Here is a 52,756-nt window from a genome sequence, read left to right on the forward strand (position 1 = left end):
GGATCGCCGCCGATCCGTCGGATGTCGATTCGGCGCTGGTGCTCGCCAATCTGCTGAACGCGCGTGGAGAGACGCGCGCCGAGGCCAACCGCATCGCGTGGAATCTCGTCACGCGGCCGGATTCGGATCGCTCGGCAGCGCTTGACGCGTGGCGTCACGTGTTGCAACTCGCCGGCGCGGACCCGGCTTATCTCGCCGCGCTGCGCGCCTATCTCCAGCTTGTGCCGGACGATACCGAATTCAAGGACCGGGTCGCCCTGATCGAAGCGCAGCTGGAGGCGCAGCGGCAACTCGAGCGCAATCCCGACTACATCGCGCAGCAACGCGGCCTGCAGGCACTCGCACGCAACGATCTGACGACGGCCGACACGCTGCTCGCACGAGCCGCGCAAGCCCGGGCGAGCGACGCCGAGGCGGTCGGTGGCCTCGGTCTGGTCCGCATGCGCGAAGGGCGGCATGACGAAGCCCGTACGCTGTTTCTGCGCGCGGCCGCGCTCGCGCCGGACAATCGCGGGAAGTGGGAAAGCCTCGCGCGCACCGCGCAGTTCTGGGGCACGCTGGCGCAGGGTCGCGAGGCCGCCGCAGCCGGGCGGCCGCAGGATGCCGAACGGGCCGCACGCGCCGCGCTCGCGATGGAGCCGGCCAACGCCGACGCCAAACTGATGCTCGCCGACGCGCTGCTCGCGCAGCACAACTGGAGCGCCGCGGAACCGTTGCTGCGCGACTTGCTGGCGGCGCGCGAACCGAACCTGTCGGCGGTGCGCAGTACCCAGACGCTGTTCGACAACACCGGCCGCGCGACTCAGGTCGCGCCGCTCCTCGACGCATTGCAGAGCCGTTTCACTGCCGCCGACGACCGCCAGGGTCTCGCGCAACTGCGCGCCGACATCCTCAGCGGACAAGCGGAAAAATTGCTGGCAGCGGGCCAGCGCGGCCCGGCCGCGCAGCGCTACGAAGCAGCATTGCGGCTCGCGCCCGATGCGCCGTGGACGCGGTTTGCGCTCGCGCGCCTGTATCGCGATCTGGGTCTGCCGCAGCTGGGGCGGCGGGTGATGGACGACGGCCTGGCTGTGTCGGCGTCGCCCGAAATGCGCTATGCGAGCGCGCTCTATCGCAATTCGCTCGACGACATCAGCGGTGCGCAAGCCGTGCTCGCGCCGATCGCCGACAAGGGCCGCACGGACGGCATGCGTGCGCTCGAACGCGACCTGCAAGCGCAGCAGTGGCTCGCCAAAGCACGCGTCGCATTCGCGCAGGACGACCGTGCGGGCGCGGCACAAGCGCTCGACCGGGCACGCTCGCTGGCCGGCGACGATCCGAACCTGCTGGCCGCGGTCGGCTCGATGTGGATCGATCAGGGCGAACCCGAGCGCGGCCTCGCGTTGCTGCAGAACTGGATCGACACGCATCCGCAGCAGACCGACGCCGACGTGCGTCTGCGTTACGGCGATCTGCTTGGCAGCGCGAAACGCAATCACGAACTGGACGCGTGGCTGACGTCGCTGCGCAGCGAAGCCCAACTCAGCCCCGCGCAAAGCGCGCGTCTCGAGGACCAGGCGCTGCGCTCGATCCTGCGGCAGACCGACGAAGCGCTCGATCGCCAGGATTACGCCGCGGCGGGGCAGTTGCTAGCCCGCGTCAGCCCGGCCGGCCGGCGCGACAAACGGTATGCGTTCGAAGTCGCCGATCTCGAACGGCTGCAGCAGCACTATGCGGCCGCGCGCGCCGCGCTGGCACCGGTGCTGGCCGCGACGCCGAACGATCCGGACGCGCAATTGGCGCTCGCCCGTGTGCTGGAGCAAAGCGGCGAGCGCCGCTCGGCGCTCGATCTCGTGCGCACAGTGATCGACGGCGCGGCGCCCGACGACGTCGATACGCGGCTGTCCGCGGCTCGCCGACTGGCGGCATTGCGCCGCCCGCAGGAAGCGGAGCAGATCACCTCGGCCTTGCGGGTCGCGTATCCGGCGCGGCCGGACGTGACGGTGCAAAGCGGACGCCTCGCCCAGGATCTGGGCCAGTACGAGGACGCCGAATCGCTGTACCGTCTGTCGCTGACCCAGGAACGCGCGGCGGGGGTGACGGCCGGCCCCGACGGCACGCCCGCGCAAGCCGCGCTGGCCGATCTGCAGCAACGCCGCAATCCGGAGATCGAGACAGCGTGGATACCCGCCTATAAATCGGGCGACCCCGGCATTTCGCAGTTTCGTGCGTGGCAAGCGCCCGTGTACCTGCAGATTCCCTATCGCTACAACGGCCACTTTTTCCTCCATGCCGATACCGTTCATATCGATGCCGGCACACTCGACGTCAGCGACGCGAACTCGTTCACTCGCGACACGTTCGGCACGCTGGGCGCCGCCGACAAGCTCGCGCAGTCGCAAAACGTGTCGGCGCAGACTGTGGCCGACAACGCCGCGACGCTGCCGTACCTGCATCAGTCGGCCACCGGCGTCGCGCTCGGCGCCGGCTATACGTCCGACGCATGGCGCTTCGACTTCGGCACGACGCCGCTCGGTTTTCCCGTGCATTACATGGTTGGCGGCGTGCGCTACCAGTTCGATGCGGGACCGGCGAGCTTTTCGATCAGCGGCTCGCGCCGTCCGGAGACGAGCAGCCTGCTGTCGTACGCGGGCATGCACGATCCGGTGACCGGCGCCGTGTGGGGCGGGGTGCGCCGCGACGGCATCGACTTCCACACGGCAGTGGATGTCGGCACAACCAGCGTGTTCGCCGATGTCGGCGCGGGGATGCTGACCGGCCGAAACGTGGCGAGCAACCAGGAAATCACCCTGCGCACCGGTTTCACGCTGCCGGTCTACCAACGCGTCAACACGCTGGTGAGCACGGGGCTGGTCGGCAACGTCTGGCACTACACCAATAATCTGCGCTTCTATTCGTTCGGGCAGGGCGGTTATTACAGCCCGCAACGCTATCTGTCGCTCGGCGTGCCGATCGAATGGGCGGGCCGGCGCGATGCGCTGAACTGGGACCTGACGGCCACCGTCGGCGTGTCGAACTCGTATGAGAAGGACTCGCCGTATTACCCGAACGGTTTGCCCGCCCTGAACAGTGCTTCGCCTGCGCTCAACAGTCTGTGGAATACGGCCAGCTCGGCGCCGGGTTTCAGCAACCTCGTCAATACGGCCAGCTCGACGCGCGGCGTTGCGTTCTCGTATGGATTGAGCGGCATCGTACAGTACCGTTTCAACCCCTATCTGGTGGCAGGCATGCAACTGAGCATTGATCGTTCGCACGACTACGCACCGAGTTCCGCGATGCTGTACATGCGCTACACCTTCGACGGACGCAAGCAGGACAACAGTCTGTCGCCGAGGCCCGTGCGCCTCTACTCCAGCTTTTGAGCGGCGATACAACGAGATCAGGGAGGCCACGCGTGAGCACCGTTTCGAAATCACTCAAGCCGACGTCGGTCGGCGCCTTTGTGCGACGCTTGCTGCAGGCCGTCCGCCGGGCGGGATCGGATCGCGGCGCGCGGCCGGTCGGCCAACTGGCGATCGACGCACTCCCTGACGAATGGGCCGCGCTCGAAGCCGGCAAGCTCTACGCGATCTACGCCGCTGCGCGCACGCCGGGCGCCGATGCACTGCTCTGGGAAAGCGCGCGCCAGGCGCAAGCGCGCGACGTCACGGTGGTGCTGGCACGCCCTCGCGCACAGGTCGCGACGCGCCTGCGCGAACTCGGTTTCAGCGCCAGGACGCCGGCCTCCGGCTGGCCGCGTAACCTGAGCGTCCTCGCGATGCCGCCGGCCGGCAGCGCCTCGGCCGGTCCCGCCGCCGCAGGCGCCCATGGGGTGCCGCCGGTTGCGCTTGCCGGGGTGTTCGGCGGCCTGCGCGCGCTCAAGCGCTTCGGCTTCCGTTCGCGCTCACTCTATTTCGTCGAAGGCGCCGAGCGCTGGTTCAACTGGGAGGATCCGGCAGCACTCGCGCGGGAAGGCCGAATGCTCGCGAACTGGTGCGCGGTGCGCAACATCACGCTGGTGTTGCTGCTGGGTTCGCCATCGGACGCTGATGCCGACGTCGCTGCCGATTCGCTGTTCGTCGAGCCCGCGTTCAACAGCGCAGCGGCGCAGCATGGCCGCAACGAATTTCACGCGGCCTGCGCGGGCGTCGCGCGGATGGAGCGCACCCACGGCGAGTTGCTGTGGCATGTGGATTTCTGGCGCTCGGACCGCACGCTCGTCACCGGCGACGTGCGCTCGCTGCGCTTTACCGATGGCGGCCGGCTGAGCGTCGCGCCTGATGCTCTCGGCAACGGCGCCGCGCGAGGCGATGGGCTGCTGGCACGTGACGAACAGCGGGTGGTGGTCAGCCGCGCAGTGGTGCGCGGAGACGAGGCGTGGGTGCCGCCGAACTGGGAAGTGCTGGCCGATCAGAAGGCCGTGCTCGCGGCGTGTGTCGACGCACAGGCGGCGACCGTGGTGCTCGATTACGCCGGCGGCGCGCAGCTCGATGCGTTGTGCGCGGCGATCCATGCGCTGCGCCGCCAGGCCGGGCGCGCGTTGAAGATCGTCGTCGCCGAACGGGGCGAAGTGCTGCGCCATCAATACGAACTGCTGGTGCTGACGCTCGGCGCCAACCTGGTGCTGGGCCGCGATCTGCCGTTCTCGCGGATGCAGTCGCTGCTGCAATCGTTGCAGGGACAACTGCACACGCGGCCGATCGCTGCCGACTATCGAAGCGCGCTCAGCGCTGCGCTGAGTGAGGACGTGTTGGGCTATCTGCCGGCCGGCGCCTTCTGCGAACGGGTGCGCGCGGTACTCGAACGCAGTGTCGTGTTGCAGCTGCCGCATGTGCTCGTCAAGCTCACGCTACTGCCGCAATGCGCGCACCTCGAAGCGCTGAGAAGCTGCGTGCCGCGCCGTGCGGGCGACGTCTTCACGGCCGATGCCTCGCACCTGTACGTGTTCCTGTTCGCGTGCCGGCTGGCCGACGCGGACGCCGCGCTGGCACGCATCTTCAACGTGCCGGTCGAGCGGATCGCGGGCGACATCGTGCATCTGGCGGAGCAGAGCATCGGCGATGAATTGAATGCGCTCGCCACGGCGAGCCGGCGCACGCCGATCGCCGACTACAGCGGTCTGTTCGCCACGCCGTTGCGCAATCACACCGCTGCGCCGGCCACAGCCGCGCACGCCGGCGCCGTTTTGCCGGCCGGGGAGGGAATGTCCACGGTCGCGCAGCTCGCCGCGGTAGAGCAGGCGCTCGGGGCCGCGCGTGCGGAGGCGGCGCAGGCGTCCGGGCAGAAGGCGGGGCAGGTAGCGCGCTACGAAGCAGGCCACGAAGCGGGGCAGGCCGAGGCGTCCGGGCCAATCGCGCCGCAGCCACTGCAGCCGCCAGCGCCGCGCATGGCCCCGCCACAAAGGCGTGCCGAGCCGCATGCAATGCCGCTGCGCAAGAAGGGGAGCGAGTAATGGGATTTTTGTTGATCTGTTTTGTTGCTGGTCTGATTCTCGCGATCCCGGTGTGGATCGTGTGGCAGCGCGCCGGCTCGCGTCGCGGTCTCGGGGCGATGCGCCACTTCGATCCGCGCGATGCGGTGCGCTGCGAAATCGAGCCGGTCGCCCTGCGCGCGCGCCTGTTGCCCGACGCTGAGCGCCCCGCTGGGGGCACGTCATGAAGACGATTGCTGTCGTCTCCACCGCCGGCGGCACAGGCCGCACGACCCTGAGCGCCGCGCTCGCCGTGCTGCTCGCGCGGCGCGGCCGTCCCGTGGTCGCACTCGATTTCGATCCGCAGAATATGCTCGGCGCGCACCTCGGTCTCGATTGCCTCGCGCCGACCGGTCTCGCGCAAGCCATGCTCGACGAAAACGAAGCGTGGCATACGCACACGTGGCGCAACAGCGAGGGTGTGCTGTTCGTACCGTACGGCGCGGTGTCGCTCGAACAAAGCGCGCGCTGCGATGCGCGCCTCGCGGCCGAACCGCAGTGGCTCGCGAACGCGCTCGCGCAACTCGATCTGCCGCGCGACGGCGTCGTGCTCGTCGACACGGCCCGCTATCCGTCGCAGCAAGGCGAGCAGGCCGTGCAGAGCGCCGATCTCGTGCTGTGCGTGACGCCGCCCGAACCGGCTGCCTGCGCGACCCTGGTCGCGCGGCTCGACGCGTTGCGGCGCGGCGGCGCGAATCTGCGGATCATCGTCAACCGGCTGAATCCGGCGCGCGACATGCAACGCGACGCGCTGGCGATGCTGGGCGCCGCGCTCGGCGACGGGCTGCGGCTCGCGCAGCGCGTGCATCTGGACGCGGCCTTGCCCGAATCGTTCGCACGCGGCACGTGGCTGTTCGACGACGCACCGCATTCGCAGGCGTCGCACGATCTGCAGGGCCTTGCGAACTGGCTGCATGCGTGGCTCGCCGCGGCGCTGACTGACGTGCCGGCGGCAAACGCGCGCCGCGCGGGCGAGCGGCCATGAACGGACCCGCATCCGCCGGCCGCAACGAGCGCACGCTACGCCAGCGCGCGTTCGACTGGCTTGCGCGCGGCCTCGGACTGCCCGCCGAGCGCACCGCGCTCGACTGGCTCGTGCGCGTGTTCTTCCAGCCGCCGGCAGCCGGCAACGCGGATGTCGCGCGGCTGGGGATTCGTGCCGCCGTGCTGCATCTGGCCGCGCAGTGGGGCGTGCTCGAACCGCGCCGCCTGCATGGATGGTTGTGGCGCGCGTTCATCCGGGCCCCGAAGCCACACGCCCAGACGGGCACAGCCCAAGTGCGTGCGGTGCTCGCGTGGATCGACCGCTGGCTCGTTCCCGTGCTGCTGCGCTGGCGGCGCGTGCGCCGGCGCATCGAAGCGATGCTGCAGAGTCTGCCGTGGCAACGCTGGGGCATGCAGCTCGAAGCAGGCACCGAGCGCATTGGCCACATTCGCTGGCTGCTGCCGCTCATCGTGGTGGTGGGCGCGGTGTTGTGGACCGTGATCGGCACCTCACCGCTGTCGACGGACGGCCAGTTCGAATTCTTCGCGGTGCTGGTGGTCGTGGCGCTGGTGGTGCGCCGCTTCCCTGGCCGCATGCCCGTGCTGATCCTGATGACCCTGGCCTTGCTTGCGATGCTGCGCTACGTCTGGTGGCGCGTCACGCAGACACTGTCGTTCCAGAGCACGGGCGAGGAGATTCTCGGCTATCTGCTGTTCGGCGCCGAAGCGTATACCTGGATCATTCTGTTGCTCGGTTTCGTGCAGACCGCATGGCCGCTCAACCGGACGATTGCCGAGTTGCCCGCCGACACCTCGAGCTGGCCGACGGTCGATATTTATATTCCGACCTATAACGAACCGTTGACGGTGGTGCGGCCGACCGTGTTCGCCGCCCAAGGCATCGACTGGCCCGCGGACAAGCTGCGGGTCTATCTGCTCGACGACGGCCATCGCGAGGAATTCAGGAATTTCGCACGCGATGCCGGCATCGGCTACGTCACGCGTGACGACAACCAGCATGCGAAAGCGGGCAACATTAACCGTGCGCTCGAGAAAACGCATGGCGAGTACGTTGCAATCTTTGATTGCGATCACGTGCCGACCCGCTCGTTTCTGCAAACCACGATGGGCGTGTTTCTGCGCGACGCCCGATGCGCGATGGTGCAGACGCCGCATCATTTCTTCTCGCCCGATCCGTTCGAGCGCAATCTCGGCACCTTCCGCCGCGTGCCGAACGAAGGCAATCTGTTCTACGGGCTCGTGCAGTCCGGCAACGACCTGTGGAACGCGTCGTTCTTCTGTGGATCGTGCGCGATCATCAAGCGCGCGGCGCTCGCCGAAGTCGGCGGCGTCGCGGTCGAAACAGTCACGGAAGACGCACATACCGCGCTCAAGCTGCACCGGCGCGGCTATATGACCGCGTATCTGCCGACCGTGCAGGCGGCCGGTCTTGCCACCGAGAGTCTCGCCAGCCACATCAAGCAACGCACCCGTTGGGCGCGCGGCATGGCGCAGATATTCCGCATCGACAATCCGTTTTTCGGCCGCGGTCTGGGTGTCTTCCAGCGCCTGTGCTACGGCAACGCGATGCTGCACTTCTTCTACGGCCTGCCGCGTCTCATCTTCCTGACCATGCCGCTGGCGTACCTGTTCTTCCAGATGTATTTCATCAACGCGTCCGCGACCACCATCGCGGGCTTCGTGCTGCCTTACATCGTGCTCGCCAACATCGCGAACTCGCGGATGCAGGGCAAATTCCGCCATTCGTTCTGGGCTGAAGTCTACGAATCGGTGCTCGCGTGGTACATCGCGCTGCCGACCACGGTCGCGTTTTTCAGCCCGAAGCACGGCAAGTTCAATGTGACCGACAAGGGCGGACGCATCGACGAAGGCTACTTCGATTGGGCGGTGTCGAAACCGTATCTGGTACTGCTGGCGTTGAACGGCAGCGCGCTGATGGCGGGTGTGTACCGGCTGACGATCGGGCCGGGCGGTGAAACCGCGACGATCCTGATGAACGTGTTCTGGACGATCTACAACCTCGTGATGCTCGGTGCGGCAGCGAGCGTGGCGCGCGAGGCGAAGCAGGTGCGCGTCACCCACCGTATCGCAATGCGGGCCGCGGCGACGCTGCTGCTCGTGGACGGTACGACGGTGGCGTGCACCACCAGTGACTATTCGACCGGCGGTCTCGGTCTCGACGTCGATCCGGCGTTGAAGCTCGCGCTTGGCGACAGCCTCGGCGTGTGTCTGAGCCGTGGCGACCGGCAGTTCCATTTTCCGGTGCACGTGAGCCGCTTTGAGGGCTCGCACCTCGGTGTGCGCTTCGACAGTCTGACGCTCGAACAGGAGCGGCAGATGGTGCAATGTACGTTCGGCCGCGCCGACGCCTGGCTGAACTGGGACGAACAGACGATCGAGGACGCGCCGCTGCGCGGCCTGAAGGAAGTGCTGACAATGGGCATCGAAGGTTATTCGCGGCTGCTGAACGGCGCGCTGCGCGCTTTTCAGTCGCTGCTCGCGCTGGACCGTACACGCTATTAATGCCGGTGGCGCGTGCGCCCGGCCAATGAGAGAACTCCGAGCATGACTCTGTGGAACCTGTATTTCATCATCAAGCTGTACCTGTTCGCGGGCGGGCATCTACAGCCGGTGTGGCTCGCTAACATCGGATTTGCGCTCGCGCTGGTGGCAAGCTCGACGCTGCGCCACCGCGGGTGGCGCGTCCTGCGCAACCTGCTCGGTCTCGCGATCGGCATCCCGCTGATGTACTACGAAGCGAATGTGCCGCCGTTCTCGCGCCTGACCGAAGAATTCGGCAACCTTACCACCTTCAGTTTTGGCTACTGGCTCGAACTCGCGCAGCGTTTCTTGCCGCCAATGCTGCTGCTCACCGTGCTCGGCGGGCTGGTCGGCTATCTGATCGTCAACCGGTGGCTGCGTGTGGCGACTTTCGTGCTGCTCGCGCTGGTCGCGATTCCGCTGTGGCAGCAGGGCCACACGGTGTATGCGCGGCTGCAGAGCGGACCGGCCACGACCGCATCCGGCAATGCGCTTGCGGCGCAGCCACTCGACCATAACGCGGCACTGTCGGCCTTCCGCACCCAGGAATCGCAACGGCAGGTCACCTTCGGCCATCCCGGCACCGATCCGAAAACGCAGTTCGACGTGATCGTGCTGCATATCTGTTCGCTGTCGTGGGACGACCTCGACGCGGTGAAGGCACGCAATCACCCGATGCTGAGCCACTTCGACTATCTGTTCACCAACTTCAGCACAGCTGCGAGCTACAGCGGGCCGGCCGCGATTCGCGTGCTGCGGGCGAGCTGCGGACAGGAAGCGCACGCGGATCTCTACAAGGATGCGCCGCAGCAATGCGATCTGCTGGCCGACCTGGCGCAGGCCGGCTACACGCCGCAAACGATGCTGAATCACGACGGCCACTTCGACAACTTCCTGCAACTGGTGCACGACAATACCGGTGTGCCGAATGTGCCGATGATCTCGAACGCGAGCGTGCCGGTCTCGATGCATGCCTTCGACGGCTCGGCCATTCACGACGATTACGCGACGCTCGCCAACTGGTATGCACAGCGTGCCAGTACGCCCGGCCCGGTCGCGCTGTACTACAACACGATCAGCCTGCACGACGGCAACCGTCTGCCGGACAGCAATCTGTCGAGTATCGACTCGTACCCGGAGCGCGTGACCAAGCTGATGAGCGACGTCGACCGCTTTGCGGATCTGATCGCGGCCTCGGGGCGGCGCGCGGTGATCGTGTTCGTGCCGGAGCATGGCGCGGCGCTGCGCGGGGATGCGAATCAGGTCGCGGGCCTGCGTGAAATTCCGACGCCGCGCATCGTAGATGGACCGGCAGGCGTGCGGTTGGTCGGTTTCCAGGGCAATCATGGACCGACTACGGTGATCGACAACCCGACGAGTTTCCTCGCGATTGCCCAACTGCTGTCGAACCTCGTTTCGAACAGTCCGTTCAAGCCGGGCGTGACCCTGGCGCAGTACGCCGCCAATCTGCCGCAAACGCAGATGGTCGGCGAGAACGAAGGAACCGTGACGATGAAGATGGCGTCGGGCTACGTGGTCAAGACGCCGGACGGCGTATGGGTGGACGGCAAATGACAATAGCCAATCCTGAAGTGAGGGCGCAGGCGAGCGGCTGGCCGGTGGACGATATCACCGGCCTTGGGCGCCGGTTGCCCGAAGTCGATCCGGCCACGTACTTCGACGAACAGGCGCGGGAGTCATATCAGCTGTCGCTCCTGAAGTGGCCGGTGCTCGCCCGGCTGATGAAGCTTGTGCCGCTCGACGAGGCCGCTGCGCCCTCGGTGTCCGGTACACGCTAGCCCGTGCAAGCGGCAGCGGCCGACTAGGCGCTTGCGCGGCAGCGCGCCGGCCGGCGCGCGTCCTCAGACGGCGTGCACCATGTTCACCGCAACTGTGTCACCGCCAGCAGCAGCACCATGCTGCCGATCGCGCCATCCAGCACGCGCCACGCGCTCGCCCGGCGAAACAGCGGCGCCAGCGCACGGGCGCCGTAACCCAGTCCGATAAACCAGACCCCGCTCACCGCCATCGCGCCGAGCGCGAACGCCACCCGTGCGCCATCAGGTTCGCGTGCGCCCGCCGTGCCGATCAGCAGGAAGGTGTCGAGATACACGTGCGGATTAAGCCACGTGAAGGCCAACGTCATCAGAATGATCGGCATAGCGCGCTGCGCGGGTGCCGCGCTCGTGCCCGGCGCCGCGCCGTTCGCATTGGCGTCCAGCACCGCATGGCCGGGCCGCACTGCGCGACGCAGCGCGTTGATGCCGAACCATGCCAGATAGGCCAGCCCGACATACAGCATTGCGTGGACGAAGACCGGATAGCGTTCCACCAGGACCGACGCGCCACCGACACCGGCGCCGATCAAGATGAAGTCCGACAGCGCGCATAGCGCGACGATCTTGCCGACGTGCGAGCGCATGATGCCCTGACGGAGCACAAAGGCGTTCTGCGCGCCGATCGTCACGATTAGCGACGCGCACAGGGCGGCGCCGTGGGAAAAAGACAGCCAGTTCATAATCGATCCAGTAGACGGGGGAAGCGAACGAGGCTAGTCTGCGGTTTTGCTGCTCGTAAGAGAAGCTAATTTACTTAATGCCGATTAAGGAGCGCTAATGCTCGACTATGCATTGCTCGACGCGCTGGCCGCCGTGGTGCGGCACGGTTCGTTCGACCGTGCGGCCAGCGAACTGAATGTGACGCCGTCAGCCGTCTCACAGCGGGTCAAGCTGCTGGAGGAGCGGGTGGGCAGTGTGCTCGTGAAGCGCGGCCAGCCGTGTGTCGCGACCACCTCGGGTGCGCTGCTGTGCCGCCATACCGAACGCGTGCTGTTGCTGGAAGCGGAACTCACCGGCCGGCTGCCGGCGTTGCCCGGCGCGCTAGTGGAACCATGGCCGGCGCTGCGCGTGGCTGTCAACGACGACAGCGTGGGCACCTGGTTCATCGACGCGGTGGCGCAATTCTGCGTCGAACGGGAGATGCTGCTCGATCTGGTGATCGACGATCAGGACCACACCGCGCAGCGGATTCGCGATGGCAGCGTGCAAGGCGCGGTCACCACGCAAGCCGAGCCGGTGCAAGGTTGTCGCTCGACACGCCTCGGGCGGATGCGCTATCTCGCGGTCTGCACGCCGGCGTTTCTCGAGCGTCACTTTGCGGATGGCGTCACGCGTGAGTCGCTGCGGCGCGCGCCGTGCGTCGATTTCAATCCGAAGGATCAGTTGCAGAAGCGCTTCATGCGCCGCATCACGCGAGCGGAACTGGACCCGCCCTTGCACTGGATTCCGCACGTTGCCGGCTTTTTGCGCGCCTGCGTGACGGGCCTCGGCTGGGGCATGTGCCCGGAACGCATGATCGCGCCGCATCTGGCCAGCGGCGAGTTGGTGGACATGGCGCCCGGCAAGCATATCGACGTCGATCTGTACTGGCAGAGCTGGCGATTGTCGATCGGCTGGCTCGACGATTTCAGCGCGGTGCTGCGCAAGCGGGCGACGGAGTTTCTTGATTGAGCGCCGGGCGGGCGGCGTGTTATGAAGGACGCCGCCCGCATTGGCCGAATTGCATCTGCCAAATTCAATGCAACCGGATCAAGGGATGCACGCGTCGGCGCAACCAGTGGCTCGCCGAATCGAGCGCCATGCGTGCGAAGCCGGTCAACGTCATCACGTGGCGGCGATAGATGAGCTTGTAGACGGCAGTCGCCAACCAGCCGTCGACGAACACCGGCTGCGTCAGCAAGCTGTTGCTCAGGCTGCCGATCGTGCCTTCGCGGCCGAAACCGACCAAGGTGCCGGCGTCGCGATAGACGAACTCCGGTAAAGGCTCGCCTGCGATTCTGCACTTCAGCGCACGCGCCAGAAACAGCGCCTGCTGGTGCGCGACCTGAGCGCGCGGCGCCAGAAAGGCCCCCGCGTTTTCAGAAGAAGGGCAGGCCGCACAATCGCCGAGTCCGAATATGTTCGCGTCGTTCGTGCATTGCAGCGTGCGGTTCACCTGCACCTGGGCGTTGCGATTCACCGCGATGCCGTCCAGCGTGCGTAACACCGGTGGCCCCGCGATGCCGGCCGTCCAGATTGCGATGTCGCTGGCGAGCGGCGCGCCTTCATTCGTCAGCACAGCATCGGCGCGCACTTCGGTGACGCGTGTTGCGTTCAATACTTCGACACCGAGGCTGCCGAGCATCTTTTGCGCGCGCGCCGAGATTGTTTCGGACAGTGCGGGCAACACGCGCTCGCTGCTTTCGATCAGACGGATACGGAAGTCGCGCACGGGGTCGAGCGAAAACGGGCTATAGCGGTTCAGCAGACGCACCGTATCGCGCAACGCAGCGGCGAGTTCAACGCCCGTTGCGCCCGCGCCGATGATGTTGATCGACACCGGCGTGTCCGCTTGCGCGGTCCGCGCGCGGCGCGCATGGTTCGCACGCAGGCAGGCGTCGAGCAGCTTGCGGCGAAACGCTTCCGCATGCGCGACCGATTCGAGCGGCAAGGCGTGTTCGGCCGCGCCGGGCACGCCGAAATATTGCGTGACGCTGCCCATGGCCAGTACCAGCGTGTCGAATGCAAGCTGCCGTGACGGCAGGATTTCGCGGCCGTCGGCGTCGTGGAGCGCATTCAGCGTGATGTGCCGGTTCGTGCGATCGAGCGAGGCGAGTTCGCCCTGTTCGAATTCGAAGCCATGCCGTTGCGCCTGCACCGCATATTGCAGTTGATGCGTGGCCGGATCGAGTTGGCCCGATGCGGCTTCATGGAGCAAGGGCTTCCAGAAATGCGTCGGCCAGCGATCCACCAGCACGATCTGCGCGAGACCGGCGCGTCCGAGCGGTTCCGACAGCCGCGTGGCGAGCCCAAGGCCGCCGACTCCGCCGCCGACGATCACGACGCGATGCGCCGCCGCTTGCGTCGCTTCCGCCTTTTGCAGCATGGGCTGCGTGCATTGCGCGCCAGAGGTTGTTTGCTGATCGATTGCGGCCATGATCCTTATCCTCCCGAAGTTATCTGTGCTCAGCCGGCGAAAGCGTTCCGGGGCTATACCCGGAATTCATCGGCCTCATCTGTCAGGGTCAGTATAGAATCGGCTAAAACCGCAGCACAATTTAATGTTTCTGCAGAACATATAGGTTTTCACTTATGTTAAAAGCCGCCACGTTCCGTCAATTGAAAGCCTTGCATACGGTCGCGAAGCTCGGCAGCGTGTCGCGCGCGGCTGAAGAATTGAAGCTCACCCAACCGGCGGTATCGCTCCAGGTGCGTCTGCTCGAAGAGGCTGCGGGGGCGCCGCTGTTGCAGCGGGTGGGCCGTGGCGTGCAGTTGACCGCAGCGGGCGAGATCCTCGCACGCTATGCGCTGGAAATCCTCGATCTATGGAACGGTGCGGCGGACGATCTCGCCGCGTTGCATGGCGAGCAGGGCGGCACGCTGCGCATCGGCGCGATCACGACCGCTGAATATCTGATCCCGCCTTTTCTGGTGCGCTTCACCGAGTTGCGTCCGCAAGTGAAGGTACAGCTCAAGGTCGGCAATCGCGCCGACATCATCCGCATGCTGGCCACGCACGAGATCGATCTTGCGGTAATGGGCAGCGCGCCGCGCGAATTGCGCACGGTGGCGACCGCCTTCGCGAAGCATCCCATGGCGTTCGTTGCCTCGCCCGCCCATGCGCTGATGAAGAAAAAGCGCCTGTCCTTGGACGATCTGCAAACCGCGAATCTGTTCGTTCGGGAGCGGGGTTCGGGCACACGCTCAACCGTCGAGAATCTGTTTCGACTCGCCGGCCACAAGCTGCATATCGGCTCCGAACTCTCGAGCAACGAGGCGATCAAGCAACTGGTCGAGGCGGGTTTGGGCGTCGCGTTTCTGTCGCTGCATGCGTGCTCGCTGGAATTTCAGGCCGGCTTGCTGGCATTGCTGCCGTTGCCTGCCAATCCGATCGAGCGCGATTGGTACGTGATGCATGTGTCCGATAAACGCCTGCCGCATGTCGCCAGCTTGTTCCGCGATTTTCTGATCGAGCACGGCATGTCCGGCGCGGTGCCGGTGCCGCTGCCGACCGTCGCCGCGGCGAAGCGGCGCCGTCAGGCGCGTGAGGCAAGTCCGGTCTGAGGCGAGGATTCTCGCTATTCGCTTCGACGTTTGCGCTTTAGCAGGCCAGAGGGAAGTCCCTATGTGGCCTTTGGATGCATCCGCGAAGCCTTATGGGACGGGCATTTCAGGTTACATCGCCCGAGATCGAAGTAAAGGTTGGGCGGACGATATTTTTGCCCGCGCCGATTGTCTTTACAGTGACGTCCAGACATCTCAAAAAAAGCGGACGCCGCATCTCCGTGGCGAGCCATTGCGATTGACCATCAGTCACGCGGTAAATGCAACGGTATTCAAGTTGAGTAGGCAAACAAAATGAGCGAGTCAGTAAAGCGCGCGTTTGAAGGTGTAAAGCTGTTTCCGTTCTGGCTGGACAATCCGCGCGCACCGGCTGTCGAACGGGAATTGATCGGGCCGACTTCCGCGGATCTGGTGGTGGTCGGCGGTGGCTTTACCGGTTTATGGGCCGCGATTCAGGCGAAAGAAGCGGACCCGTCGCTCGACGTCGTGCTGGTCGAAGCGGGGAAGGTGGCCTATGGTGCGTCGGGGCGTCCGGGTGGAATCATTTCCACGTCGGTGATGCATGGTCTGCCGAATGCGACGCGGGTCTTTCCGCAAGACCTCGACGTGCTGGAGAAGCTGGGCCAGGAGAATCTCGATGGCTTCAAGGAATCGTTGACGCGTTACGGCATTGAAGCGGACGTCGAATGGAATGGCGAGATGACGGTCGCGGTCGATCCGGGGCACCTCGATCATCTGAAAGGCGATTACGAGCTGCACGTGTCCCACGGACACGACGTTGTGTTGCTCGACAGCAAAGGCGCACGCGAACAACTCGATTCGCCGTTGTTCGCGGGCGCGATGTGGTCGCGCAATCGCAGCGGCACGATTCATCCGGCGAAGCTCGCGTGGGGCTTGAAAGCGGCTGCGCTGAAACTCGGTGTGCGTTTGCACGAACACTCGCCGATCACGCGCATGGAAGATCTCGGCGCGACGATGATCGTGCATACGCAGGCGGGCCGCATCGAAACGCCACGCGTGCTGCTCGGCACCGGCACGGCGGATGTGGGCGTGACCGACATCAAGCGCCGCGTGATGCAGGTGCGCGATCACATTATCGCGACCGCGCCTTTGAGCGACGAGCAGATGGCGCGCGTTGGCTGGAACAATCGTCAGGGCATTTACGACACGCGTACGCAACTGAATTATTTCCGTCTCACCAAAGATAACCGGATCATCTTCGGCGGCCGTGTGAGCTATCACTTCGGCGGCGATCCGAATCCGGCAGCGGATCGTGACGAGAGCACCTATTACAAGCTCGCCGAAGCGTTCTATCGCACCTTCCCGCAACTGGACGACGTGCGCTTTACCCATGCATGGGGCGGCCCGATCGACTACTGCTCACGCGGCGCGGTGTTCGCGCGCCGCTATCACGGCGGCAAGTGCGTGTTCGTCGCGGGCTATACGGGTTTTGGCGTGGCGGGCAGCCGCTTCGGTGCGAAGATGGGCCTCGATATGCTGTGGAATCGCGATACGCTGATTACGTCGCTGGATATTTCGCGCAAAGGGCCGTCGTACATTCCGCCGGAACCTGTGCGCTGGATCGCCGCGAAGATCACCTTCAACGCATTCGACGGCGCCGACGATCGCGGCGGCTGGCGGCGTCTCTGGATCAATTCGATCAAGGCGCTGGGTTTCCCGATGTAGTGGCGGAGGGTGTCGCGAGGTTGTCTATGTACCTGGCGGTTTTTTACTCATTGCCGCCAGAATAAAAAAACCGCACCTTAACGGGTGCGGTTCTTGTTGAAGCGACGCTGCGACGCAGTGTGAATCAACCGCAGTACACGATGCTGTACTTCTTGGTCGCCACCGGCATGTGCCACGTGCCCGAGAAGCCCTTGTGCAGAATGAAGGCGTCGCCGGCGGCATAGCGTTCGCTGCGGCCGTCGTCGCTGGTGATGACGACTTCGCCTTCGATCAGCACGCAGACTTCGTGGATCGGCAGGTCGGCCAGCTTCAGCGTGCCCGCATCGCATTGCCATACGCCGGCGGACAGCATGTTGGTTGCATCGGAGAAGGCGTTGAGGGCGTGGGGTGCCTTGGCGCCTTCCAGAATGACGTCGGCGGGATCGTGCAGTGCCGGGTTCAGGCCGGAAGCGCCGGGACCTTTAGCGTCGATGCGGGTAAAAGTGATGGTGCTCATGTGTCTCTCCAGGTTGATGTGATTCAATGACGATGGATTCGATGACGAAATCGAAGCAGAACCGGAGTCTGAGCCAAAGCAGCGTAGCGATGAATTTCGATTTGAAGACATTCAGATTGAGCGGCGTCGATGTAAGGCCTTCGATACCGCTACGGGCGCGATTCGCGGCCCACTGTCTGACCTAACACAATTCATGTAGAGGACTAAGCCATGCAACTGCAACATGCCAGGCAGTTTTATATCGACGGCCAATGGGTCGATCCGCAAAACGCGGCCAGCGCGGCCACGCTCGACGTAATCGATCCGTCCACGGCCACTGCGTTCGCGCAGATTTCGCTCGGCAGCGCGGCCGATGTCGACCGCGCCGTGGCCGCTGCGAAGCGTGCCTTTCCCGCCTACAGCGAGACGACGATCGCGCAGCGAATCGATCTGCTGCAAGCGGTCCTCGACGTCTACCGTAAGCGCTACGACGACATGGTGCATGCGATCAGCCGTGAGATGGGCGCACCGCTGCAATATGCGAACGACGCGCAGGCGTGGACCGGCGTCGCGCATCTGGAGACGATGATCCGCACGCTCGACACGTTCGAATTCGAGTACGTGAAGAGCAGCATTCTGATCCGCAAGGAAGCAGTAGGCGTGTGCGGGCTGATCACGCCGTGGAACTGGCCGGCCTTGCAGATCGCCACCAAGGTCGTGCCCGCGCTTGCGGCCGGCTGCACGATGGTGCTCAAGCCCTCGGAGCTGGCGCCGCTCTCCGGCATCATCTTCGCCGAGATCCTCGACGAAGCGGGTGTGCCGGCCGGCGTGTTCAACCTTGTGAACGGCGAAGGCGCAACGGTGGGCGAGGCGATGTCGCGTCATCCGGACATCGACATGATGTCGTTCACCGGTTCGACGCGCGCGGGCGTGCAGGTCGCGAAGGCCGCGGCGGATACGGTCAAGCGCGTGCATCAGGAACTGGGCGGCAAATCGGCCAACCTGATTCTTGAAGATGCCGATCTGAAGCACGCTGTGATGCGCGGTGCACGTGCGTGCTTCGACAACAGCGGCCAATCGTGCGATGCGCCCACCCGCATGTTCGTGCCGCGCGCACGCCTCGCCGAGGCTTTGGCGTACGCGAAGGAAGCGGCTGAAGCACTGGTCGTCGGCCCCGCGGATGCGAAGGGTATCGATCTTGGACCTGTCATCAGCGAGCAGCAGTTCGACAAGATCCAGCGGCTGATCGGCGTGGGCATCGACGAGGGCGCGACGCTGGTGGCCGGTGGTCCGGGCCGTCCCGAAGGCTTGAAGGATGGCTACTTTGTACGCCCGACCGTATTCGGCAATGTCACGCCGAACATGACGATCGGGCGCGAAGAGATTTTCGGACCGGTGCTGTCGATTCTCGGCTACGACTCCGAAGACCAGGCAATCGCGATGGCCAACGACAGTCTCTACGGTCTCGCGGGCTACGTGCAATCCGCGTCGATCGAGCACGCGCATGCCGTGGCGAAACGCCTGCGTACCGGCACGATCTATCTGAACTACGCGGACTACAGCCCCGATGCGCCGTTCGGCGGCTTCAAGCAATCGGGCAATGGCCGCGAGTACGGCGAGTTCGGTCTCGAGGACTTTCTGGAGATCAAGGGCGTGGTCGGCTACGCGGATTGAGGGTGCGTGACGGCCGGTCGGTGAGGGACATCACCGCGCCGGCCACTTTCCCATGGCCATTCCGAACCTTCGAGCCCCTGTTGAGGGCGTCTATAATCCTCAGCGGAATTCGCCATCGGATCTTCAACCTGTGAAAACAACTATCGCTATTGCGCTTGCCGCGCTTGCCCTGAGCGGCTGCATGTCCGCCGAAAAGCAGGAGGCGCAGGCGCGTGACTTCACCCGCTCCGAGAGCCTGCTCGATGCCGCGCAGCGTAACGCTGCCATTACGTGCTCGGATCAAACTCAGTGTGACAGGGCCTGGTCGCTCACGAAGGACTACGTGGCGACGCACTCTTCCACATCGATCGTTCGCGCGGACGCGGTAGCGATCGAAACCGACGTTCCGAGCCGCTCGGGGCGCGCGGTCTATTCGGCCACACGCGTGGCCAAGGGCAGTGGGGCGACGATCACACTGTATGCGCAGTGCCGTGGCATGTATGGCCAGGATCGCGCGATGGGCGCTGACTACGATGATTGCGTCAAGCAAATCGGTCCGACGCAAAACGGCTTCGTGCCGTTTCTGCGCCAGCATCTATCCAGCCAGTAACGGACAAACATTCAGGCCGATGTGCGAGCCGCAGGGTGACGTGCCGCTGCGCATTTGAAGCATGGCGGGCGTGTCTGCGATTCGGCTTGCAGCGCCGCGCGCCCGTCCGGATGACTGAGCTGCAAGTGACCGTACCTCGCCAGTTTGAATACGATGAAGTGACGTGGGCCTGTGATGCCGCTCAACCACGCCATTCGGTCACGCCACTACAGCAGCAGTTCGATTGAATGAAACAGGCGGCGCAGGTCGGGGTCTTGCGAGCGCGCGCCTTCGTCGATCACTTCGCGCAAACAATCGAGAAAACACTCGGCCGCCGGACTGGTCGGCGCGCCGCGCCGCGACGTGATGCTGACGATGGTTTCATCCACCGTTTCGCGCAAGGGCAGCGCCCACAGATTCTCCTTCGCGATGGTCACCTCGACGAGCGGCCACGGAAAAATGCTGAGCATGTCCGTCTGCGCGAGCAGGCCGAGCACGACCGCGAGCGAATGCGCCAGGTGGATCGTGTGGGGCACGCTCATGCCGCGCTTGCGGAATACGTTGTCCGAGATCGACTCGCGGCTTGCGGGGTCCCAGTTCAATACCCATTCAGCGTCTTCCAGTTCGAGCAGCGTGCGGCAACCCGCCTTCGGATGATCGCGGCGCGCGACCACGGCCGAATGGGTCGAAAAGAGCGGTACGTTGTGAAACTCCGATTGCGGCGACGCGGGCGGCGGACGGCCAATCGAAAAATCGAGGCTGCCGTCGCGCAAGCGCGGTTGCACGACCGCCAACAGGCCCTCGAAGAATTCCAGTTGGACTTCCGGCATGCGCTGCCGGAACCGCTGCACCGTGGGCGGCAGAAAAGTCAGCGCCACCCACGGCGTGACACCGATCGACAGCTTGCCGGCCGCCGCGCCGCGCATTGCCTCGATCTCCGCTTCCGCGCGTTGCAACTGGCCGAGCACCAACCGGGCATGCACGACCAGCGCGCGGCCGAACTCCGTGAACGCGACGCCGCTCGCGCTGCGCACCAGCAACGGCGCGTGCAGATCGGCCTCAAGTTCTCGCATGGCCTTGGTCACGGCGGCCGGCGAAAGGTCAAGCGAACGGGCAGCGGCCCGGATACTGCCGGTATCCGCAATGGCCGCTAAGGTGCTGAGTTGATGCAGTTTCATCTGGAAAACCCGTAGAAGGGTGGCAACCACGGGTTGCTGCCGCAACGATTCTACGCCTGCCGCTGGAAAATCGGCGTCGTTATGCTGGGTCCACGCTTTCATAGACGGAGACGACATCGTGAACACCATGGCCATCCCGGCGGGCATCGCCGAACTCGAAGACGAAATGATCGCGCTGCGCCGTCGCATCCACGCGCAGCCCGAACTGGCTTATGAAGAGTTCGCCACCGGCGACCTGGTCGCCGAGCGCTTGCAGGAGTGGGGCTACACCGTGCACCGCGGGCTGGGTCAAACCGGTGTTGTAGGGCAACTGAAAGTAGGCAGTGGCGCGCGCAAACTCGGCCTGCGTGCCGACATGGACGCGCTGCCGATTCACGAAACCACCGGCCTGCCGTATGCGAGCACGGTGCCCGGCAAGATGCACGCATGCGGCCACGACGGCCACACCGCGATCCTGCTGGCCGCGGCCAAACACCTCGCGCAGGAAAAGTGCTTTGACGGCACGCTCAATCTGATTTTCCAACCTGCCGAAGAAGGCCAGGCCGGTGCGAAGAAAATGCTGGAAGACGGCCTGTTCGACAAATTCCCGTGCGACGCGGTCTTCGCGATGCACAACATGCCGGGTTTTCCGACGGGCAAGTTCGGCTTCCTGCCGGGCTCGTTCATGGCTTCGTCGGATACGGTGATCATCAAGGTGACCGGCCGCGGCGGTCATGGCGCGATGCCGCACAAGGCGGTCGATCCGGTGGTGGTGTGCGCGCAGATCGTGCTGGCATTGCAGTCGATTGTGTCGCGCAACATTGCACCGCTCGACATGGCGATCATCACGGTCGGCGCGATTCACGCCGGCGAAGCGCCGAACGTGATTCCTGAAACCGCGGAGATGCGCCTGTCCGTGCGCGCGCTGAGGCCCGAGGTTCGCAACTATTTGCAAGAGCGCATCACGGCGGTCGCCTGCGGGCAGGCGGCGGTGTTCGGCGCGCGGGCGCATGTGGACTATCAGCGGCGCTATCCGGTGCTGGTCAACGATGTACAGATGACCGGTCTTGCACGGCAAGTCGCACTCGACTGGCTCGGCGAAGACGGTTTGATCGCCGACATGCAACCGCTGACCGGCAGTGAAGACTTCGCGTTCCTGCTGGAACGTTGCCCGGGCAGCTACCTGATTATCGGCAATGGCGACGGCGAGGGCGGTTGCATGGTCCACAACCCGGGCTACGACTTCAACGACGACTGCCTCGCTACCGGCGCGGCCTACTGGGTGCGGCTCGCGCAGACGTTCCTTGTCTGAGGCAGGTGGCATCGAGTTGGACTGAAGCCGTGCAAGGCTCCGAAGGTCACAAAGGCCAGCGGGGCCGTCAAGGCCGTGTTGGGGCAAGTCAGACCGTCCATTGCTTTTAGGCGCACAAGGCCGCAGAGCCACGCATCGGCATGGGACACCATGGAGACACAGATGGATTATTCCGCTACACCGCAACCCGCAGGCACCGACGCGTTGAATCTCGCTGACGCGTCGGCCCTGCCGCCCGCCAAACGCACGAGCCACGCCAAAGCGATTGCTGCGATCACGCTCGGCAACGGCCTCGAGTTTTTCGATTTCACGATTTATAGCTTCTTCGCGACGATCATCGGCAAGCTGTATTTCCCGGTGGAAGGGCAGCTTGCGCAATTGATGCTGGCGGCCGGCACCTTCGGCGTGGGCTTCATCATGCGGCCGGTGGGCGGGATTGTTCTAGGCGCGTATGCAGATCGCGCCGGACGCAAGGCCGCGATGAGTCTCACGCTGTGGCTGATGACGCTCGGCTCGGCGATCATTGCGTTCGCGCCGACGTACGCGGCGATCGGCGTCGCTGCGCCAATGCTGGTGATCCTTGCGCGCTTGATTCAGGGGTTCGCGCTGGGCGGCGAGGTCGGCGCATCGACCTCGTTGCTGCTTGAATATGGCAGCGACAAGACGCGTGGATTCTACGGAAGCTGGCAATTCGTGAGTCAGGGGTTGAACACCGTATGTGGCTCGCTGCTGGGTGTTGCGCTGGCGGCGGCGCTGTCCACTGCCGCGCTGGAGAGCTGGGGCTGGCGTGTGCCGTTTGTGATCGGCATGGCGATGGGGCCGATTGGTATTTACATCCGGCGGCATCTGGACGAAACGTTGCCGGGGGTGGAAGACGGTACTGTTTCGGCGGCGCAGGCGCCTGATGCACAGCCGGTTCGCAAGCTGTTTCGCGAGCATTCGCGTGTGATTACGACGGGTGTGTTGACGACGATTGGCGGCACGGCGGCGAACTACATCGTGCTGTTTTATCTGTCTACCTACGCGATTCGGATTTTGCATTTGCCGATGTCATCGGCGCTGTGGGCCGCGTGGACCGCGGCGATTGTGACGGTGATTTGTTCGCCCTTTGCGGGCGCGTTGTCCGATCGCGTGGGGCGTAAACGTGTTTTGTGGATTTCGCGGGTGTTGCTGATTTTTGCCGTGTATCCGGCTTTTATGATTATTAATGCTTCGCCTACGGTGCCTGTTTTGTTGTCTGTTGTTGCTGTGCTGGCTGTGTTTGTTGCTTTTACGGCCGTGCCCAATATCGTCATGCTGCCCGAGATGTTTCCGCGCGCGATTCGTGCTACCGGGATGTCGGTTGTTTATTGTTTAGGGGTTTCTATTTTTGGTGGGTTTGCGCAGTTTTTTGCTACGTGGTTGATTCAGGTTTCTGGGAGTAATTTGGCTCCTGCCTGGTATTTGATTGGGTGTGGGGTTGTGTCGTTGTTGCCGTTGCCGTTTATGCGGGAGACTGCTGGGAAGGCTATAGATTGAAGGTTTTTTTTTGCCTTCGCGGCGCTTTGGCTGTTTGCCTGCGGTGTTGGCCTTTCCTTGATTTGTTAGCCTACTCCGTGCGTTTTTCTGTGCGCTTGCGGTTTTGGCCTTTCCTTGAATTGATATTGGTCTATTAGCGTCGCCCCTGTGCGGGGCGGGCACTTACTTCTCTTTGCCGCCGCAAAGAGAAGTAAGCAAGAGAAAGCGGCTCCAACCGCTAATTCTTAAGCGGGTCCCCCGCACAGTCGCGGTAGTGGAGCATCTGGAATCTGTGCCCTCGCACATTCGGCGTTGGTGACAAGGGCGTCATTCTTCCGGCGGCGCTGCGCGCGCCGAAGAGCATTTCTTAAACCCGCCCGCTGCGTTTTCGCGCCCACGCCTCATTCGGCGCGGCGGCCCGGCCCGTATCGTGTTTGCCGCTTCTACCGCTTCTACCGCTTCTACCGCTTCTACCGCTTCTACCGCCTCTATTGCCACTATTGCCACTATTGCCTCTGCGCTTCGATTATTTATTCGAAGTGCGAACTTTTAGCTATGCAGGCTGATACGACTTGCTGGTAAGGCAGCGTGGAGCAACGATACTTCCAGAACGCTGCGGTAGCTGCACATTCGGCGCTTCGCCGAGGCGGGGTCGATGGCTCCCACGGACCTCGACGGAAGCCCTCGGTTTCCCCTGCAGATCGGTCCGTGCCGAGGCGAAGCCGATGGCTCCCGCCACACGCAACCGAAGCCCCTGGTTTCCCATGCACACCCATCCGCGACGCACGCAGTGCGGAGTGGGAGCTGATGAGTCCTTTGTCGCTAACGCCGAATGTGCGAGGGCACGGATTCCAGATGCACCACTACCGGAACTGCGCGGGGGACCCGCTTAAGAATTAGCGATGTGAGCCGCTTTCTTTGCTTATCTTTCTTTGCGGCGGCAAAGAAAGTAAGTGCCTGCCCCGCACAGGGGCGAACGCTAATAAACCAATATCAATTCAAGGAAAGGCCAACGCCATAGGCGAACAGACGAACAAGCGCCGAGCAGGCAAACAGATCAAGGAAAACCCAACGCCGTAGGCAAACAAACAAAGCGCCGCCGCAGGCAAAAACCCCGCTCATCTAACCGCCGACCCCCCATCAGCCACAGGCGCAGCCTCCTCATCCGCAGCCGGATCCCGCGTCTCGGGCATCGCCGCCCAAACCAGCAAAACAGCAAGCGCGCCCGCAGCGGCAAGTCCAAAAAAGCTCACAGCATTGCCAAAATGATCCGCCACAAACCCAGCAGCCGTCGTACTCAAAGTCGCCCCAATCCCAGCAGCCAACCCAAACAACCCAATACAAAGGTTATACCGCCCCTTCCCGCCAGCAACATCGGCGGCAATCAACGGCAGCATCACACCGAACACAGCCGCGCTCAGGCCGTCCAGCATCTGCACCGGCACCAGCAAATAAGGGCTGCTGATCCCGGCAAACAACAACGCCCGTATCGGCAACGCCGAAAAACCAAGCAGCAAAATCGGCCTGCGTCCCCACCGCTCGGCAGAGCGCCCAACCCATGGCGACATCATCGCCACAATCGCCTGCGGCACGATGATGCACGCGGCAATCACGAGCTGCACGTTGTCGCCCATGCCGGCCGTCACTTCGCCAGCGGCAAGATTCAGCATCGCCGCATTCGACAAGTGGAACAGCACGATACAAGCCGCAAACAGCAGCATCCGCTTGTCACGCAACAACTCGCGCAAACTCTCGCGTCGTTCGATCTGTTTCGGTGTCGGCCCGGCCTTCGGCAACTCGATCGTATCGGTGCGCTGAATCATCGTCAGCGCAATCAGCGCCGGCACCGCAAGCGCCGCAGTCAGCCAGAACACCGCGCGGGGCGAATAGTATTCGCCGAATACGCCCATCAGCCCGGCCGCGACGGCGCTGCCGATCGAAGCCCAGCGCGCATTGCGTCCCAACCGGTCGCCCAGATTCGCGCGCCCCACCAGCGCAAACGAGATCGCGGCCAACGCGGGCGTCAGCATGCAGCTGGCAAAGCCGTGGAACACCTCCGCGACAATCACCGGCAGCACCGTCGGGCTCGCGGCCAGCAGCACCGCGCTGAAAATGATCGCGAAGATCGCCCAGGCGGCAGCGCCTTTTTTGTTGCGCAACGCGTCGACGGCAGCGCCGCCCGGCACCTGGCTCACCATCGCACTGATGGTGCCGACGGACAGCGCCATGCCGATCTCGCCCTGGGTCCACTTGTGCGAGGCAAGGTACGACGCAATGAACGGCCCGAAACCCGTCTGCACGTTGGCGACGAAAAAATTCAGCCAATCGAGTGCGCGCAGACTGCGCGCGGTTACGAAAGTGCGGCCTGTCATCGGGCCGCCCGTGCGTTGGAACCCGCAGTGACAGTGGCCGGCGCAGCAGAAGCCGCGGCGGCGGGAGCAGGTGCGGGAGCGGGGGCCGGTGACACTGCACGGATCGGCTTGTCGCTGGCGTACGGTGGCGTCGCGTTGATCTGCGCGTCGCTCAAATCGATCAGCGGATGCAGTTCCTTGTCTTTCGTGACGAAACGCAGCGCCGACCAGTTGGCGGCAATCGTGCGCCTCTCGGTGCTGACCATGCCGTTGACGTCGAGCACGACCGCCTGCGGTTGCGCGTTGGCGTCGATCAGCACGTCGATCACGCGGCCGACCGTGGCGCCGTTCGAACGCTCGACATCGGCGTCGATCAGCGGCAATTGCACGGCAGCGGATTTCGCCGCGGGAGCCGGCGCGGCCGCCGCGTTGAGCGCGATCGGCGCGGTCTTCGCGGTCGGCGTGAAGCGGAACGCGCTCCACGGGAAATTGACCTTGCGGTCGCCCACGCCGAGGAAGCCCTGCAGATTGACCACCATCTCGCGCGGCTTGCCGCTCGCATCCGCGATCATATTGACCGCGCGGCCCACCACCTTGCCGTCGGATTTCTGCACTTCGCTATCGAGCAAGGCGCGCGCCTCGCTGCGCTCGATCGTGCGCAGCACGATCAGCGGCGGGGGGGCGGGCGGCGGCGGCGCGGGCGTGGCGACCGGCGGCGGTGGTTCGACCTTGCGCGGCTTGACGACCGGTTTTTTAGGCTTCTTCGGCTGTTCGGGCTCGGCCGCTTCAGTCTCGACGGGTTCCGGTGCGGAGGCGGCCACAGGGGCGCTCGCGGGCTCGACGGGCATGATCGTGGCGTCGACAATCGGCGCCTGCTGCGGGCCCCACAGCAGGCTGCAACCGGACAGCGCGAACAGCGCGAACACAGCAAGAATCAGAAGACGCCAGGCAGGACGCGAAAAACTGCCGCTCATCAAGAAGGACTCCATGGGCCGGTGCGGACGGGCGCTGTGGACCGCCGCAGTTAAGTCACGCAACTAAGTCACGCAATTAAGTCGCGCTTTAAATCAGGTAAGGGCCAGAGTGTAACCCGCAGCGCCGGGGCGGCCCGGTTTTGCAGGCTTTCTGACAGGTGTTCCGCGCGCACGGTTCATGCCGCATTGCGCGCTTTCCGGCTGCGATGAATGCCTGTTTTTGCACGCCGAAACCCTCAAAACCCTTTCACAACTTCATGACAAACCGTAGGTGTAAACGCGCGGAGCCTCCCCATGGTTTGCCGTCCCTTAAACGATATAAGCATCGCGACATGTCGAGCATGCCATTCATGCGATGGGAGACATATTTGTGTTGGCCTACATTTGGGGACAGCAAAAGAAGAACGGAGCATGCGGGTTGTCCGGACGCATCGCAAGCCGACGTTCAAACCTTGCCACACCACATTAGATCAACGCAACGAGACGAACCTGATGGCGGCCAGAAAACCGGCCGTTTCAGCCCGCTGATAAAGGAGGCACTCATCATGATGGAACCCCACGCCCAACCGATTTCTGAAGTCGGCGCCGAATCATTCGACGGAAAGGGCTTTCTCGACCGCTACTTCGAAATCTCTTCACGCGGCAGTTCGCAGCGTACGGAAATTGTCGCGGGCATCACGACCTTCCTCGCGATGGTCTATTCCGTGTTCGTCGTGCCGGGCATGTTCGGCAAAGCGGGCTTCGATACCAGCGCGGTGTTCGTCGCCGTGTGCCTGACCACCGCCTTCGGCTCGCTGCTGATGGGTGTCTGGGCGCGTCTGCCGATCGCGATCGGCTGCGCGATTTCGCTGACCGCCTTCACCGCGTTCGGTCTCGTGCTCGGCAAAGGTCTGCAGCCGAACGTTGCGCTCGGCGCGGTGTTCCTGATGGGTCTCGTCTTCACCGGGATCTCGGTGACCGGCGTGCGTTCGTGGATTCTGCGCAATCTGCCGACCGGCATCGCGCACGGCACAGGTATCGGCATCGGCCTGTTCCTGCTGCTGATCGCCGCGAATGACGTGGGTCTGGTTGTCAAGAATCCGGGCGCCGGTCTGCCGGTGTCGCTGGGCAATATCACGGCGTTGCCGGCGATCATGTCGGTGGCGGGTCTGGCTGCGATCTTCGGTCTGGTGCGCCGTCGCGTGCCGGGTTCGATCCTGATCGTGATCGTCGCGATCTCGGCGATTGCGCTCCTGATCGATCCGGCGGTGGCGTTCCACGGCGTGTTCGCACTGCCGTCGCTGAGCGCGCCGGGCCATGCTTCGCTGATCGGCGCGATGGACATCAAGGGCGCGCTGTCGATGGCAGTCTTGCCTAGCGTGCTGGCTCTCGTGATGACCGCTGTGTTCGACGCAACCGGCACGATTCGCGCCGTTGCCGGACAAGCCGGTCAACTCGACGAAAACGGCCGCATCATCAACGGCGGCCGTGCGCTGACGGCGGATTCGCTGAGCTCGATTTTCTCGGGCCTGCTCGGTGGTGCACCGGCGGCTGCCTACATCGAATCGACGGTTGGCGTTGCAGCCGGCGCGAAGACGGGGATGGCTGCAGCGGTGGTCGGTCTGCTGTTCTTGGTGGTGATGTTCTTCTCGCCGTTGGCCAGTCTCGTGCCTTCGTATGCAACGGCCCCGGCGCTGATGTATGTGGGTCTGCTGATGCTCTCGAACGTGAGCAAGCTGCACATGGACGACATGGTCGACGCGATGTCGGGCCTGATGTGCGCCGTGTTCATTGTGCTGACCGCCAATATCGTGACGGGCATCATGCTCGGCTTCGCGACGCTGGTGATCGGCCGCGTGGTGAGCGGCGAGTATCGCAAGCTGAACGTGGGCACGGTTGTCATCGCTGTCGTGCTGGTCGGCTTCTATCTTGGCGGTTGGGCGATCTGATTTCGCTGCATTGCGGTTTGCGCGATTTGCTTTAACGCGAGAGTGGGGCGGGCTTTTCCTGCCGCTTTGCTCGAACGTGTAGTCGGTTGTTCTCCACCTTGACGCGGCGTGTTGCAGGGTTTTTGCGACGCGCCGCGTATCTTTTTTGCAGCGTCCCCTTCGCCGCTTTCTTCGCCGTTTCTTTCACTGCTTCTTTCACCGCTTCCTTCACCTCCTCCTGCGCGCTTCGAGAAAAACACGCACCTGTCCTTGACATCCCCACGCGTGTTTCTATACTTAACCTCATGGTTAAGTTTAACGAAATGCTACTCGATCGCACCTTTGCCGCGCTGTCCGATCCGACGCGGCGTGCGTTGCTCGCGCGTCTGTCCGAACTGAGCGATCTGTCGGTCAGCGAACTCGCCGAGCCGTTTGCGATGTCGTTGCCCGCGGTGATGAAACACCTCGACGTGTTGTCCGAGGCCGGTCTCATCACGCGCAGCAAAACCGGGCGCACGGTGGCGTGCCGCCTGTCCGCCGGACCCATGGAGGAAGCCATGGAATGGCTCACCCGCTATCAGCGCTTCTGGTCCGAATCACTCGATCGTCTTGCTGCTTTCGTCGAAGAGGAAACCCCATGTCCACCAAGCCCAGCCTTACCCTCCAGCGCCGAATCAACGCGGCGCCCGCCAAAGTCTTCCGCGCCTGGACGGAAGCGGCGCAACTCATGAAGTGGATGCATCCGGGCGATGCCGAGGTGACCCGGGCGGAACTGGATGCGCGCGTGGACGGGCGCTATTTGATAAGGTATCTCAAGGCGGACGGCCGGGAACTCGAGGTCAGTGGTCAGTATCTGGAGGTGGTGCCCGACGCCAAACTGGTGTTTACATGGGCATGGCGTTCGAGTCCGGAGCAGGAGTCGCTCGTCACGGTACTGTTGCGCCCGGACGGCAACGGTACGTTGCTGACGCTCACGCATGAACAGTTCGTCGACGAAGAAACGCGCGACCACCACCAAATCGGCTGGAGCGACGGCCTCGATTCGCTGGAACGTTACTTCGCCTGACTGTGCACTATCGAACCTGCACGACGTAGAGAAGGAGACGCATATGGACCCGCAACACCGGATCGGTACCAGGGAAGAATGGTTGGCCGCCAGCAAGGCGCTACTAGTCGAAGAGAAAGCGTACACACGCGCCGGCGATGAACTCGCCCGCAAGCGCCGCGAACTGCCGTGGGTGAAGGTCGACAAAACCTATGTATTCAATACGCCGCAAGGCCACAAGACACTCGCCGATCTGTTCGGCGGCCGTCACCAATTGATCGTCTATCACTTCATGCTGGGCCCGGATTGGGAAGAGGGCTGCTTCGGCTGCTCGTTCGTGTCGGATCACATGGACGGCATCCTGACGCATCTTGAACATCACGACGTATCGTACGTGGCGGTCTCCCGTGGGCCGCTCGCGAAGATCGAGGCTTTCAAGAAACGCATGGGCTGGAAGTTTCCGTGGGTGTCGTCGAATGAGAGCGATTTCAATTTCGACTATCACGTGTCGTTCACGCCGGAGGAGATCGCCAGCAAACTGGCGTTCTACAACTTCACCGAGCAGGATGTCGGCATCGACGAGCTACCCGGTCACAGCGTGTTCTACAAGGACGAAGCGGGCGACGTCTATCACACGTATTCCAGCTACGGACGCGGCGGCGAGCAGTTCCTCGGCGCGTACGCGCATTTCGACGTCACGCCGAAAGGCCGTGACGAGAAGAAGAATATGGGCGATTGGCTCAAGCATCACGATCGCTATGAAGAGACGGCGAGTGGTTGCGCCGCGTGCGGCTCGTGACGCGCGCCGGCAATCAATAAGCGGGACGTCATGCCCCTTTGCGTCCCGCTTCATAAAACAGCGCGAACAACTCCGACTGCGAGTTGACGTTGAGCTTCGTATAGATGTGCTTCTTGTGCGCGCGCACCGTCTCGAACGAGATCATCAGTTTCTCCGCGATGGCGCGCGTTGAAAATCCGCTCAAGCTCAGCATCGCCACCTCTACTTCGCGCGCGGTGAGTGGCGAGCGGCCGCCCGCCGCAGACACCTGCTCGAAGCGCGCGGCATAGGTAGGCACGTCCGTCGGGGCGCCTGCTTCTGTCGCTGCTTCCGTCGCTGTTTGCGTCACCGCCTCGCTCGAGGCCGGCTCCGGAGCGTCGAATGCCTCATACGGCAAGCGCTGCCGCAGCAGCGCGATCACCCATGGCGCGCAGAGCGCGAGCACCGCCAGGTCGCGCTCGCCATAGCGATGCGTTGCGCCCAGCGAGAACGCCAGCGTATGCCGCGCGTCGATCATGTAGTTGAAATGCACCTCATCGCCGACGATGTTTTTCCGGAAGTACCGCTGGTAGTAGTCGGTCATCGAGAAGTTGTCGGGCGCGACGTCCGCAAGCGTGACGAAGCCAGATGCAGGCTTCTCGGTCGCGGCGATATAAAACGGGTCGAGTTGATAAAGCGCGGCGAGATAGTCCTGAAACATCGCATCCACCGTGCCGTCCGGCGTGGGCGATTCGGCGCAGACGAGGGGCGCCGCGCCAGGTGTGAAGCGCAGGGCGACCCAATTGTCGAACACGACATAGCGTTCGAGCGCGCGCGTGAGGCGAGTCCAGAATTGCGCGCTGTCGAGTGCTTCGATAACCGCGCCGATCTCGCGATGAAAGGCCAGATCGCGCCATTCGAGTTCCATGCCTGCTCCGTTGAGGGTAACCCAGCCGGGTGATTACGAACAAAAATATGTCTGGTAATAATAGGCCCAACCTGAAACGCGGGCGGCCCGACAATAGTCGCTATTTAACGCGAAGCAGACCGGCATGGGACCAGAGTAGGCGCTAAAGCGCCAACTCTGGTCGACACAGGAGACAGAATGCTTCAACTCGAACTGGCACAGATCCCGATCGTGGATGGCGCGACGGGCGTCGGCGGCGCAAATGTGCAACGCGTGCTGCAAACCATCGGCCAACGCGCGGCCGGAACCGATCTGATCGTGTTTCCGGAGACCACGCTGTCGGGCTTTCCGACGCGGGACACCATCGGCGACGTGGCCGAACCGATCGACGGGCCGTCGCTGACCGCAGTCCGCCATGCGGCGCGCGAAGCAGGCGTAGCCGTGGCGGTGGGTCTCGCCGAGCGTGACGGCAAGCGCTTTTTCAACACCACGGTGCTGGTCGACGAGCGCGGTGAGATCTCGCTGCGCTATCGCAAGACGCATCTGTGGGCGTCGGACGTGGGCGTATTCGAACCGGGCGACCGTTACGAAGTATGCAGCTTCAAGGGCCTGACCGTTGGCATCCTGATCTGCTACGACATCGAGTTTCCCGAAACGGCGCGCGCGGTCGCCTCGCTCGGCGCCGATCTGCTGATCGTGACGAACGGCAATATGGAGCCGTTCGGGCCGGTGCATCGCCGGGCGATCGTGGCGCGCGCCATGGAGAATCAGATGTTCGCGGCGCTCGTGAATCGCATCGGTTCAGGTGACGACAACCTCACGTTCCCCGGCGAATCGGCGTTGATCGATCCATTCGGCGACGTGGTGTGCGACGCCGGGCAGGAAGAAACGGTCCTGCGCGCCACGCTCGATCCGGCGCGTCTCGAAGGTGCGCGCGAACACTATCGCTATCTGCATGACGCGCGCATTGCGCTCGACCTCGCGACGCTGGACGGCGAGCACGGGCAACGTGCGCGTGTGATCCGCGCGCGTTAAGGCGCGCGCTTATGTGCAGGTGCGCATAAGCGCACTCAAGCGCCAATAAGCGCAAATAAGCACCACGTCAGGCAAAGAACCATCGGCGCGGCATACGCGCTTCCAGCAAATCTGATTGACAAAGCTCGACCGGGGCGCGTTCAACGCCGCCCCCCGGCGACGCTCGCCCATTCGCAAGAGAGGAGACACAGCATGACCCCAACATCACCCACTGAGCGCGCCGGCGCACCTGCCGCACCCCAAGACGCGCATCTGAAGCGTACGCTCGGACTGCCTTCAGTCCTGCTGTTCGGCCTCGCCTATATGGCGCCGCTGATCGTCTACGGGACCTACGGTGTGCTGGCGAGCGCCAGCAACGATACCGCCGCGCTCGCGTATCTGATCGCCCTGATCGCGATCGTGTTCACGGCGCTCAGTTACGGCAAGCTCGCGCGGCTTTTCCCGGTGGCGGGTTCAGCTTATACGTACACGCGCAAAACCTTCAATCCGCATCTGGGCTTCATGATCGGCTGGGCCACCTTGCTCGATTACTTTTTCCTGCCGATGGTGATCTGGCTGATCGGCGCCGCGTATCTCAGCGCTGCGTTTCCAAACATTCCGAGCTGGATCTGGATTGTCGCGTTCATCGTGTTGACGAGTGCGCTGAACATTCTCGGCATCGAACTCGCGAATCGTTTCAACATCGTGCTGATGGTCGTGCAACTCGCGATCGTCGCCTTGTTCGTGGTGCTGTGCTGCCACTATGTGACCGCTGCGGCCGGCCCCGGCGGTCTGATTTCGGCTGAGCCGTTCTTCAAGCCGCATGTGCCGTTCTCGGCGACGATGGCGGGCGCCGCGATTGCCGCCTATTCGTATCTCGGCTTCGACGCGGTGTCGACCTTGACCGAAGAAACGATTGCCCCTGAAAAGACCATGCCGCGCGCGATCGTGTTGATCGCGTTGATCGGCGGCGCGATCTTCGTGATCGCCGCGTACACGGTGCAGCTCGCGCACCCGGGTGCGGTGTTCAAGGACCCGGATTCGGCCGCCTTCGAAGTCGCGCGCAAAGTGGGCGGCGATATCTTCGTGACGGTGTTTCTGGCCGGCCTGATTCTCGCGCAATTCGCTTCGGGCATCTCGGCGCAGGCAAGTGTGGGCCGTTTGCTGTATGCGATGGGACGCGATGAAGTATTGCCCAAGCGCATCTTCGGTTTCGTGCATCCGAAGTTCAAGACGCCGGCGCTGAACATCGCAATCGCGGGCGCAATCGGTCTGGTCGCGTTGAAGCTCGACGTGGCGACGTCGACCTCGTTCATCAACTTCGGCGCGTTTCTCGCATTCACTGCGGTCAATCTGTGTGTGATCCGCCAGTTTTTCAGCGCAAAAGGCAGTGCGAATGCAATGGGCGTGATCGGCGGCCTGCTGTTTCCGCTGGCCGGTGCGATTGCGGATATCTGGCTGCTGGTGAGCCTCGAGAAAACCGCACTGGTGCTTGGTGCGGTGTGGTTCGTGCTGGGGTTGTGCTATCTCGGCTGGCTCACGCGCTGTTTCCGCCAGGCGCCGCCCGAAGTCGCGATCTGATGCAGTCGCTCGCGCTTGTGTTCGTGGATGTCTGTCAGTGTGTCTGTCAGCGGTGGGGCGCATCGCGAGTTGAAACGGATGGCGCTGCATTGCGCAGCGTCGGACTCATAGCGCCATGTCGAAAGCGGGCTTGAGGAACAGCTCGATCGCCATCACGACAAGACTCATCGCGGCCGCTGCCAGCGTCAACGTACCGTATTCGTCGTAGCGTGAATCGTACAGGCACGCCACGACGAAAATAATCGCCAGCAGGTTGGTCAGCCAGTAGAAATTCAGCGCCAAGTTCATCGATTAAATCCGGGCTCACGTGCGACTCGTATCGTCGAGTCGCGCTATTAGGTGAGCCGGATTCTAGCCATTCGAGCTTACGGATTCGCAACGGCTGTGCTTACACGGATTACGCCCTGGAGGACGCCCTCTGGGGCGTCCGGAAGAAGTCCTCTTGGGGGGCGCCCTGGAGGACGCCCTCTGGGGCGTCCGGAAGAAGTCCTCTTGGGGGGCGCCCTGGAGGACGCCCCGAAGGAAGCCCCCTCGGGGGACATCACATCATGTCGTGCTCGATCCAGTCGATCACCGAACTGCGCTTGGGCTGCCAGCCGAGCAGTTTGCGAGCGCGCTCACCGCGCACGCGGCTGTTCGAACCGAGCCCGTACGAAGCCATTTCGTAGCCCCATACCTTTTGCGCTTCTTCAAGCGGCCAGTCTTGCTCGCCCAGTTTCATCACGCGGGCGATCGCCGCGCTCATGTCACGAAACGACGCCTCGCCGCTTTCGACGAAGTAGAAGGTGCCCGCCGGCGTCTTCTCCAGCGCGAGGCGATAGAGTTCGGCGACGTCGTCGATATGCACGTTCGACCAGATATTGCCGCCGCTGCCCACATGCCGCACTACGCCGCTCTTTTGCGCCTGACGCACGAGCCGCGGCAACTGCACGCTTGCGCTGCCCGGCACGGCGCCGTGACCATAGATGAGCGTGTTGCATAGCACCGCGGAGCGAATGTTCTGCTGTGCCGCATCGAGCACGAGTTGATCGATGGCGACGCGTGCCGCTTTATCCGCGGTCGGCTCGGGCAGGGCGTCCTCGTGATAGATGCGTGCCTCGCCCGCCTCGCCACCCGATGCATCGCCGACGATGCTCGAGCCGCTCGTATGCAGAAACGGCTTGCCGGAACCGGCCAGGCCGTCGATCAGCGCTTTCACCGCGCCCTCATGGTCGCTGCTCGCGGCGTTGATGACCGCGTCGGCGGCTTTTGCTTCGGCGATCAGCAGTTCGCGGTCGTCGAGCGTGCCGATGACGGGTTCGATACCGAGGCGTTGCAATTCAGCGCTGTGCTCGGGCTTGCGGATCAAACCCCGTACCTGATGGCCGGCGCGCACGAGGTGCGCCGCGATCGAACCGCCGATAAAGCCGCTTGCGCCAGTAATGAAAATCTTCAAGACGTTCTCCCCAAGGTGGAAACACGATGCAATGCGCGCAGTATCCGCCGTCTTGATTCTCGCAAAAAGCGTGTTAGTCTCAAATCAATCTTGATTTGAAATCAACAATGAAAACTTCCACCGACGAGTTGCTGGTGTTCGTCACGGTGATCGACAGCGGCTCGATCACCGCGGCGGCGGAGAAATTGGGGCAGACGGTCTCCGGCGTCAGCCGCGCGCTCACGCGCCTGGAAAAGAAGCTCGACACCGCCCTAGTGCGGCGCACGACGCGCCGTCTGCAACTGACCGAAGAGGGCGACGCGTTTCTGCGGCGAGCGCGGGCGATTCTCGCGGCCATGGAAGAGGCCGAGGAATCCGTCGCGCGCGGGCGCGAGCGGCCCTCGGGACGTTTGCGGGTCGAAGCGGCGTCGCCGTTCATGCTTCATTGCGTGGCGCCCCATATGAAGGCGTTTTCGGCGCTGTATCCGGAGATTCGTCTGGAATTGACCAGCAACGAGCGGATCGTCGATCTGCTCGAACAGAAGGTGGATATCGCGATCCGCATCGGCGCGTTGCAGGATTCGACCTTGCATGCGCGCGCCTTGGGCAGCAGCAAGCTGAGGGTGCTCGCCAGTCCGGCGTATCTGGCCGAATACGGCGAGCCGAAGTCGGTGGAAGCGTTGCGCGAGCATCGCCTGATCGGCTTCACGGCGCCAGAGCATCTGAATCGCTGGCCATTGAGGAGGGGCGGGAAGGGCAAGCCAGAGCCGCTGAAGATCGAGCCGGCGATTACCGCATCGAGCGGCGAGACGCTGCGCCAGTTGGTCCTGTCGGGATGGGGCATCGCCTGTCTTGCCGACTTCATGACCGCGGCCGACGTGCGCGAAGCGCGGCTGGTGCCAATTCTCGGCAACGTGCTGGCGGATGAGCGGCAGCCGGTGAGCGCGGTGTATTACCAGAGCGCCTCGCTGGCGGGGCGCGTGCAGTGTTTCCTGGATTTCATCGCGGCGCGGGTGACGCTTTAGCGAATCCTTCGCCAGTAATCCGCTTAAAAGGCCCGCGGCTCGTACGAGTGCGCGGGCTTTTTTGCGCCGTCACTGCGCTCTCCTATAACTCTGTAAGAGGTGCATCGGCCGGCCCTGCTGCGCCGGCCGGCGCGTTGGACCTTTTTGTCCGCTTGCTGCCGTCTATTTTGAATGTGTATATACAACTTGTTTGTCGCGATGAACAAGCGCGGTGCAGCGGCCGCGAGCACCCGAAACCCCGCTACAACCGATATGCATACCACGCAAGCGTCCGGCCCTAATGGAAACCCCTAGGCCCGAAGCTGCAAAAACAAGTTGTATATACAAGACGGCGGCGCTAAACTTCTCTCGAATTGTATAGACAAGACAGGACAACACCATGATCATTCTGAAGCCCGGCTACCTGACCCTCCCGCAACTGCGCCAGATCGCACGCGAACACGTCGCGCTGCAACTCGATCCCGCCAGCCACGCCGCCATCGACGCCTGCGCCAAAGCCGTCGCCGATATCGCCGCAAAAGGCGAGCCGGCGTATGGCATCAACACGGGTTTCGGGCGCCTCGCCAGCACCCACATCCCGCGTGACCAGCTCGAACTGCTGCAACGCAATCTGGTGCTGTCGCACGCCGTCGGCGTGGGTGAGCCGATGTCGCGTCCGGTCGTGCGCCTGCTGATCGCGCTGAAGCTGTCGAGCCTCGGCCGCGGCCACTCGGGCATCCGCCGCGAAGTAATGGAAGCGCTGATCACGCTGTACAACGCCGACGTGCTGCCGGTGATTCCGGTCAAGGGTTCGGTCGGCGCATCGGGCGACCTCGCGCCGCTCGCGCATATGTCGGCAACCTTGATCGGCGTCGGCGAAGTGTTCGCCAAGGGCGAGCGCATGCCGGCTACCGAGGGCCTCGCGCTGGCCGGCCTGAAGCCGCTCACGCTGCAAGCGAAGGAAGGTCTGGCGCTGCTGAACGGCACGCAAGCCTCGACCGCGCTCGCGCTCTACAACATGTTCGCAATCGAAGACCTGTACCGCACCGCACTGGTGGCGGGCGCGTTGTCGGTGGACGCAGCAGCGGGTTCGGTCAAGCCGTTCGACGCGCGCATTCATGAACTGCGCGGCCATCAAGGCCAGAGCGAGGCGGCAACGGCTTACCGTTCGCTGCTGCAAGGCTCGGGCATCAACGTTTCGCACGCCGATTGCGACAAGGTGCAGGACCCGTACAGCCTGCGCTGCCAGCCGCAAGTGATGGGCGCGTGTCTGGACCAGATGCGTCACTCAGCTGACGTGCTGCTGATCGAAGCGAACGCCGTCTCCGACAATCCGCTGATTTTCCCGGACACGGGCGAAGTGCTGTCGGGTGGTAATTTCCACGCTGAGCCGGTTGCATTCGCTGCCGATAATCTCGCGCTAGCCGTCGCTGAAATCGGTGCCTTGGCTGAACGCCGCATCGCGTTGCTGATCGACGCGACGCTGTCGGGCCTGCCGCCGTTCCTCGTGCGCGACGGTGGCGTGAACTCGGGCTTCATGATCGCTCACGTGACCGCTGCGGCCCTCGCCTCCGAGAACAAGACGCTTGCGCATCCGGCTTCGGTCGATTCGCTGCCGACGTCCGCGAACCAGGAAGACCACGTTTCGATGGCGACGTTCGCCGCGCGCAAGCTCGGCGACATCGCCGAAAACGTCGCGAACATACTGTCGATTGAGTTGCTCGCCGCCGCGCAAGGCGTCGATCTGCGCGCGCCGCACAAGACCAGCCCGAGCCTGAAGAAAGTGATGGACACAGTGCGCAAGGACGTCGCGCATTACGAGCTCGATCACTATTTCGCACCGGATATCGCGGCGGTCACGCGTCTCGTGCAAAACGGCACGATCGCGAAGCTGAGCCCGTTCTCGTTCGCGTCCGAACAGTAAGCAGTCAATCAGGCAGAACAAGCCAATGAACGCACCGGCCTATCAGGGCATCAAGGACTTCATCCTCGGCCGCATCCATGCGGGCGAATGGGCCGAAGGCGACCAGGTGCCCTCCGAAAACGAGCTCGCGCGCGAATTCAACGTCGCGCGCATGACGGTCAACCGCGCGTTGCGCGAGTTGACCTCGGAGCAGGTCCTCACGCGTGTGCAGGGCTCGGGCACATTCGTGGCCCGGCCCAAGTACGAATCGACGCTGGTGGCGATCCGCAGTATCTCCGACGAAATCGTCGCGCGCGGTCATCGCTACCAAGCGAACGTGCTGCACATCGGTGCGAGCATCGCCGACGAAGCGCTCGCCGAAGAAATGCAGGTGAGCGCGGGCAGTCCGGTGTTTCATTCACGCGTGCTGCATTTCGAAAACGACGAGCCGGTGCAACTCGAAGAACGCTGGGTCAATCCGGCGGTCGCGCCTGAGTATGCGTTGCAGGACTTTACGAACACCACGCCGAATCAGTATCTGGTGCGCGTTGCGCCGCTGCAGCGCGTCGAGTACCGCATCGAAGCGCTGGCTGCGGATGCGGCTACACGCGAACTGCTGACGATGGATGAACTCGAACCGTGCCTCGTGCTGCATCGGCGCACGTGGTCGCAAAGCCAGGTCGCTTCGATTGCCAATCTCTGGCATCCCGGCAGCCGCTATCGCTTCACCGGACATTTCTGATTTCGCTGTATTTTTCGACCCGCGTCTAAGCTCATTTTTCGACTTATTTTCCCGAATTCTCCCGAACATTTTCACGTATTCCGAGGGCCACCATGAACAACCCGAAACACATCGACCCGCGTCTGGACCCGACTCGCACGATCCGCGCACCGCGCGGCGCGGAAAAGACCTGCAAGACCTGGATCGCGGAAGCCGCGTACCGGATGATCCAGAACAATCTGGACCCGGAAGTCGCCGAGCATCCGCACGCACTGGTCGTGTACGGCGGCATTGGCCGTGCCGCGCGTAACTGGGATTGCTACGATCAGATCCTCGCGTCGCTGAAGGACCTGAACGAAGACGAGACGCTGTTGATTCAATCGGGTAAGCCGGTCGGCGTGTTCCGCACTCACGCGGACGCACCGCGCGTGCTGCTGGCGAATTCGAACCTGGTGCCGCATTGGGCGACGTGGGAACACTTCCACGAACTCGATCGCAAGGGCCTGATGATGTACGGCCAGATGACCGCGGGCAGCTGGATCTACATCGGCAGCCAGGGCATCGTGCAGGGCACCTACGAGACGTTCTTCTCGGTGGCGAATCAGCATTTCAACGGCGATCCTTCGGGCCGCTGGATTCTGACGGGCGGCTTGGGCGGCATGGGCGGCGCGCAACCGCTGGCCGCGACGATGGCCGGCTTCTCGATGATCGCAGTGGAATGCGACGAGACGCGTATCGACTTCCGTCTGAAGACGCGTTACGTCGACAAGAAAGCAGCGACGCTCGACGAAGCGCTTGCCATGCTCGAAGAAGCGAAGAAGGCAGGCAAGCCGGTGTCGATCGGGTTGCTGGGCAATGCAGCGGATGTGTTCGCCGAATGCGTGACGCGTGGCATCACGCCGGATTGCGTGACCGACCAGACTAGCGCGCACGATCCGATTCACGGCTACCTGCCGCAAGGCTGGAATGTCGAAGACTGGCGCGAGCGTCAGAAGACGGTGCCGGACAGCATCGTGCTGCCCGCCAAGCAGTCGATGGCCAAGCAGGTGCAGGCGATGCTGACGCTGCAGGAACGCGGCGCGGCCACGCTCGACTACGGCAACAACATCCGTCAGATGGCGTTGGAAATGGGCGTGGAAAACGCGTTCGATTTCCCGGGCTTCGTGCCGGCGTATATCCGTCCGTTGTTCTGCGAAGGCAAGGGCCCGTTCCGCTGGGTCGCGCTGTCGGGCGATCCCGAAGACATCTACAAGACCGATGCGAAGGTCAAGGAACTGATCCCTGACGATCCGCATCTGCACAACTGGCTCGACATGGCGCGCGAACGTATTGCGTTCCAAGGTCTGCCGGCGCGGATCTGCTGGGTCGGCGTGAAGGATCGTTACCGTCTGGGCCAGGCGTTCAACGAAATGGTCCGGAATGGCGAGCTGAAGGCGCCGATCGTGATCGGCCGCGATCACCTCGATACCGGTTCGGTGGCCAGCCCGAATCGCGAAACCGAATCGATGAAAGACGGCTCGGACGCAGTCAGCGACTGGCCGTTGCTCAACGCACTGCTCAACACGGCGGGCGGCGCTTCGTGGGTCTCGCTGCATCATGGCGGCGGCGTCGGCATGGGCTTCAGCCAGCACTCGGGTGTTGTGATCGTCGCTGACGGCACGGATGCTGCGAAGGAGCGCCTCGGCCGTGTGCTGTTCAACGATCCGGCGACCGGTGTGATGCGTCACGCGGATGCGGGCTATGAACTTGCACAGGAAACGGCGCGCGAGGCAGGCCTGAATCTGCCGATGCTGGGCCGTTGATCGTGGCGGTTGTCGGTAGCATGGCAACCACGACGCTCATCCGCGGCGCCGACCTCGTGGCGGCGCCGTGGAAGAACGGCGGCGGCGTCACGCGGGAAGTGGGGGCGTTTCCCGCAGGCACGGGGCTCGACGCATTCACGTGGCGCGTGAGCATCGCCGACGTGGCGCAGGCCGGGCCGTTCTCGCGTTTTGCGGGTATTGACCGCACGTTGGTGTTGTTGTCGGGCGCGGGCATGTTGCTCGATGAAACCGATGCCACCGGCGCTCACGCCGCGAAGACGCATGCGTTGACCCAGCCGCTCGATATCGCGCGGTTTGCGGGCGAAGCGCAAATCGACGCGCGTCTCGTCGATGGCGCCACGCGCGACTTCAACCTGATGGTTCGCCGTGGCGCGGCGGTGGGCGAAACAGACGTGTGGCGCGGCGCTGCGCAACGCACTTTGTCCGCCGACGTGGTGCTGTTGTTCTGCGCAAGCGGTTCGGTTTCGGTCACGCTCGGTGGCGAAACCCAACCGCAAGTGCTTGAGGCCGACGACACACTGCGCATCGACACGCCGAGTGCGCTGTCATGCACGGTCGAGGGCGCGGGCGCATTGCTCGCGATTAGCATCCGCTATACGTGATGACCGCAACGATGACGACGATTCGTGTGCGCGCTTGAATCCTGCCGAACACCTGGTAAGCGCCAGGCAAAGGCCAGGCAAAGGCCAGGCAAAGCGCGCCGCGAACTACCACAGACACGCAACGAGCTGCAGAGCACGCGATGAAGCAAACCGTCTGGCATCACCTGAAACTCTGCCCCCAGGGCGATCCCCAACACACGCTGCCCGATGCCGAGATTGCCGTTGAAAACGGCAAGATCGCATGGCTCGGCGCAGCTTCCGACTTACCCGCCGACTACGCCGCATGGCCGCGTGAAGACCTGCACGGCGCGTGGGTGACGCCGGGTCTCGTCGATTGCCATACTCATCTGGTGTACGGCGGCCAGCGCGCGGATGAATTCGCGCAGCGCCTCGCCGGCGTCAGCTATGAAGAAATCGCGCGGCAGGGCGGCGGCATCGTCTCGACGGTGCGCGCCACGCGTGCCGCCGACGAAGACTCGCTGTTCCGCCAATCGGCCGCACGCCTCGAACCGCTGCTCGCCGAAGGTGTGACGGCGGTCGAAATCAAATCCGGCTACGGCCTCGATCTCGCCAGCGAGCGCAAGATGCTGCGCGTCGCGCGCCAGTTGGGCGAGCGCTATCCGGTGACGGTCTATACGACGTTTCTCGGTGCACACGCATTGCCGCCTGAGTTCGCGGGAAGAGCCGATGCGTATATCGACGAAGTCTGCAACACGATGTTGCCCGCGCTCGCCGACGAAGGTCTGGTCGACGCTGTCGACGTATTTTGCGAGCGTATCGGTTTTTCGCTGGAACAAAGCGAACGCGTGTTCCAGGCCGCGGAGCGCTATAAATTGCCGGTGAAAATGCACGCCGAGCAGTTGTCGAACGGCGGCGGCACGGCATTGGCCGCGCGTCACCATGCGCTGTCCGCCGATCACCTTGAATTCCTCGACGAAGCCGGTGTTGCCGCGATGAAAGAGTCCGGCACCGTCGCCGTGCTGCTGCCCGGCGCGTACTACTTCATCCGCGAGACGCAATTGCCGCCTTTGGATTTGCTGCGGCGCTATCAGGTGCCGATCGCGATTTCCACCGACAGCAATCCCGGCACGTCACCCACCACGTCGCTGCTGCTGATGATGAACATGGCGACCACGTTGTTCCGCATGACGGTGCCGGAAGTGCTGCAAGGCGTGACCTCGCATGCGGCACGTGCGCTCGGACGCGCGGACCAACATGGCTCGCTGGAAGCAGGGCGCGCGGCGGATTTCGCGGTGTGGTCGGTGGATTCGCTGGCCGAGCTGGCTTACTGGATTGGGCGTCCGTTGTGCGCGCAAGTCGTGCGTGCGGGCGAGACTGTTTATACGCGGCGTGATTTGAGCTAGGGCCTGAGAGATGATGCAATCAAAACGATCACTATTTGCCGATCACGCCTATCTACCTGACGGTTGGCGCCGTAATGTGCTGCTGGAATGGGACACAAACGGCACGCTGACATCGGTTACGCCCGATACGCCGGCTGTTCCGGACGGTGTGAAAAAAGCCGCCGGCCCCGTGTTGCCAGGCATGCCGAATCTTCACTCGCATGCGTTTCAACGCGCGATGGCCGGTCTGACCGAATACCGTGCCGCATCTGGCACAGGGGCTACCGATAACTTCTGGAGCTGGCGCGATCTGATGTACCGCTTCGCCGCGCGGATCACGCCGGAAGGGCTCGCTGCTGTCGCGCAGTGGTTGTACATCGAAATGTTGAAAGCGGGCTACACGTCGGTCTGCGAATTCCATTACGTGCACCACACGCCGGACGGCAGCCGCTATGCGAACCCGGCGGAACTGGCGCAGCGGGTAGTGGATGCGGCATCAACCAGCGGCATCGGTATGACGATGCTGCCCGTGCTGTATCAGTACAGCGGTTTCGGCACGCGCCCCCCGCGTGAAGATCAGCAGCGCTTCATCAATACGCCGGAGAGTCTGCTCGACCTGCTCGGCACGTTGCGCGCGGCACGTCCTGAGGGCGCTGCGTTGCGTTATGGCGTCGCGCCGCATTCATTGCGCGCGGTATCGGCCGATTCGTTGCGCGCCTTGCTGAACGGCATCGATAAAAGCGCGCCGGTTCACATCCATATCGCCGAGCAAACCGCCGAAGTCGACGCCTGCCTTGAAACCGAAGGTGCGCGGCCGGTGCAATGGCTGCTCGATCGCTTCGACGTCGACAGCCGCTGGTGCCTCGTGCACGCCACGCATGTCGATGCGAACGAAACGCTTGCACTCGCGAAGAGCGGCGCGGTCGCCGGTTTGTGTTTGACCACCGAAGCCAATCTCGGCGACGGCATTTTTCCGGCGCACGAGTATCTCGACGCGCAAGGGCGTATCGGTGTGGGCTCGGACAGCCATATCGGCGTCGACTGGCGCGCGGAATTGCGTTTGCTCGAATACGGCCAGCGCCTCACGCGTCGGCAGCGCAATGTGCTGGCATCGTCGCAGGCTACGCACGTGGCCGATCGTTTGTTCGACGCTGCGCTCGAAGGTGGCGCGCATGCCACCGGTCGCATGGTCGGCGCATTGCAAGCCGGCCGCCGTGCCGACTGGCTGGTGCTCGATCCGGATCATTCGAGCATCGCCGAGCACGCGCCGAACGCGTGGCTCTCGGGCGTTGTATTCTGCGAGCATGGCGAGTCGCCGATTCGCGACGTCTACGCGGGCGGTGACAAGGTCGTCGACAATCGCCGGCATCGCGACGAGGAGGGCGCGTACGCGCGCTATCGCGGGGCGCTCGCCGACTTGCTCAAGTAACTTGTTCAAGCCACTTGCCGAAGCAAAATGCTTGCGTGAATTGCCGAGTAAACTGAGCCTTCGACTTTTATCGATTCCGGACTGACATGACTGCTTCGTCTACTGCCAATACTCCGCCGGTTTTATCGCTGCATCAGGGAAGCCTGCCGTTGCTGATTTCGATCCCGCATCTGGGCACGCAAATCCCCGCCGATATCGCCGCAACGATGACGCCGGCCGCGCAGCGCACCGACGACTGCGACTGGCACCTCGACCGTCTCTACGCGTTTGCAAAGCGCATGGGCGCGTCGATCCTGTCGCCGACGTACGCGCGTTATGTGATCGACCTGAACCGCCCGCCCGACGGCGCGAATTTGTATCCGGGACAGGACACCACCGGTTTGCTGCCGGTCGATACCTTCGACAAGGAACCCTTGTACCGGGAAGGCCATCTGCCGACCGACGCCGAAGTCGCACGCCGGCGCGATGCTTACTGGAAGCCCTATCACGATGCGCTGGCGGGCGAGCTCGCCGCGCTGAAGGCGAAGCACGGCAAGGTGCTGTTGTGGGAAGCGCATTCGATTCGCTCGCACGTGCCGCGTTTTTTCGAAGGACGTCTGCCGGATTTCAATTTCGGCACGTCGAACGGCGCCAGCGCGGTGGCCGGATTGGGCGAGGAATTGGCCGCGGTGGTTGAGCGGCATGGCGGTTATTCCGCTGTCGCCAATGGGCGGTTCAAGGGCGGGTATATCACGCGGCAGTACGGGCAGCCGTCGCAGGGTGTGCACGCGGTACAGCTCGAGTTGTCGCAGATTACGTATATGGAGGAGCAGATGCCGTATGCGTACGACGAAACACTGGCTGTGAAGGTTGAGCCTTTGCTGGAAGAACTGGTGGCGACGGCGTTGGAGCGCATTAATGCAGTTTGACGGCGGCAGCTTAACGCCGGCAGTTTGAAGACGCTGCCGTCACCCGGTATGCATTTTATCTTCTCCACGCGGTTCGCCGCGCTTCGCATTCCGCGAGGCCGCGGCCGCGTCGGCTCACACCGCAAAGGTGTAACAGCATGTGTCCGTGATTGCATGCTGCGGCTTTCGCGCCGAACGTATAGAGCGTCGAAGGTTTCGTCAAAAGGTTGACCTGCGGGATTGACCCGGGGCGTCGACCCGCGCCTCGTCGAAGCGGAGCGGCCACAAAAAAGCCCCGCGGATGGCGGGGCTCTCCGATGCGCGCCGTAAGGGGCGCTGCATAACGCTCAGTGGCAGCGACGTTCCCAGTGATGGTGGACGCGCACCTTGTGACATTCGCGGTGGTGCTGATAAGCCTGGGCGGGGGCGATCGCGCTCAGGGTGACGACGGTTGCTGCGATGGCGAGAACAATCTTCTTCATTACAAAATCCTTAAATCATGGTGGTGGCGCTAACGCTGCGGCACGTGGCGTGCCGCAACGGGTCGAAAGGATGCCACACATCGCGTACGCAACGCGGGAACACTGGCCAAATGCATGGGTCAACTCAAAACGCTGAGCTTCGTGGCGCTTTATCCCTGGACGGCGGCGTGCGGTAGGGTGTCATTTCGACACGTCGAGCGTCGCGGGATGCGCGCGCGGGCATTGCGCGCCAGGCGCTGAAGCGGCTACCCTTTCAGAACGATGACGTGTGCGTATCGCGTCATCCATACATCGGGCCATAAGATGGAAGACCCAGCGATGGAAGATTCCGACGAATTGCTGCTCCCGGTCTGGCGAGCGAACCTGGTGCTGCTGACCCGCGAGGTCGGCGCCGCGACGCGTCTGGCGCGCATGATGACCTTTTCCGCCAGCTACCTGAAATTGATTTTGTCCGGCCAGCGCGAATTCAGCGAGGAGTTCGTGCGCGGTATCGAGGCCGTGACGGGCTTGCCGAATGGCTGGATGAACGTGTCGCATACCGAGCAGGACATACCGGCCAATGCGCGCGAAGCGATCGACAACGAACAGCCGCTTGGGCGTTTTCGCGGCACGGCGCATCCCGTGCGCAAGAAGACGGTGCTGCGGCCGCCTGAGCCGATTTTCGGCCAGACGGGTCCGGCCAAACGCGTGGAAGAAGAGACGCTCGATGCCGAAGCGCATCGGCGTCAGGCCCACTTCCGCAAAGTTCGCGATCTGGCGATACAGGATGTGCGGCGCTTCGAGCGGCATTTGAGTCAGGCGCCGGTGGACCTTGCATCGATGCGATCGAAAGTGGAGGACGTGATCGCCGCCGCCGATCTCGAGCACCCGATTCAGGCCGATCTGGCCGGCCGGATCGAGCAGATCGAAAAGCATCGGCATTTATTGCTCAGGCATGTGGAGAAGTTGCAGGCTTTGCTCGGGAAAATTGGGGAAGGGGATTGATGCCAGCAGCAGGGGTTTCTGTGGTTCGCAGGCTTGAAACCTCTGATACCCCTGATCGCCAGGCCGCCACCTAACGCCTGCGCCGCGCGTGAAACTCGGCCTCGAGCGTCCACGTCACGCCATCCTGCGCCAGCGCAACTCCGGTCCACCGGAATGAATCCCTCGTGATTTCGGTGAAATTCCATCGAATCGGCGTGCCGTCGGCATGTGTGCCGATCTGCACGAGATCATTGCCGACGCGCCGGCCTGTCAGTTCATCGCGCTGACCGGTCCGCGGATTAATGTAAGTCACGCGCCACGCCCGCAGCGCCGGGTCCCACACCCGCAGCGTGGTGCCGTACATGGTGTCGGCGGCCGCGAGCCCCGCATGATGCTCGCTGCGTGGCGGCATGATCCACACGTCCTGCACGGCGCGGCCCTCGAGTACCCAGCCGAAATGAATCTCGCCGCGGCGGCGCGCGTTGCCGAGGTCGACGCGGTAATGCAGCACGTCCATGTCCCAACTGCCGATCAGCCAGCCGTAGAGATCGTCCGCGGCATCGATGTCGGCGGCGCGCGCCGGGGCGGTCAATGCGGCGTGAAAGCCGCGCTCGACGGTGTCGTCCAGCATGTTCATCGTGTGTGCTCCTTCGGGCGGTCAGTGAAAGCACCATCGCCGGAACGGGCAAAACCGCGCCGGCCGCCGATGTGCTAAAACCACGATACGGACTCAGCCGAGGTGCATCTTGGGGAAAATTGCCGTCACTTTGCAGCAGGCGCTCGCGCAACGCGCACGGGAAGGCACGCGCGGCAGCACAACCGCGCGCCCGTTGGCCCAAGGCGCAAGCTGGGATGTCGCGGACATCCTCTGCACCTTCGGCCCACGCGACCAGCCATTCGAGGAACGACACGCGGGCGTGTGCATCGCGATGGTGGTCGCAGGTTCGTTCGGCTACCGGGCAGCGCCGGGACGTGCGTTGCTCACCCCCGGCGCGCTGCTGCTCGGCAATACGGGTGACTGTTTCGAATGCGGCCATCGGCATGCGCCCGGCGATCGCTGCATCGCCTTCCGCTATGCGCCGGCGTACTTCGAGCGGCTTGCCGCGGACGCGGGCATCGCGAGCGGCGATCTGAACTTCAGGCGCGCGCGTATTCCGTCGCTACCTGCGTTGTCGCCGCTGATCGCGCGGGCCTGCGCCGGCGCCCTGGATGCTGGCGGCGCGGTGTGGGACGAACTTGCGGTCGAACTGGCCGTCTCGACGCTCAAAGCGGCGGGCGCATTGACGCGGGTGGAACCGCCCGCAAGCGCCGCGGCCTGGTCGCGCGTTGCGCAGACGGTGCGCCTGATCGACGACACGCCTGGCGCACCGCATACGTTGACGAGTCTCGCTGCCGCGGCGGGCCTGAGTGAGTTCTACTTTCTGCGCACGTTCCAGCGCGTGACCGGCGTGACGCCGCATCAGTATGTGCTGCGGGTGCGTTTGCGAGCGGCGGCGCAGCGCCTTCACGACGACAGCGCGAAGGTCGTCGATATCGCGCTCGATTGCGGCTTTAACGATCTCTCGAATTTCAATCATGCGTTTCGGGCGGAGTTTGCGACGAGTCCGCGTGCGTGGCGAGCGCGGGGCAGGGCGCGTCGCGCATGACCCGGTGCGCTGTGTTCATGAAGATAGCCGCCGCGTTGGTGCTGGTTGCGTGCGCAACCGCCTCGCAGGCTGAGGGCAGTGCCGCGAGAGGTCCGGGCGCTTCCAGCACCTCCAGCACCTCCAGCACCTCCAGCACCTCCAGCACCTCCAGCACCTCCAGCACCTCCAGCACCTCCAGCACCTCCAGCACCTCCAGCACCTCCAATGACGACCTTTCACCCTCGACGATGGAGCGTGATGTCCATCTCTTCGTGATCCAGAAAGACGGCTCCGTCGAAGAGCATGACGACACGGTCCTGCGGGCCAACACGACGAGCGGCGTCGACGATATCGCGCAACGCTACGTGTGGTTCAACAAGGACATCGAGCAGGTGCAATTGCTGGTCGCGGAAACGATCGACCCGGACGGCGTCGCGCATCCGGTCGGCCCCGAGGCGATCCGCGACGTGCAGGAACCGCGCTCGGCGGGCGCGCCGAGTTTCGAAGACGGGGTGTTGCGCACGGTGATCTTTCCGGGCGTCGAGCCCGGCTCGCGCGTGCATCTGGCGTTTCGCAAGACTCGGACGAAGCCGCTGCAAGTCGGCACGTTCGCGTACCTGGTCGAACCGACACGCGACCCCGTCGAGATGCAGCGCCTGATTTTCGACCTGCCCGCCGACGTGCCGCTCTATGCCGATGCGCGCGGCTATGTCGCGCTGCCGCCGGTCACGGAAAACGGCCGCACCCACTATGAATTCGACTACCAGCACGGCCCGTATGCGCCGCTCGAAGCGGGTGCGGTGGGCTACGCGAACTGGGGCGACCGGCTAATGGTGTCGACGGTGCCGGACTTCGCGAGTTTCGCCGCGCGCTATCGTGGCCCTGCTGCTGACGCGACGATGAACGACCCGGCGATCGTCCAGCTCGCGCAGAGCCTGACCGCCCAAGCCAGCGACCCGCGCGCGAAAGCACGGATACTGTACGACTGGATGCGTTTGAATATTCGCTACGTCGCGCTGTTTCTCGGCGAGACGGCGGCGATCCCGCATAAGGCGATCGACATCCTCCACAACCGCTATGGCGACTGCAAGGATCACGTCGCGTTGTACAGCGCGCTCTTGGCAGCGGTCGGCATTCGTAGCGAAGCCGTGCTGCTCAATCTCGGGCCGTACTACAGCTTGCCTTCCGTGCCGGGGTATGGAGGAAGCGCGATCAATCATGCAATCGTCTGGATTCCTGATCTATCGTTATTTGCCGACACCACGGCAGGCGGCGTGGGTTTTGGTTATTTGCCGCCAGGCGTGATGGACCGGCCCGTTTTGCTGGTCGGCGACGGCGTGCTGACGCGCACGCCGGCCACCCAGTTGCGCGAGCGCACGGCGCGCCTCCAGATCGACGTCGATGAGGGCGGGGCGGCGAACTACGCTTATCGCGTGGAAGATGCCGGCTACTCCGCGGAGCTCGAACGCAATATGTTTCGACGGGCAAGCCGGCAGCGTACGCAGCAGATCGCCGCGAATCGTCTGTTGCAGACCGGCTTGCATGGCACGGCGCACTTGCTTATCGGCGACGTGGCCGCCACAGACGGACCTTTTTCCACGTCGATGCAAGGGCGGGTGGAGCATTTTGTCTGGACCGATGGAACGACCGCTGTGCCGGCCCTGACGAGCTTATCCGGCGGAATGTCCGGGCAGGTGCAGGCGTGGCTGGCGGAGCCTTCGAGGACGCAGCCTTGGGCGTGTATCGGAGGAACTTTCGACGAGACGCTGGAAATGACGCTGCCGAGGTTCGCCCGCGTGACGGAGGTGCCGCCGGATGCCACAGTGCAGGATCGTTTCTTCGAGTTTTCTTCTCGCTACGTGTTCGATCCTGTCGCGCGGGTCTTGCAGGTCAGGCGACACCTTCGAGCCGCGTTTGGGCATCAGATGTGCTCTGCCGATGAATTTGCCGGCGTCAAGGATGATCTTGTCCGGATCGAGCGGGATCTCGATGCCGAGGTAGTGGTGAAGGCTATGAAGTAGAGGGGGGCCTCTGCGGCGCTCGGCGTCAGCGTGTGTGCGCCTGCTGCGATGCCTTTCCACCGCAGCAGGCGTAGACACTTATGGCAGTGCCAGAGGCAAAAGAACCTTAAGTGCCGCTCTTGGTAATGACAGGAACCCAATTCCCGCCCTTCACCTGGTAGAGCGTAGAAACCCCGCTCTTCAGCGCCCCGGTGCTGTCGAAAGAAATCTTCCCGGTGACGCCTTCAAAATCAATCGCCTTGAGAACAGGTCGATAAACCGCAGGCGAGGTGGATTTGGCCTGCTGCATTGCCTTGATCGCGGCCCATGCCCCGTCATACCCAAACGGTGCGTACGACAGGATATCCACCCCGAACCGCTTCTTGAACTTCGCGGAAAAGTCCTTGCCGCCCGGCAACTGGGCCAATGGTCGGCCGTATTCCCAAGCCATCACGCCTTCGGCCGAGTCGCCGGCGAGCTTGATGAAGTCCTGGTCCATCACGCCGCCGCCGCCCACCAACTGCGCGTTCATCCCCAATTGCTTCATCCGCTTCGCGAAGCCCGCCGCCTGTGTATCCAGACCGCCAAAGAAAACCAGATCCGCATTGCTCGCCTTGATCTTGGTGATCTGCGTGCTGAAGTCCACCGCGTGATTGTCGGTGTATTCGCGCGTCACGATGTTGCCACTGTGCGCCTTCACCGCCTTCTCGAACTCGTCGGCCTCGCCCTGGCCGAACGCGGTTCGGTCGTCGATGATCGCAATGCGTTTGGCCTTCGTCACCTCGACGGCATAGACTCCCGCATTGCCGGCGTTCTGGGCATCGGTGGAAATCACCATAAAGGTGTTCGCGAAACCTCGCCCTGTAATGATCGGATTGGTCGCGGCCGGGTCGATCACCGGAATGCCGCCCTGCTCGTACACCTGCGAGGCAGGAATCGTCGTGCCCGAATTGAAGTGGCCCACAACCCCCGATACGCCGGCGTCGACCAGCTTCTGCGCGGCCTGCACGCCGATGCGCGGGTCGGCCTGGTCGTCCTCGGAGACGAGCTGGAATTGCGCGACCTTGTCGCCGATCTTGATCTTCTGCGCATTGGCTTCTTCGATTGCAAGCCGGACACCGTTCTCCAGATCCTTCCCGTAGCCGGCGTTGGCGCCCGTCAGCGGCGCGGCGAAGCCGATCTTCACCGGCAGGTCGTCGGCGAAACTGGTCAGCGGCGCGATCGCGAAGGTAGCGCCAACAAACAGAGCAAGCGGTTTCAGCGTGTTGCGAAGACTCATGGTCTCTCTCCATCGACCGTTTCAAATGTGAAAGCGGCATGGTGGTCACGCTGGATCGATGCCCAGTGGCGTCCACATGCCGGTCAATCTGGCGCGAATATAGAAAGCCAATTTGCAACCGTCTTGGCAGTTCGCGGCGCTTTGAATGAGCATTTCGGCACAGGCCGCACAGCGCTTAGGCTGGCGGCTTGTCCGCAGCCGCGCGCGGGTGCGGATTGCGGCATATGCTTAAGAAGGAGGGAGGACGAGCTATTCCAACAACTTCAATGCTCGCCTTGCTGGCGCAGCAACTCTTCACGCAGACGCAGAAGGGGCGCCTTGGTCTCTTCGTCGGCCCAGGTGTCGAGATCGTCGATCGCGCGCTGGCAGCCGTCGAGCACCAGGTCGAGATCCACCGGCACGCCATTGTTCAACGCGAATTCGATGGTCTCGGCGAACTGCTGGCACTCGTCCTCGCCGTACGAAATGTCGAGGTTGTCGGCGATGACTGCGGCGATGTTGCTGCGCGCCTTGTCGTCGGGCGTCACCATATCGACGATGCCGCGTGCCACCGCCAGCGAATAGTAAAGCGCGATGTCGAGCCACTGTGCGGGATCGAAGTCGGCTTGGTCGAACTGATTCTCGAAGAACTCGATCGCTTCCTGCTCGTGCGCTTCGTCCGCGTCGACGCTCATGCACAACTGCTCAAAAAATTCTTCCCGCTCGCTGCGGATATAACCGTCCATCGATGCCTCGTCTGCTGAATGCCGGATGCCTGAAAAAAATGCCGCGGGGACGGGTGGCGGCCCGGGCCCACGCGGCACGCATTATAGGACGACCGGCTGACAATCGCGGATCGCGTGCCGGGCGTGGGTTCGGCTAGCAACTGATGCAGGGCGCAGGGTTACGTGTTGAGCCACGCCAGGGTGCCTGGCGCCTACGCCGTCTCCTCCGCCACCCAGGCGTCGAACCATTCACGCGGTTGCGCGATTTCGTTCTGCGCGGCCACCAGTTCCAGCTCGTAGCGCCCAGCCTGCCACGTCGCTTTGACCACCGCATTCACGGCGGCCAGCGTGTGCTCGAAGGCGGCGCGGATCGAATCGCCCAGCAGCGTGCGCGCGACAAACACCGCGCTCGTCAGATCGCCGACACCCACCGGCTGCCGCGCGAACGGGTAGAGCGGACGCTGCCCCATCCAGGCCTCGCGCTCGGTGACGACCAGCATGTTGAACCGGTCGGCGGGGCTGTTGCGATCGAGCAGATGTTTGACCAGCATGAGCTTCGGCCCGCGGGCGATGACC

44 protein-coding genes and 1 pseudogene are annotated in these 52,756 nt (G+C 63.6%); 31 read left to right on the plus strand and 14 right to left on the minus strand.

All coding sequences use genetic code 11. The features are described from left to right. The 7 genes from GNZ13_RS38410 to GNZ13_RS38440 form a co-directional block, all read left to right on the plus strand. On the plus strand, nt 1–3,362 hold a 3,362-nt coding region (locus GNZ13_RS38410), incomplete at its 5' end, for a cellulose synthase subunit BcsC-related outer membrane protein (RefSeq protein WP_172174823.1). Nucleotides 3,363–3,394: 32 nt separating this feature from the next. Further along, complete coding sequence (gene bcsE, locus GNZ13_RS38415) at nt 3,395–5,431, plus strand: cellulose biosynthesis protein BcsE (protein ID WP_172174826.1); 2,037 nt, start codon at nt 3,395–3,397, stop codon at nt 5,429–5,431. Beyond that, on the plus strand, nt 5,431–5,637 hold the full coding sequence (locus GNZ13_RS38420) for a hypothetical protein (RefSeq protein WP_172174829.1): 207 nt from the start codon (nt 5,431–5,433) through the stop codon (nt 5,635–5,637). The genes bcsE and GNZ13_RS38420 overlap by 1 nt, the downstream gene beginning before the upstream one ends. Continuing rightward, nucleotides 5,634–6,434: a cellulose biosynthesis protein BcsQ gene (gene bcsQ, locus GNZ13_RS38425; protein ID WP_172174832.1), complete on the plus strand. Its 801-nt coding sequence runs from the start codon at nt 5,634–5,636 to the stop codon at nt 6,432–6,434. The genes GNZ13_RS38420 and bcsQ overlap by 4 nt, the downstream gene beginning before the upstream one ends. Continuing rightward, on the plus strand, nt 6,431–8,977 hold the full coding sequence (gene bcsA, locus GNZ13_RS38430; RefSeq protein WP_172174835.1) for a UDP-forming cellulose synthase catalytic subunit: 2,547 nt from the start codon (nt 6,431–6,433) through the stop codon (nt 8,975–8,977). The genes bcsQ and bcsA overlap by 4 nt, the downstream gene beginning before the upstream one ends. 42 nt (nt 8,978–9,019) lie before the next feature. Next, complete coding sequence (gene bcsG, locus GNZ13_RS38435; RefSeq protein ID WP_172174838.1) at nt 9,020–10,570, plus strand: cellulose biosynthesis protein BcsG; 1,551 nt, start codon at nt 9,020–9,022, stop codon at nt 10,568–10,570. Beyond that, the gene (locus GNZ13_RS38440; protein WP_172174841.1) at nt 10,567–10,794 is read left to right on the plus strand and encodes a hypothetical protein; all 228 of its coding nucleotides are present in this window, start codon (nt 10,567–10,569) and stop codon (nt 10,792–10,794) included. Before bcsG ends, GNZ13_RS38440 begins: the two co-directional genes overlap by 4 nt. A gap of 83 nt (nt 10,795–10,877) precedes the next feature. Here GNZ13_RS38440 and GNZ13_RS38445 read toward each other — a convergent pair whose 3' ends face one another. Continuing rightward, the gene (locus GNZ13_RS38445; protein ID WP_172174844.1) at nt 10,878–11,513 is read right to left on the minus strand and encodes a LysE/ArgO family amino acid transporter; all 636 of its coding nucleotides are present in this window, start codon (nt 11,511–11,513) and stop codon (nt 10,878–10,880) included. Nucleotides 11,514–11,610: 97 nt separating this feature from the next. Here GNZ13_RS38445 and GNZ13_RS38450 point away from each other — a divergent pair, with 97 nt between their 5' ends. Next, nucleotides 11,611–12,504, plus strand: coding sequence for a LysR family transcriptional regulator ArgP (locus GNZ13_RS38450; protein WP_172174847.1), 894 nt, complete (start codon nt 11,611–11,613; stop codon nt 12,502–12,504). 64 nt (nt 12,505–12,568) lie between these two features. On the opposite strand, the gene GNZ13_RS38455 is transcribed toward GNZ13_RS38450, so the two are convergent. Then, nucleotides 12,569–13,918 (minus strand): NAD(P)/FAD-dependent oxidoreductase, encoded by a 1,350-nt coding sequence (locus GNZ13_RS38455; protein WP_172174937.1) that lies wholly within the window; start codon nt 13,916–13,918, stop codon nt 12,569–12,571. Between the two features lie 206 nt (nt 13,919–14,124). On the opposite strand from GNZ13_RS38455, the gene GNZ13_RS38460 reads away from it, so the two are divergent. Next, nucleotides 14,125–15,096: a LysR family transcriptional regulator gene (locus tag GNZ13_RS38460; protein WP_172174850.1), complete on the plus strand. Its 972-nt coding sequence runs from the start codon at nt 14,125–14,127 to the stop codon at nt 15,094–15,096. Nucleotides 15,097–15,390: 294 nt separating this feature from the next. Continuing rightward, nucleotides 15,391–16,782 carry an NAD(P)/FAD-dependent oxidoreductase gene (locus GNZ13_RS38465; protein WP_172174853.1) on the plus strand — a complete coding sequence of 464 codons (1,392 nt, stop codon included), beginning with the start codon at nt 15,391–15,393 and terminating at the stop codon, nt 16,780–16,782. A 124-nt stretch (nt 16,783–16,906) separates the two neighbouring features. Here the strand turns inward: GNZ13_RS38465 and GNZ13_RS38470 are convergent, their stop codons facing one another. Beyond that, nucleotides 16,907–17,278, minus strand: a complete 372-nt coding sequence (locus GNZ13_RS38470; protein WP_115782469.1) for a cupin domain-containing protein — start codon at nt 17,276–17,278, stop codon at nt 16,907–16,909. A 216-nt stretch (nt 17,279–17,494) separates the two neighbouring features. On the opposite strand from GNZ13_RS38470, the gene GNZ13_RS38475 reads away from it, so the two are divergent. Both GNZ13_RS38475 and GNZ13_RS38480 read left to right on the plus strand, forming a co-directional pair. Continuing rightward, nucleotides 17,495–18,931 (plus strand): aldehyde dehydrogenase family protein, encoded by a 1,437-nt coding sequence (locus tag GNZ13_RS38475; protein WP_172174940.1) that lies wholly within the window; start codon nt 17,495–17,497, stop codon nt 18,929–18,931. Nucleotides 18,932–19,061: 130 nt separating this feature from the next. Beyond that, nucleotides 19,062–19,520, plus strand: coding sequence for a hypothetical protein (locus GNZ13_RS38480; protein ID WP_172174856.1), 459 nt, complete (start codon nt 19,062–19,064; stop codon nt 19,518–19,520). Between the two features lie 206 nt (nt 19,521–19,726). On the opposite strand, the gene GNZ13_RS38485 is transcribed toward GNZ13_RS38480, so the two are convergent. Next, a complete protein-coding gene (locus tag GNZ13_RS38485) occupies nt 19,727–20,677 on the minus strand; it encodes a LysR substrate-binding domain-containing protein (RefSeq protein ID WP_172174943.1) in 951 nt (316 codons plus the stop codon). 118 nt (nt 20,678–20,795) lie between these two features. Between GNZ13_RS38485 and GNZ13_RS38490 the strand changes: the two genes are divergently transcribed. After that, nucleotides 20,796–21,968 carry a M20 aminoacylase family protein gene (locus GNZ13_RS38490; RefSeq protein WP_172174859.1) on the plus strand — a complete coding sequence of 391 codons (1,173 nt, stop codon included), beginning with the start codon at nt 20,796–20,798 and terminating at the stop codon, nt 21,966–21,968. Between the two features lie 162 nt (nt 21,969–22,130). Next, complete coding sequence (locus GNZ13_RS38495; RefSeq protein WP_172174862.1) at nt 22,131–23,486, plus strand: MFS transporter; 1,356 nt, start codon at nt 22,131–22,133, stop codon at nt 23,484–23,486. Nucleotides 23,487–24,583: 1,097 nt separating this feature from the next. On the opposite strand, the gene GNZ13_RS38500 is transcribed toward GNZ13_RS38495, so the two are convergent. Together GNZ13_RS38500 and GNZ13_RS38505 are read right to left on the minus strand one after the other, a co-directional pair. Further along, on the minus strand, nt 24,584–25,837 hold the full coding sequence (locus GNZ13_RS38500; RefSeq protein WP_172174865.1) for an MFS transporter: 1,254 nt from the start codon (nt 25,835–25,837) through the stop codon (nt 24,584–24,586). After that, complete coding sequence (locus GNZ13_RS38505) at nt 25,834–26,790, minus strand: PRC-barrel domain-containing protein (RefSeq protein ID WP_172174868.1); 957 nt, start codon at nt 26,788–26,790, stop codon at nt 25,834–25,836. Before GNZ13_RS38505 ends, GNZ13_RS38500 begins: the two co-directional genes overlap by 4 nt. Nucleotides 26,791–27,335: 545 nt before the next feature. Here GNZ13_RS38505 and GNZ13_RS38510 point away from each other — a divergent pair. The 4 genes from GNZ13_RS38510 to GNZ13_RS38525 all read left to right on the plus strand — a co-directional run bounded on the left by GNZ13_RS38510 (nt 27,336) and on the right by GNZ13_RS38525 (nt 30,541). Then, entirely contained in the window at nt 27,336–28,718 is a 1,383-nt protein-coding gene (locus GNZ13_RS38510; RefSeq protein WP_172174871.1) for an NCS2 family permease, read from the plus strand. Nucleotides 28,719–28,804: 86 nt separating this feature from the next. After that, nucleotides 28,805–29,428 (plus strand): ArsR/SmtB family transcription factor, encoded by a 624-nt coding sequence (locus GNZ13_RS38515; RefSeq protein WP_236002378.1) that lies wholly within the window; start codon nt 28,805–28,807, stop codon nt 29,426–29,428. After that, nucleotides 29,335–29,763, plus strand: coding sequence for an SRPBCC family protein (locus GNZ13_RS38520; RefSeq protein WP_172174874.1), 429 nt, complete (start codon nt 29,335–29,337; stop codon nt 29,761–29,763). The genes GNZ13_RS38515 and GNZ13_RS38520 overlap by 94 nt, the downstream gene beginning before the upstream one ends. Before the next feature lie 43 nt (nt 29,764–29,806). Then, nucleotides 29,807–30,541: a DUF899 domain-containing protein gene (locus GNZ13_RS38525; RefSeq protein WP_172174877.1), complete on the plus strand. Its 735-nt coding sequence runs from the start codon at nt 29,807–29,809 to the stop codon at nt 30,539–30,541. A gap of 28 nt (nt 30,542–30,569) precedes the next feature. On the opposite strand, the gene GNZ13_RS38530 is transcribed toward GNZ13_RS38525, so the two are convergent. Continuing rightward, a complete protein-coding gene (locus GNZ13_RS38530; RefSeq protein ID WP_172174880.1) occupies nt 30,570–31,427 on the minus strand; it encodes a helix-turn-helix transcriptional regulator in 858 nt (285 codons plus the stop codon). Between the two features lie 177 nt (nt 31,428–31,604). On the opposite strand from GNZ13_RS38530, the gene GNZ13_RS38535 reads away from it, so the two are divergent. Continuing rightward, complete coding sequence (locus GNZ13_RS38535; protein ID WP_172174883.1) at nt 31,605–32,441, plus strand: carbon-nitrogen hydrolase family protein; 837 nt, start codon at nt 31,605–31,607, stop codon at nt 32,439–32,441. 192 nt (nt 32,442–32,633) lie between these two features. Beyond that, nucleotides 32,634–34,001 carry an APC family permease gene (locus GNZ13_RS38540; protein WP_172174886.1) on the plus strand — a complete coding sequence of 456 codons (1,368 nt, stop codon included), beginning with the start codon at nt 32,634–32,636 and terminating at the stop codon, nt 33,999–34,001. 105 nt (nt 34,002–34,106) lie between these two features. On the opposite strand, the gene GNZ13_RS38545 is transcribed toward GNZ13_RS38540, so the two are convergent. Together GNZ13_RS38545 and GNZ13_RS38550 are read right to left on the minus strand one after the other, a co-directional pair. Continuing rightward, the gene (locus GNZ13_RS38545; protein ID WP_172174889.1) at nt 34,107–34,289 is read right to left on the minus strand and encodes a hypothetical protein; all 183 of its coding nucleotides are present in this window, start codon (nt 34,287–34,289) and stop codon (nt 34,107–34,109) included. Between the two features lie 253 nt (nt 34,290–34,542). Next, entirely contained in the window at nt 34,543–35,436 is an 894-nt protein-coding gene (locus tag GNZ13_RS38550) for an NAD-dependent epimerase/dehydratase family protein (RefSeq protein WP_172174892.1), read from the minus strand. 107 nt (nt 35,437–35,543) lie between these two features. Between GNZ13_RS38550 and GNZ13_RS38555 the strand changes: the two genes are divergently transcribed. The 8 genes from GNZ13_RS38555 to hutG all read left to right on the plus strand — a co-directional run bounded on the left by GNZ13_RS38555 (nt 35,544) and on the right by hutG (nt 45,148). Next, on the plus strand, nt 35,544–36,440 hold the full coding sequence (locus tag GNZ13_RS38555) for a LysR family transcriptional regulator (RefSeq protein WP_172174895.1): 897 nt from the start codon (nt 35,544–35,546) through the stop codon (nt 36,438–36,440). A 379-nt stretch (nt 36,441–36,819) separates the two neighbouring features. Beyond that, complete coding sequence (hutH, locus tag GNZ13_RS38560) at nt 36,820–38,343, plus strand: histidine ammonia-lyase (protein WP_172174898.1); 1,524 nt, start codon at nt 36,820–36,822, stop codon at nt 38,341–38,343. 25 nt (nt 38,344–38,368) lie between these two features. Next, nucleotides 38,369–39,064, plus strand: a complete 696-nt coding sequence (gene hutC / locus GNZ13_RS38565; protein ID WP_172174901.1) for a histidine utilization repressor — start codon at nt 38,369–38,371, stop codon at nt 39,062–39,064. Between the two features lie 92 nt (nt 39,065–39,156). Further along, nucleotides 39,157–40,845 carry a urocanate hydratase gene (gene hutU, locus GNZ13_RS38570; protein WP_172174904.1) on the plus strand — a complete coding sequence of 563 codons (1,689 nt, stop codon included), beginning with the start codon at nt 39,157–39,159 and terminating at the stop codon, nt 40,843–40,845. 20 nt (nt 40,846–40,865) lie between these two features. After that, a complete protein-coding gene (locus GNZ13_RS38575; RefSeq protein ID WP_172174907.1) occupies nt 40,866–41,468 on the plus strand; it encodes a HutD/Ves family protein in 603 nt (200 codons plus the stop codon). Between the two features lie 140 nt (nt 41,469–41,608). Then, on the plus strand, nt 41,609–42,832 hold the full coding sequence (gene hutI / locus GNZ13_RS38580; protein WP_172174910.1) for an imidazolonepropionase: 1,224 nt from the start codon (nt 41,609–41,611) through the stop codon (nt 42,830–42,832). Between the two features lie 10 nt (nt 42,833–42,842). Continuing rightward, nucleotides 42,843–44,240, plus strand: a complete 1,398-nt coding sequence (locus tag GNZ13_RS38585) for a formimidoylglutamate deiminase (protein WP_172174913.1) — start codon at nt 42,843–42,845, stop codon at nt 44,238–44,240. Nucleotides 44,241–44,326: 86 nt separating this feature from the next. Next, on the plus strand, nt 44,327–45,148 hold the full coding sequence (hutG, locus tag GNZ13_RS38590) for an N-formylglutamate deformylase (RefSeq protein WP_172174916.1): 822 nt from the start codon (nt 44,327–44,329) through the stop codon (nt 45,146–45,148). A gap of 326 nt (nt 45,149–45,474) precedes the next feature. Here hutG and GNZ13_RS53635 read toward each other — a convergent pair whose 3' ends face one another. Then, complete coding sequence (locus tag GNZ13_RS53635) at nt 45,475–45,609, minus strand: hypothetical protein (RefSeq protein WP_268959228.1); 135 nt, start codon at nt 45,607–45,609, stop codon at nt 45,475–45,477. 318 nt (nt 45,610–45,927) lie between these two features. Between GNZ13_RS53635 and GNZ13_RS38595 the strand changes: the two genes are divergently transcribed. Further along, nucleotides 45,928–46,593, plus strand: coding sequence for a hypothetical protein (locus GNZ13_RS38595; protein ID WP_172174919.1), 666 nt, complete (start codon nt 45,928–45,930; stop codon nt 46,591–46,593). Between the two features lie 70 nt (nt 46,594–46,663). Here the strand turns inward: GNZ13_RS38595 and GNZ13_RS38600 are convergent, their stop codons facing one another. Beyond that, entirely contained in the window at nt 46,664–47,209 is a 546-nt protein-coding gene (locus GNZ13_RS38600; protein ID WP_172174922.1) for a hypothetical protein, read from the minus strand. 109 nt (nt 47,210–47,318) lie between these two features. Between GNZ13_RS38600 and GNZ13_RS38605 the strand changes: the two genes are divergently transcribed. Then, on the plus strand, nt 47,319–48,218 hold the full coding sequence (locus GNZ13_RS38605) for a helix-turn-helix transcriptional regulator (RefSeq protein WP_172174925.1): 900 nt from the start codon (nt 47,319–47,321) through the stop codon (nt 48,216–48,218). Nucleotides 48,219–48,235: 17 nt separating this feature from the next. Next, on the plus strand, nt 48,236–50,218 hold the full coding sequence (locus GNZ13_RS38610) for a DUF3857 domain-containing transglutaminase family protein (protein WP_172174928.1): 1,983 nt from the start codon (nt 48,236–48,238) through the stop codon (nt 50,216–50,218). Nucleotides 50,219–50,324: 106 nt separating this feature from the next. On the opposite strand, the gene GNZ13_RS38615 is transcribed toward GNZ13_RS38610, so the two are convergent. The 3 genes and pseudogenes from GNZ13_RS38615 to GNZ13_RS38625 form a co-directional block, all read right to left on the minus strand. Next, nucleotides 50,325–51,476 carry a branched-chain amino acid ABC transporter substrate-binding protein gene (locus tag GNZ13_RS38615; protein ID WP_172174931.1) on the minus strand — a complete coding sequence of 384 codons (1,152 nt, stop codon included), beginning with the start codon at nt 51,474–51,476 and terminating at the stop codon, nt 50,325–50,327. A gap of 263 nt (nt 51,477–51,739) precedes the next feature. Further along, nucleotides 51,740–52,201 carry a hypothetical protein gene (locus tag GNZ13_RS38620; protein WP_172174934.1) on the minus strand — a complete coding sequence of 154 codons (462 nt, stop codon included), beginning with the start codon at nt 52,199–52,201 and terminating at the stop codon, nt 51,740–51,742. 191 nt (nt 52,202–52,392) lie between these two features. Next, nucleotides 52,393–52,756 (minus strand): annotated as a pseudogene (locus GNZ13_RS38625) (pyridoxal kinase PdxY); the annotation flags it as partial.

Origin of the sequence: Paraburkholderia elongata, assembly GCF_013177735.1 — a bacterium.
Lineage (GTDB): Bacteria > Pseudomonadota > Gammaproteobacteria > Burkholderiales > Burkholderiaceae > Paraburkholderia > Paraburkholderia elongata.

What these genes read in the sequence shown, in the direction of transcription:
- GNZ13_RS38460 (WP_172174850.1), top strand. Translation starts at nt 14,125, where the DNA reads ATGTTAAAAGCCGCCACGTTCCGTCAATTGAAAGCCTTGCATACGGTC.
- hutC (WP_172174901.1), top strand. Translation starts at nt 38,369, where the DNA reads ATGAACGCACCGGCCTATCAGGGCATCAAGGACTTCATCCTCGGCCGC.
- GNZ13_RS38520 (WP_172174874.1), top strand. Translation starts at nt 29,335, where the DNA reads ATGTCCACCAAGCCCAGCCTTACCCTCCAGCGCCGAATCAACGCGGCG.
- GNZ13_RS38485 (WP_172174943.1), bottom strand. Translation starts at nt 20,677, where the DNA reads ATGAAACTGCATCAACTCAGCACCTTAGCGGCCATTGCGGATACCGGC.
- GNZ13_RS38530 (WP_172174880.1), bottom strand. Translation starts at nt 31,427, where the DNA reads ATGGAACTCGAATGGCGCGATCTGGCCTTTCATCGCGAGATCGGCGCG.
- hutH (WP_172174898.1), top strand. Translation starts at nt 36,820, where the DNA reads ATGATCATTCTGAAGCCCGGCTACCTGACCCTCCCGCAACTGCGCCAG.
- GNZ13_RS38595 (WP_172174919.1), top strand. Translation starts at nt 45,928, where the DNA reads ATGGAAGATTCCGACGAATTGCTGCTCCCGGTCTGGCGAGCGAACCTG.
- GNZ13_RS38500 (WP_172174865.1), bottom strand. Translation starts at nt 25,837, where the DNA reads ATGACAGGCCGCACTTTCGTAACCGCGCGCAGTCTGCGCGCACTCGAT.
- GNZ13_RS38525 (WP_172174877.1), top strand. Translation starts at nt 29,807, where the DNA reads ATGGACCCGCAACACCGGATCGGTACCAGGGAAGAATGGTTGGCCGCC.
- GNZ13_RS38465 (WP_172174853.1), top strand. Translation starts at nt 15,391, where the DNA reads ATGAGCGAGTCAGTAAAGCGCGCGTTTGAAGGTGTAAAGCTGTTTCCG.
- GNZ13_RS53635 (WP_268959228.1), bottom strand. Translation starts at nt 45,609, where the DNA reads ATGAAGAAGATTGTTCTCGCCATCGCAGCAACCGTCGTCACCCTGAGC.
- GNZ13_RS38440 (WP_172174841.1), top strand. Translation starts at nt 10,567, where the DNA reads ATGACAATAGCCAATCCTGAAGTGAGGGCGCAGGCGAGCGGCTGGCCG.
- hutI (WP_172174910.1), top strand. Translation starts at nt 41,609, where the DNA reads ATGAAGCAAACCGTCTGGCATCACCTGAAACTCTGCCCCCAGGGCGAT.
- bcsQ (WP_172174832.1), top strand. Translation starts at nt 5,634, where the DNA reads ATGAAGACGATTGCTGTCGTCTCCACCGCCGGCGGCACAGGCCGCACG.
- GNZ13_RS38495 (WP_172174862.1), top strand. Translation starts at nt 22,131, where the DNA reads ATGGATTATTCCGCTACACCGCAACCCGCAGGCACCGACGCGTTGAAT.
- GNZ13_RS38575 (WP_172174907.1), top strand. Translation starts at nt 40,866, where the DNA reads ATGGCAACCACGACGCTCATCCGCGGCGCCGACCTCGTGGCGGCGCCG.
- GNZ13_RS38545 (WP_172174889.1), bottom strand. Translation starts at nt 34,289, where the DNA reads ATGAACTTGGCGCTGAATTTCTACTGGCTGACCAACCTGCTGGCGATT.
- bcsG (WP_172174838.1), top strand. Translation starts at nt 9,020, where the DNA reads ATGACTCTGTGGAACCTGTATTTCATCATCAAGCTGTACCTGTTCGCG.
- GNZ13_RS38445 (WP_172174844.1), bottom strand. Translation starts at nt 11,513, where the DNA reads ATGAACTGGCTGTCTTTTTCCCACGGCGCCGCCCTGTGCGCGTCGCTA.
- GNZ13_RS38450 (WP_172174847.1), top strand. Translation starts at nt 11,611, where the DNA reads ATGCTCGACTATGCATTGCTCGACGCGCTGGCCGCCGTGGTGCGGCAC.
- GNZ13_RS38620 (WP_172174934.1), bottom strand. Translation starts at nt 52,201, where the DNA reads ATGGACGGTTATATCCGCAGCGAGCGGGAAGAATTTTTTGAGCAGTTG.
- GNZ13_RS38420 (WP_172174829.1), top strand. Translation starts at nt 5,431, where the DNA reads ATGGGATTTTTGTTGATCTGTTTTGTTGCTGGTCTGATTCTCGCGATC.
- GNZ13_RS38540 (WP_172174886.1), top strand. Translation starts at nt 32,634, where the DNA reads ATGACCCCAACATCACCCACTGAGCGCGCCGGCGCACCTGCCGCACCC.
- GNZ13_RS38470 (WP_115782469.1), bottom strand. Translation starts at nt 17,278, where the DNA reads ATGAGCACCATCACTTTTACCCGCATCGACGCTAAAGGTCCCGGCGCT.
- GNZ13_RS38455 (WP_172174937.1), bottom strand. Translation starts at nt 13,918, where the DNA reads ATGCTGCAAAAGGCGGAAGCGACGCAAGCGGCGGCGCATCGCGTCGTG.
- GNZ13_RS38600 (WP_172174922.1), bottom strand. Translation starts at nt 47,209, where the DNA reads ATGAACATGCTGGACGACACCGTCGAGCGCGGCTTTCACGCCGCATTG.
- GNZ13_RS38555 (WP_172174895.1), top strand. Translation starts at nt 35,544, where the DNA reads ATGAAAACTTCCACCGACGAGTTGCTGGTGTTCGTCACGGTGATCGAC.
- GNZ13_RS38535 (WP_172174883.1), top strand. Translation starts at nt 31,605, where the DNA reads ATGCTTCAACTCGAACTGGCACAGATCCCGATCGTGGATGGCGCGACG.
- GNZ13_RS38510 (WP_172174871.1), top strand. Translation starts at nt 27,336, where the DNA reads ATGATGGAACCCCACGCCCAACCGATTTCTGAAGTCGGCGCCGAATCA.
- GNZ13_RS38505 (WP_172174868.1), bottom strand. Translation starts at nt 26,790, where the DNA reads ATGAGCGGCAGTTTTTCGCGTCCTGCCTGGCGTCTTCTGATTCTTGCT.
- hutG (WP_172174916.1), top strand. Translation starts at nt 44,327, where the DNA reads ATGACTGCTTCGTCTACTGCCAATACTCCGCCGGTTTTATCGCTGCAT.
- GNZ13_RS38610 (WP_172174928.1), top strand. Translation starts at nt 48,236, where the DNA reads ATGAAGATAGCCGCCGCGTTGGTGCTGGTTGCGTGCGCAACCGCCTCG.
- bcsA (WP_172174835.1), top strand. Translation starts at nt 6,431, where the DNA reads ATGAACGGACCCGCATCCGCCGGCCGCAACGAGCGCACGCTACGCCAG.
- GNZ13_RS38615 (WP_172174931.1), bottom strand. Translation starts at nt 51,476, where the DNA reads ATGAGTCTTCGCAACACGCTGAAACCGCTTGCTCTGTTTGTTGGCGCT.
- GNZ13_RS38585 (WP_172174913.1), top strand. Translation starts at nt 42,843, where the DNA reads ATGATGCAATCAAAACGATCACTATTTGCCGATCACGCCTATCTACCT.
- hutU (WP_172174904.1), top strand. Translation starts at nt 39,157, where the DNA reads ATGAACAACCCGAAACACATCGACCCGCGTCTGGACCCGACTCGCACG.